Annotated in this window: 52 protein-coding genes and 1 rRNA gene (1 of these 53 only partly in view); 13 read left to right on the top strand and 40 right to left on the bottom strand. The window is 72.0% G+C overall.

All coding sequences use genetic code 11. From position 1 onward, the window contains the following. The 3 genes from ACFYV1_RS22710 to ACFYV1_RS22700 all read right to left on the bottom strand — a co-directional run. Positions 1 to 766, bottom strand: the 5' portion of a protein-coding gene (locus tag ACFYV1_RS22710; RefSeq protein ID WP_389397356.1) for a S1 family peptidase. Its footprint begins 131 nt before the window's first position; only the first 766 of its 897 coding nucleotides appear in the window; its start codon is at positions 764 to 766; the stop codon falls past the left edge of the window. 175 nt (positions 767 to 941) lie between these two features. Next, the gene (locus tag ACFYV1_RS22705) at positions 942 to 1796 is read right to left on the bottom strand and encodes a S1 family peptidase (protein WP_389397355.1); all 855 of its coding nucleotides are present in this window, start codon (positions 1794 to 1796) and stop codon (positions 942 to 944) included. A 492-nt stretch (positions 1797 to 2288) separates the two neighbouring features. Continuing rightward, on the bottom strand, positions 2289 to 3479 hold the full coding sequence (locus tag ACFYV1_RS22700; RefSeq protein WP_389397354.1) for a DUF5685 family protein: 1191 nt from the start codon (positions 3477 to 3479) through the stop codon (positions 2289 to 2291). Between the two features lie 277 nt (positions 3480 to 3756). Here ACFYV1_RS22700 and ACFYV1_RS22695 point away from each other — a divergent pair, with 277 nt between their 5' ends. After that, entirely contained in the window at positions 3757 to 4188 is a 432-nt protein-coding gene (locus tag ACFYV1_RS22695; RefSeq protein ID WP_389397353.1) for a cell division protein SepF, read from the top strand. 42 nt (positions 4189 to 4230) lie between these two features. On the opposite strand, the gene ACFYV1_RS22690 is transcribed toward ACFYV1_RS22695, so the two are convergent. Together ACFYV1_RS22690 and ACFYV1_RS22685 are read right to left on the bottom strand one after the other, a co-directional pair. Next, complete coding sequence (locus ACFYV1_RS22690) at positions 4231 to 5421, bottom strand: acyl-CoA dehydrogenase family protein (protein WP_389397352.1); 1191 nt, start codon at positions 5419 to 5421, stop codon at positions 4231 to 4233. Between the two features lie 123 nt (positions 5422 to 5544). Continuing rightward, a complete protein-coding gene (locus ACFYV1_RS22685; RefSeq protein WP_389397351.1) occupies positions 5545 to 7344 on the bottom strand; it encodes an MFS transporter in 1800 nt (599 codons plus the stop codon). Between the two features lie 439 nt (positions 7345 to 7783). Here ACFYV1_RS22685 and ACFYV1_RS22680 point away from each other — a divergent pair, with 439 nt between their 5' ends. Beyond that, entirely contained in the window at positions 7784 to 8809 is a 1026-nt protein-coding gene (locus ACFYV1_RS22680) for a phosphatase PAP2 family protein (RefSeq protein WP_389397350.1), read from the top strand. Positions 8810 to 8891: 82 nt separating this feature from the next. Here the strand turns inward: ACFYV1_RS22680 and ACFYV1_RS22675 are convergent, their stop codons facing one another. From ACFYV1_RS22675 to ACFYV1_RS22660, 4 genes are all read right to left on the bottom strand, one after another. Next, a complete protein-coding gene (locus ACFYV1_RS22675; RefSeq protein WP_389397349.1) occupies positions 8892 to 9107 on the bottom strand; it encodes an I78 family peptidase inhibitor in 216 nt (71 codons plus the stop codon). Positions 9108 to 9428: 321 nt separating this feature from the next. Next, on the bottom strand, positions 9429 to 10400 hold the full coding sequence (locus ACFYV1_RS22670; RefSeq protein WP_389397348.1) for a helix-turn-helix transcriptional regulator: 972 nt from the start codon (positions 10398 to 10400) through the stop codon (positions 9429 to 9431). A gap of 65 nt (positions 10401 to 10465) precedes the next feature. Continuing rightward, entirely contained in the window at positions 10466 to 11263 is a 798-nt protein-coding gene (locus ACFYV1_RS22665) for a hypothetical protein (protein WP_389397347.1), read from the bottom strand. Further along, complete coding sequence (locus tag ACFYV1_RS22660) at positions 11263 to 12546, bottom strand: glycosyltransferase family 4 protein (protein WP_389397346.1); 1284 nt, start codon at positions 12544 to 12546, stop codon at positions 11263 to 11265. The genes ACFYV1_RS22665 and ACFYV1_RS22660 overlap by 1 nt, the downstream gene beginning before the upstream one ends. A gap of 264 nt (positions 12547 to 12810) precedes the next feature. Here ACFYV1_RS22660 and ACFYV1_RS22655 point away from each other — a divergent pair, with 264 nt between their 5' ends. Both ACFYV1_RS22655 and ACFYV1_RS22650 read left to right on the top strand, forming a co-directional pair. Continuing rightward, the gene (locus ACFYV1_RS22655) at positions 12811 to 13590 is read left to right on the top strand and encodes a hypothetical protein (RefSeq protein ID WP_389397345.1); all 780 of its coding nucleotides are present in this window, start codon (positions 12811 to 12813) and stop codon (positions 13588 to 13590) included. 280 nt (positions 13591 to 13870) lie between these two features. After that, the gene (locus ACFYV1_RS22650; RefSeq protein WP_389397344.1) at positions 13871 to 14227 is read left to right on the top strand and encodes a hypothetical protein; all 357 of its coding nucleotides are present in this window, start codon (positions 13871 to 13873) and stop codon (positions 14225 to 14227) included. Between the two features lie 78 nt (positions 14228 to 14305). On the opposite strand, the gene der is transcribed toward ACFYV1_RS22650, so the two are convergent. The 5 genes from der to aroH all read right to left on the bottom strand — a co-directional run bounded on the left by der (position 14306) and on the right by aroH (position 18779). Next, positions 14306 to 15754, bottom strand: coding sequence for a ribosome biogenesis GTPase Der (der, locus tag ACFYV1_RS22645; protein ID WP_389397343.1), 1449 nt, complete (start codon positions 15752 to 15754; stop codon positions 14306 to 14308). 63 nt (positions 15755 to 15817) lie between these two features. After that, the gene (locus ACFYV1_RS22640) at positions 15818 to 16405 is read right to left on the bottom strand and encodes a lysophospholipid acyltransferase family protein (protein ID WP_389397696.1); all 588 of its coding nucleotides are present in this window, start codon (positions 16403 to 16405) and stop codon (positions 15818 to 15820) included. Between the two features lie 53 nt (positions 16406 to 16458). Further along, the gene (gene cmk / locus ACFYV1_RS22635) at positions 16459 to 17142 is read right to left on the bottom strand and encodes a (d)CMP kinase (RefSeq protein ID WP_389397342.1); all 684 of its coding nucleotides are present in this window, start codon (positions 17140 to 17142) and stop codon (positions 16459 to 16461) included. 192 nt (positions 17143 to 17334) lie between these two features. After that, complete coding sequence (locus ACFYV1_RS22630) at positions 17335 to 18420, bottom strand: prephenate dehydrogenase (protein WP_389397341.1); 1086 nt, start codon at positions 18418 to 18420, stop codon at positions 17335 to 17337. Then, the gene (aroH, locus tag ACFYV1_RS22625) at positions 18417 to 18779 is read right to left on the bottom strand and encodes a chorismate mutase (protein ID WP_389397340.1); all 363 of its coding nucleotides are present in this window, start codon (positions 18777 to 18779) and stop codon (positions 18417 to 18419) included. The genes ACFYV1_RS22630 and aroH overlap by 4 nt, the downstream gene beginning before the upstream one ends. Before the next feature lie 131 nt (positions 18780 to 18910). On the opposite strand from aroH, the gene ACFYV1_RS22620 reads away from it, so the two are divergent. The 3 genes from ACFYV1_RS22620 to ACFYV1_RS22610 all read left to right on the top strand — a co-directional run bounded on the left by ACFYV1_RS22620 (position 18911) and on the right by ACFYV1_RS22610 (position 20557). Continuing rightward, positions 18911 to 19240, top strand: coding sequence for a DUF952 domain-containing protein (locus tag ACFYV1_RS22620; protein ID WP_389397339.1), 330 nt, complete (start codon positions 18911 to 18913; stop codon positions 19238 to 19240). Between the two features lie 147 nt (positions 19241 to 19387). Further along, positions 19388 to 19837 (top strand): Rieske (2Fe-2S) protein, encoded by a 450-nt coding sequence (locus tag ACFYV1_RS22615; protein WP_389397338.1) that lies wholly within the window; start codon positions 19388 to 19390, stop codon positions 19835 to 19837. 30 nt (positions 19838 to 19867) lie between these two features. Next, complete coding sequence (locus ACFYV1_RS22610; RefSeq protein WP_389397337.1) at positions 19868 to 20557, top strand: DNA polymerase beta superfamily protein; 690 nt, start codon at positions 19868 to 19870, stop codon at positions 20555 to 20557. Between the two features lie 32 nt (positions 20558 to 20589). Here the strand turns inward: ACFYV1_RS22610 and ACFYV1_RS22605 are convergent, their stop codons facing one another. The 5 genes from ACFYV1_RS22605 to ACFYV1_RS22585 form a co-directional block, all read right to left on the bottom strand. Further along, positions 20590 to 21621 carry an ADP-ribosylglycohydrolase family protein gene (locus ACFYV1_RS22605; RefSeq protein WP_389397336.1) on the bottom strand — a complete coding sequence of 344 codons (1032 nt, stop codon included), beginning with the start codon at positions 21619 to 21621 and terminating at the stop codon, positions 20590 to 20592. Then, positions 21618 to 22355, bottom strand: coding sequence for an NUDIX domain-containing protein (locus ACFYV1_RS22600; protein WP_389397335.1), 738 nt, complete (start codon positions 22353 to 22355; stop codon positions 21618 to 21620). The genes ACFYV1_RS22605 and ACFYV1_RS22600 overlap by 4 nt, the downstream gene beginning before the upstream one ends. Further along, positions 22352 to 23422: an AAA family ATPase gene (locus tag ACFYV1_RS22595; RefSeq protein WP_389397334.1), complete on the bottom strand. Its 1071-nt coding sequence runs from the start codon at positions 23420 to 23422 to the stop codon at positions 22352 to 22354. The genes ACFYV1_RS22600 and ACFYV1_RS22595 overlap by 4 nt, the downstream gene beginning before the upstream one ends. Then, positions 23419 to 24063, bottom strand: a complete 645-nt coding sequence (gene pnuC, locus ACFYV1_RS22590; RefSeq protein ID WP_389397333.1) for a nicotinamide riboside transporter PnuC — start codon at positions 24061 to 24063, stop codon at positions 23419 to 23421. The genes ACFYV1_RS22595 and pnuC overlap by 4 nt, the downstream gene beginning before the upstream one ends. Before the next feature lie 268 nt (positions 24064 to 24331). Further along, the gene (locus ACFYV1_RS22585) at positions 24332 to 24883 is read right to left on the bottom strand and encodes a TetR/AcrR family transcriptional regulator (protein WP_389397332.1); all 552 of its coding nucleotides are present in this window, start codon (positions 24881 to 24883) and stop codon (positions 24332 to 24334) included. Between the two features lie 71 nt (positions 24884 to 24954). On the opposite strand from ACFYV1_RS22585, the gene ACFYV1_RS22580 reads away from it, so the two are divergent. Further along, complete coding sequence (locus tag ACFYV1_RS22580; RefSeq protein ID WP_389397331.1) at positions 24955 to 25449, top strand: cupin domain-containing protein; 495 nt, start codon at positions 24955 to 24957, stop codon at positions 25447 to 25449. A gap of 68 nt (positions 25450 to 25517) precedes the next feature. Next, entirely contained in the window at positions 25518 to 26072 is a 555-nt protein-coding gene (locus ACFYV1_RS22575) for a hypothetical protein (RefSeq protein WP_389397330.1), read from the top strand. Between the two features lie 220 nt (positions 26073 to 26292). On the opposite strand, the gene ACFYV1_RS22570 is transcribed toward ACFYV1_RS22575, so the two are convergent. From ACFYV1_RS22570 to ACFYV1_RS22530, 9 genes are all read right to left on the bottom strand, one after another. Next, positions 26293 to 27399 (bottom strand): pseudouridine synthase, encoded by a 1107-nt coding sequence (locus tag ACFYV1_RS22570; RefSeq protein ID WP_389397329.1) that lies wholly within the window; start codon positions 27397 to 27399, stop codon positions 26293 to 26295. Next, positions 27399 to 28004 carry an SMC-Scp complex subunit ScpB gene (gene scpB, locus ACFYV1_RS22565; RefSeq protein ID WP_389397328.1) on the bottom strand — a complete coding sequence of 202 codons (606 nt, stop codon included), beginning with the start codon at positions 28002 to 28004 and terminating at the stop codon, positions 27399 to 27401. Before scpB ends, ACFYV1_RS22570 begins: the two co-directional genes overlap by 1 nt. Beyond that, on the bottom strand, positions 28001 to 29440 hold the full coding sequence (locus ACFYV1_RS22560) for a segregation/condensation protein A (protein ID WP_389397327.1): 1440 nt from the start codon (positions 29438 to 29440) through the stop codon (positions 28001 to 28003). Before ACFYV1_RS22560 ends, scpB begins: the two co-directional genes overlap by 4 nt. Before the next feature lie 47 nt (positions 29441 to 29487). After that, positions 29488 to 30066 carry a hypothetical protein gene (locus ACFYV1_RS22555; RefSeq protein ID WP_389397695.1) on the bottom strand — a complete coding sequence of 193 codons (579 nt, stop codon included), beginning with the start codon at positions 30064 to 30066 and terminating at the stop codon, positions 29488 to 29490. Beyond that, positions 30063 to 31211 carry a ParA family protein gene (locus tag ACFYV1_RS22550; protein WP_389397326.1) on the bottom strand — a complete coding sequence of 383 codons (1149 nt, stop codon included), beginning with the start codon at positions 31209 to 31211 and terminating at the stop codon, positions 30063 to 30065. Before ACFYV1_RS22550 ends, ACFYV1_RS22555 begins: the two co-directional genes overlap by 4 nt. Before the next feature lie 409 nt (positions 31212 to 31620). Further along, positions 31621 to 32733 (bottom strand): alanine dehydrogenase, encoded by a 1113-nt coding sequence (ald, locus tag ACFYV1_RS22545; protein ID WP_389397694.1) that lies wholly within the window; start codon positions 32731 to 32733, stop codon positions 31621 to 31623. A 144-nt stretch (positions 32734 to 32877) separates the two neighbouring features. Then, the gene (locus ACFYV1_RS22540; protein WP_389397693.1) at positions 32878 to 34890 is read right to left on the bottom strand and encodes a tetratricopeptide repeat protein; all 2013 of its coding nucleotides are present in this window, start codon (positions 34888 to 34890) and stop codon (positions 32878 to 32880) included. Between the two features lie 1062 nt (positions 34891 to 35952). Continuing rightward, on the bottom strand, positions 35953 to 36579 hold the full coding sequence (locus ACFYV1_RS22535; protein ID WP_389397325.1) for an NUDIX domain-containing protein: 627 nt from the start codon (positions 36577 to 36579) through the stop codon (positions 35953 to 35955). A gap of 86 nt (positions 36580 to 36665) precedes the next feature. Beyond that, positions 36666 to 38315, bottom strand: coding sequence for a CTP synthase (locus ACFYV1_RS22530; protein WP_389397324.1), 1650 nt, complete (start codon positions 38313 to 38315; stop codon positions 36666 to 36668). A 523-nt stretch (positions 38316 to 38838) separates the two neighbouring features. On the opposite strand from ACFYV1_RS22530, the gene ACFYV1_RS22525 reads away from it, so the two are divergent. After that, positions 38839 to 40665, top strand: coding sequence for a glycoside hydrolase family 15 protein (locus ACFYV1_RS22525; protein WP_389397323.1), 1827 nt, complete (start codon positions 38839 to 38841; stop codon positions 40663 to 40665). Between the two features lie 51 nt (positions 40666 to 40716). Then, on the top strand, positions 40717 to 42339 hold the full coding sequence (locus ACFYV1_RS22520) for a PucR family transcriptional regulator (protein WP_389397322.1): 1623 nt from the start codon (positions 40717 to 40719) through the stop codon (positions 42337 to 42339). A 538-nt stretch (positions 42340 to 42877) separates the two neighbouring features. Here the strand turns inward: ACFYV1_RS22520 and ACFYV1_RS22515 are convergent. The 5 genes from ACFYV1_RS22515 to ACFYV1_RS22495 form a co-directional block, all read right to left on the bottom strand. Continuing rightward, positions 42878 to 43966: a glycosyltransferase family 4 protein gene (locus tag ACFYV1_RS22515; protein WP_389397321.1), complete on the bottom strand. Its 1089-nt coding sequence runs from the start codon at positions 43964 to 43966 to the stop codon at positions 42878 to 42880. A 365-nt stretch (positions 43967 to 44331) separates the two neighbouring features. Further along, positions 44332 to 46059 (bottom strand): DNA repair protein RecN, encoded by a 1728-nt coding sequence (gene recN / locus ACFYV1_RS22510; RefSeq protein WP_389397692.1) that lies wholly within the window; start codon positions 46057 to 46059, stop codon positions 44332 to 44334. Positions 46060 to 46149: 90 nt separating this feature from the next. Next, a complete protein-coding gene (locus ACFYV1_RS22505) occupies positions 46150 to 47067 on the bottom strand; it encodes an NAD kinase (protein WP_389397320.1) in 918 nt (305 codons plus the stop codon). Beyond that, positions 47064 to 47879 (bottom strand): TlyA family RNA methyltransferase, encoded by an 816-nt coding sequence (locus ACFYV1_RS22500; RefSeq protein WP_389397319.1) that lies wholly within the window; start codon positions 47877 to 47879, stop codon positions 47064 to 47066. The genes ACFYV1_RS22505 and ACFYV1_RS22500 overlap by 4 nt, the downstream gene beginning before the upstream one ends. A 7-nt stretch (positions 47880 to 47886) precedes the next feature. Continuing rightward, positions 47887 to 48252 carry a hypothetical protein gene (locus ACFYV1_RS22495; RefSeq protein WP_389397318.1) on the bottom strand — a complete coding sequence of 122 codons (366 nt, stop codon included), beginning with the start codon at positions 48250 to 48252 and terminating at the stop codon, positions 47887 to 47889. Positions 48253 to 48294: 42 nt separating this feature from the next. Here ACFYV1_RS22495 and ACFYV1_RS22490 point away from each other — a divergent pair, with 42 nt between their 5' ends. Then, a complete protein-coding gene (locus ACFYV1_RS22490; RefSeq protein WP_389397317.1) occupies positions 48295 to 48642 on the top strand; it encodes an SCP2 sterol-binding domain-containing protein in 348 nt (115 codons plus the stop codon). 63 nt (positions 48643 to 48705) lie between these two features. Here the strand turns inward: ACFYV1_RS22490 and ACFYV1_RS22485 are convergent, their stop codons facing one another. From ACFYV1_RS22485 to ACFYV1_RS22470, 4 genes are all read right to left on the bottom strand, one after another. After that, positions 48706 to 49587, bottom strand: coding sequence for an ABC transporter ATP-binding protein (locus ACFYV1_RS22485; protein ID WP_389397316.1), 882 nt, complete (start codon positions 49585 to 49587; stop codon positions 48706 to 48708). Next, positions 49584 to 50621 (bottom strand): FecCD family ABC transporter permease, encoded by a 1038-nt coding sequence (locus ACFYV1_RS22480; protein WP_389397315.1) that lies wholly within the window; start codon positions 50619 to 50621, stop codon positions 49584 to 49586. The genes ACFYV1_RS22485 and ACFYV1_RS22480 overlap by 4 nt, the downstream gene beginning before the upstream one ends. Then, positions 50618 to 51670: a FecCD family ABC transporter permease gene (locus tag ACFYV1_RS22475; protein WP_389397314.1), complete on the bottom strand. Its 1053-nt coding sequence runs from the start codon at positions 51668 to 51670 to the stop codon at positions 50618 to 50620. The genes ACFYV1_RS22480 and ACFYV1_RS22475 overlap by 4 nt, the downstream gene beginning before the upstream one ends. 107 nt (positions 51671 to 51777) lie before the next feature. Then, positions 51778 to 52806 (bottom strand): HAD hydrolase-like protein, encoded by a 1029-nt coding sequence (locus tag ACFYV1_RS22470; protein ID WP_389397313.1) that lies wholly within the window; start codon positions 52804 to 52806, stop codon positions 51778 to 51780. Positions 52807 to 52896: 90 nt separating this feature from the next. Here ACFYV1_RS22470 and ACFYV1_RS22465 point away from each other — a divergent pair, with 90 nt between their 5' ends. Further along, positions 52897 to 54186 carry a DUF1015 domain-containing protein gene (locus ACFYV1_RS22465; RefSeq protein ID WP_389397312.1) on the top strand — a complete coding sequence of 430 codons (1290 nt, stop codon included), beginning with the start codon at positions 52897 to 52899 and terminating at the stop codon, positions 54184 to 54186. 70 nt (positions 54187 to 54256) lie between these two features. Here the strand turns inward: ACFYV1_RS22465 and ACFYV1_RS22460 are convergent, their stop codons facing one another. The 3 genes from ACFYV1_RS22460 to rrf all read right to left on the bottom strand — a co-directional run. Continuing rightward, on the bottom strand, positions 54257 to 54967 hold the full coding sequence (locus ACFYV1_RS22460) for a tetratricopeptide repeat protein (RefSeq protein ID WP_389397311.1): 711 nt from the start codon (positions 54965 to 54967) through the stop codon (positions 54257 to 54259). Next, entirely contained in the window at positions 54952 to 56259 is a 1308-nt protein-coding gene (locus ACFYV1_RS22455) for a hypothetical protein (protein ID WP_389397310.1), read from the bottom strand. The genes ACFYV1_RS22460 and ACFYV1_RS22455 overlap by 16 nt, the downstream gene beginning before the upstream one ends. Positions 56260 to 56504: 245 nt before the next feature. After that, positions 56505 to 56595 (bottom strand): 5S ribosomal RNA (gene rrf, locus ACFYV1_RS22450); the annotation flags it as partial.

Below are 56595 nucleotides of genomic sequence, written 5' to 3'. Positions count from 1 at the left end.
CGCCGCTGTCACCCGGCTCCGCGCACACGTTGGTGCGGATCATGCCGTAGACGATGTCACCACCGCCGTAGTTGACGGTGGCGTTGAGGCCCGTGACGGTGCCGCTGTGGGTGCCCGTGGTGGAGCCGCGGCGGGTGACGGACATGCCCACGGTGGCGTTGGCCGCGCTGGTGATGTCCCGGCTGCCGACGGTGCCGGGATGGGACAGCGAGGTGTTCGAGTAGCGGACGATGCCGTAGTCGTTGCCCGGGAAACTCGACCCGACCGTGGGACCGATGCTCGTGGAGCGCGAGGAGTTGGTGTACCAGGTGCCCGCGCCGTCGGTGCAGTGACCGGCGGTCAGCAGGTAGTAGGTGCCACTGCCGCTGCGGACGTTGAAGCCGAGGGAGCAGCGCCAGCTGGACGCGTAGATGGCGTCGCCGCCGGAGATCAGCTTGGAGAACGTGCCGGGGGTGCGCTCGATGCGCAGGGCACCGGCGTTGGTTCCGGCCTCGCGCCTGATCTTCGCGATCTCGGCCTTCGAGACGGTGCTGTCGGCGGTGACGACAAGGGTGTTCGTCGCCGTGTCGATGTGCCAGGCGGTCCCGGGCACGTCCGCGCTGAGCAGTGCGTCACTCGCGGCGTCGAGCTGACGGGCGTCGTACGCCCGTGCCTCGCCGGCCGTCGCGGTGGGGACCGCCAGTGCGGCGGCCGCGATCAGACCGGTGGCGATGGCCAGCAGACGGCTCGGTCTGCCGGCGGTGATGGTGTGCCGTTGTTTCCTCACGTCTCGTCCCTCCAGGGGGATTCAGGGGCCCGCAGTGGGGTGCCGGACCCGTGAGGCGTCGGCCTGGGGCCGGCGCTGTGGGGGAAGTTTCAGGCCATGCGGTCACACGCCACAAGGGAGTGTTTTTGGCCATGCGGCCTCCGCGGCGGGCGCCGGAGACCGGGAGAACGGGCTCTCAGAGGAGGCTGACCCGGTACTTCGCGAGGGCCTCGGGCACCGGCTGGTAGAACGTGGTGCCGCCGGTACGGCAGTTACCGCTGCCGCCGGAGGTGAGGCCGAGGGCCTTGGACCCGTCGTAGAGCGCGCCACCGGAATCGCCGGGCTCGGCGCAGACGTTGGTCTGGATCATGCCGCGGACCGTGCCGCCTCCGGAGTAGTGGACCGTGGCGTTCAGGCCGGTGACGGTGCCGCTGTGCGTGCCGGTCGTGGAGCCGGAGCGCTTGACCGACTCGCCGACGTAGGCGTCGGCCGCGGTGAAGCCGCCGGAGTGGCTGAGGGCGGCGTTGTCGTACCGGACCAGGGCGTAGTCGTTGCCAGGGAAGCTGGACCCGACGGTCGGCCCGATGAGGGTGGACTGGCCGGAGTCGGCGTACCAGGTGTCGGCGACGTCACCGCAGTGGCCGGCCGTGAGGAAGTAGTAGGTGCTTCCGCTGCGCACGTTGAAGCCGAGCGAGCAGCGGTAGCCACCGCCGTAGATCGCGTCGCCCGGGCCGAGGAGTTGTGTGAAGACGCCGGGGGTGCGGTTGACCGTGATCGCGCCGGCGTCCGTGCCGGCCGTCCTGCGGATCTGGGTGATCTCCGCGTCGGAGACGGTGGAGTCGGCCGTGACGACGACCCGGCCGAGGGCCCGGTCCACGTACCAGGCGGTGCCCTCCACGTCGGCCGCGAGTACGGCGGCGTCGGCACGGGCGAGTTGAGCCGCTCCGGCGGGCCCCGGAGCGGGGGCCGCCGTGGCGGCGGTCGGCGCGGCCAAGCCGGCTGCCAGGGTGGCTGCCGCTGCGAGCAGGGTTGCGGTGCGCTTGATCCTCACTGTGCTCCTCCTGGGAAGAGAGAAGAACCCGCGGTGGCGGGCCCGTGAGGCGCTGCCAGGATGGCGTGTTCCTGACATGTCACCGCCAGTGATAGTGACTTCCGGACAGCGGACGCACAAGACCGCAGGCCGAACGGATCTCAAGTCCGCAGGTGACACGGGCACGACCGGGCCGCCGCCGGGCCGGAAGCCGCCACCGTGCAGGCCGGGTTCGCGGGGTGGCTTCCGGCCGTAAGCCGCGCCGACCGCCAGACCGCCAGACCGCCAGACCGTCCAACCGCCCGACCGTCCGACCGCCGGGGAGGCCGGCACCGGCCGGCAATCGTGACCGCTTCCGGGGACGGCGGTGCGCGGAGCCCCCGGCACGGGGGCTCCCGGCCGCGACGGCACTGCGGGCTCCGGGCTACCGGAACGTGGCACCGGCACCCCCGCACTCCAGCTCCCCCGCGCTCCCCGGCGCACGGCACGGCACGGCAGCGTGCTGACGGGTGGTCAGCAGTTGCAGTCGCAGCAGCAGCCGTCGCAGCAGCAACTGTCCGAGCAGTTGCTGCAGCAGTCACAGCAATCGCAGCAGTCCGAGCAGTCGTACCTGCTGCACAGGCTCTCGCGGCGTTCACCGCTCCACGGGTCCTCGTGCGTGCCGCAGCACATCTGGCAGGTGCAGGCCAGCCCCGCCCAGACCAGGCACCCGGCGATCAGACCCCTCCGATCGCGGCGGGGCGGCTCGGGCGGGAGCGGCCCCGAAGGGCCGCCGGGACCGCCCGGCCCGGGGGCGTACGGATTGCCCGGCACCGGCGGGCCGTAAGGGCCGGGCTGGTGCGCGCATGTCGTCGTACCGAAGGCCCGGTCGACCGAGGTGCGCAGTTCGTGCGCGAGGAGCACGTGCACCAGTTTGCCGTCGGTGAAGCGGGCGTCCCGCAGCGCCAGGCGTATGCCGTGCAGCACGTCGTCGGCGAGGCGGCGGGCCTCGGTGAGCGAGGTGCCCGTGGCGGTGAGCGGGTTCCACGCACCCGACGCCGCGTCGGCTTCCTGGTCCTCCACTGCGTCCAGCAGATGTGCGAGCCGTCCGAAGAGCCGTCCGGCCTCGGCGAGCGGTGCCGCGTTCTCCGGTCGCCCCGCGAGCACGGCGGTGTGCGCGAAGGCGGCGGCCGTGGCGGTCTCGGTCGGTTCCGTGACCGTCAGCACGGAGGTGCCGGGTCCGGCCAGCGCCTCGATGCCGCCCTGCCGGTCGACCGCGTCGAGCAGCACCGCCGTGTCGAAGCCGAGGGCGGCGCCGGCGCGCGCGCCCGCCCTGTCCCATCCGGCGGCGACCCTGCGGGCCGCGGCGGCCACCGGCCTGCGGGCCAACACGCCGTCGCCGTCGGCGACGTGGTCGCGCACCTTGGCCGACGCGAGCACCAGGGACACCGCGGCGGCCAGGCGCGCGCCCTCACCGCGGGCGACGGGCGCGGTGCGCATGGCACGCAGCGGGCAGGGCCCGGCGGTACGCCGCTGTGCGGGGGTCCGTTCGGTCTGAGCCTCCGTCAGGACCGAGACGATCAGGCCGTCGTAGTTGGTGACGACCCGGGCGAACTGCCCGTGGTCGGCCCGAAGTGCCAGACAGAGTCCGCAGAGATGGGCCATCCATTCCGTTCTGAGCCCATCGGTGAGCCGGTGTGAGCATGGCCTGACGATTCCGAACACGACGCCCCCGTGTGTCGCTGAGATGTGCGGTGGGCATCGTATCCAGCCAGGCCGTTCACCCGTACGTGCCGAAGCTCACCCGTCCGGCCCGACTTTTATATTTTCATCCCGTCACGCCCCATGTGGCGGGCGGAGCTTGACGAATCGCCACATCTTCTGCACCAGTACCGTCACGAATCCCCTGCGCGGCGACTATCCACTTGGCGCCCGATCCGCATCATGGACGACGATAGGGGATATGCGGAACCACAAGTGACCGCGATGAAAGGAGGCGTCCATGGGATCGGTGCGCAAGGCGAGCGCCTGGCTGGGACTCGTCGAGGACGACGGGCGTTACTACGACGACGAGTACGCCGAGGGTGCGCAGACGGGTGACGCGTGGGTCACCGACCCCCGGGTACGGGTCGCCTCCGAGTCCGCCAAGCAGGAGGGCCGCCGGATCGCGACGGTGTCCCCCGACGGCTTCCGTGACGCCCGCGGGATCGGTGAGCTCTTCCGTTCCGGCGTCCCCGTCATCGTGAACCTCACGTCGATGGAGCCCGGCGACGCCAAGCGGGTCGTCGACTTCGCCGCGGGCCTCGCCTTCGGGCTGCGCGGTTCGATCGAGCGGGTCGCGACGCGGGTGTTCCTGCTGACCCCCGCCGACACCGAGATCGTCAGCGGGGACCCTGCGGGCCGTTCCCAGGACGGCTTCTTCAACCAGAGCTGAGCAAGGAGCTCGCCGGCCGCCGAGGGCCGGGCCTCCTCGGTCCTACCGGAACGCGTCGAGGCCGGTGAGCGCCTTGCCCAGCACGAGCTGGTGCATCTCGACGGTGCCCTCGTAGGTGAGCACCGACTCGAGGTTGGTCGCATGCCGCATCACGGGGTACTCGAGCGAGATCCCGTTCGCGCCCAGGATGGTGCGTGAGGTGCGGCAGATCTCGATCGCCTCGCGCACGTTGTTGAGTTTTCCGAAACTGACCTGTTCCGGCCGCAGCTTCCCCGCGTCCATCCGCATGCCGAGGTGGTGGGCGAGCAGGATGCCCTTGTGCAGTTCGACGGCCATGTCCGCGAGCTTGGCCTGGGTGAGCTGGAAGCCGCCGATCGGCCGGCCGAACTGCTCACGGGTCCGCGAGTACGACACCGCCGCCTCGAAGCTGGAGCGTGCGGCGCCCATGGAGCCCCACACGATTCCGTACCGGGCGTGGCTCAGACAGCCGAGCGGGCCGCGCAGACCGGTGACCTCCGGCAGCACCGCCTCCGCGGGCAGCCGTACCTCGTCCATCACCAGTTCGCTGGTCACGCTCGCCCGCAGGGACCACTTGTGCTTGATCTCTGGCGCGGAGAAACCGGGGCTGTCGGTGGGCACGACGAAGCCGCGGATGCCGTCGTCGGTCTGTGCCCAGACCACGGCGACGCCGGCCACGGAGCCGTTGGTGATCCACATCTTGCGGCCGGTGAGCACCCAGTCCCCGCCGTCACGCTTGGCGTGCGTGCGCATCGCGGCCGGGTCGGACCCGTGGTCGGGCTCGGTCAGCCCGAAGCAGCCGATGATCTCGCCGGCGGCCATGCCGGGCAGCCAGCGCTGCTTCTGCTCCTCCGAACCGAAGCGGTGGATCGCGTACATGGCGAGCGAGCCCTGTACGGAGACGAGGGAGCGGATGCCGGAGTCGGCGGCCTCCAGTTCGAGGCAGGCCAGGCCGTACTGCACGGCGGTGGCACCGGCGCAGCCGTACCCGTCGAGCGACATGCCGAGCGCGCCGATGGAGCCGAGCTCGCGGGCCAGGTCCCGGATGCCGGGGAGTTCGCCGCGCTCGTACCAGTCCGCGATGTGGGGCAGCACGCGGTCGGCGGCCCAGTCGCGCACCGTGTCGCGGATCGCCAGGTCCTCGGCACCGAGGAGGTCGTCGATGCCGAGCGGATCGCCCGGGTCGAAGGGCGGAAGCTTCGAGGCTCTGGACATGACACGACCTCCGGCGGCTCTCACACTGGCACTCCCCCGGCCGGTGGCCGCCGGGGAGTGGAACGGGCGGCACGACCCCTAAAACTAGCAGTGCTAGTCAGGGGCCTCGCCAGACGTTACGGCTCAGTGTGCCGTGCGTCCAGACCCCGCCGTCTCCGCGGGTGCGGGCGGACCGGGGACGTGCGGCCTGCGGCCCGTCGGCCCCGCGGCGCCGGAACGCGCGTCGGGCCCGCCCGAACAGGGGTCGGATCCGCCGGGACGGGGATCGGCGCCGGCGGCGCGGGGGCTGGTCGCGCCGGTCCGCGGCGCGCCCGAGGCGTCGGACGCACGCGTCGCCGGGACCTTCGCCGACTCGGCCTGACCGGGGGTCGGGTACTTCTCCACCGAGCCGCACTCCATCCGCCGCGGCAGCCGCAGCGCGGCGACCGCCCCGAGGAGCAGCAGCCCGGCACTGACCAGCAGGGTGACGTGCAGACCGTGCACGAAGGAGTGACGGGCCGTGGACCGCAGCATCTCGCCCGCCGGACCGCCGAGCCGGTCGGCCACGTGATACGCCTCGCCGAGCGAGTGGGAGGCGGCCGAGCCCGCGTGGCCCGGCACTCCGGGGAGCGACTTCAGCGCCGGTGCGTACGCGGCGTTCATCACGCTGCCGAGCACGGCGATGCCCATGCCGGCACCCAGCTGGTACGAGGTCTCGCCGATCGCAGCGGCCCCGCCCGCCTGTGCGGCCGGGGCTTCGCTGAGCATCGACTCGTAAGCACCGAACAGCGTCGTCTGCAGGCCGAAACCGAGCAGGACGAAGGCGGCGGTCAGCAGCCACGGGCGGTCGTGCTGGCCCATCACGGTCAGCATCAGCACGGCCGCGGCGGTCAGGACGAAGCCCCAGCCGACCATCCGCCGGGGGCCGAGCCGGCTCAGCGTGCTCGAACCGGTGGCCCCGGCGGCCATGGCCGCGAAGGTCAGCGGCAGCAGCCGCAGGCCGGTCTCCAGCGGGCCCAGCCCGAGGACCAGCTGGAGGTACTGGACGGCGATCAGCTCGAGGCCCACCAGCGCCAGCATGGCGAGGATGATGCAGCCCACGGAGGTGGAGAAGGCCGCGATGGCGAACATCCGCATGTCGATCAGCGGATGCCTGCGGCGCTTCTGCCGTCCCACGAACAGCACGAGCAGCGCCGCGCCGAGGAGCAGCGGCCCCACGGCGCGGATGTCGAGCAGGCCGGCGCCCGCCCCCAGCCGCTTGACGCCGAGGACCACACCGAGGACACCACAGGCGGCCATCAGCGCGCCCAGCACGTCCCACGGGCCGTCCGCTCCTCCCCTGGACTCGGGCAGCAGCCAGCGTCCGGCGGGAAGGATCAGGACCATCAGCGGGATGTTGACCAGGAAGACCGAGCCCCACCAGAAGTGCTCCACGAGGAAGCCCCCGAGCACGGGCCCCGTGGCCGCGCCGACGGCGGCGACCGCGGTCCATATACCGATGGCGGTGGCCCGCTCGCGGCGGTCGGGGAAGACCGCCCGCAGGATCGAGAGCGTCGCCGGCATGATCATCGCGCCGCCGACCCCGAGCAGCGCGCGGGCGCCGATCAGTACGTCGGGAGTCGGCGCGAAGGCGGCGACGGCGGAGGCGGCGCCGAAGATGCCGTAGCCGAGCAGCAGCACACGGCGTCTGCCGATCCGGTCGCCGAGCGTCCCGAAAAGGATCAGCAGGGCGGCGCAGACCAGGGGGTAGGCGTCCACGATCCACAGCAGCTCGACACCGCTCGGACGCAGATCCTCGGTGACGGCGGGAACCGCCACGTGCAGCACGGTCGAGTCGAGCGCGACGAGCAGCAGACTCACGCAGAGGACGAAGAGGACGACCCAGCGGTTGGCGCCGTTGCCGACGGAGCGCAGGCGTGCGCCGGCCGTGGGCGTCACGGACATGTACGTACCTCCCAGTGAGTCCCTCGCGCTCGGCGGGCCGGCCGGGACGGTGCTGCGGGGTTCGTCCCGACTGGGCGGCCCGGCATCGACGGGCGAGTGAGTCGTCAGCGTACGCGAGTTCCCGTGCGGTCCGCGTGGCCGATCTCTCACCCCGCCCGGCCCTCCGGTGTGGCGTACGCCACTCCGGAGGGAGCCCGCGGCCGGTCCGGGCCGCGCCTGAACACACCGGAAATTCCACATGGGACTCCGGCAAACCATTCACGCCCGATGCCGGGAAGCCGTCCGAGAAGGCCGTCCGATAAATAGGGAACACGACCACCGGCTTTTCCTGACGGACCGTGAATGAAACTGGACCTGAGACAAACTCCACATCACATAGGGATCACGATAGAGAGTGGATCGACCTGACCACTCACTCACTCCCTGTAACGTCGATTGCGTGCGTACCGACTTCTTTGCCCGGCTGGACCGGGAGCCGGAACCGCCGAAGACAGAGATCCCGCGGATGAGCCGCACGCGTCTCGCCCTCTTCGGCGGGACGTCGGCGTTCTATCTGGCCATCGTCGTCGCCGTGCTGGCGTCCACGTGGCTCGTGGCCCTCGACTGGAAGCTGATGCTCTTCCGGCCCTACGAGCAGTGGCCGGAGCAGCACGCCTTTCTCGACTACTTCGTGGTGCTCGGCCAGCGCGGCCCGACGGCCGTCATGGTCGCGGCGTGGCTGGGCTGGCGCTCCTGGCGCCAGCACACCCTGCGCCCCCTGCTCTCGCTCGGCGCGGCCCTGCTGCTGCTGAACGTCACCGTGGGCGCCGTCAAGATCGGACTCGGCCGGCTCGGCCCCCACTACGCGACGGAGATCGGCTCCGCCGAACTCTTCGCCGGCGGCGATATATTTCCGTCCGGACACACCGCCAATGCCGTCGTGACCTGGGGAATCCTGGCCTATCTGGCCACCACCCCGAGAGCCCGGCGCTATCTGTCGGCACTTTCGGCCGTGGTCTCCCTCGGCGTCGGTCTGACAACCGTGTACCTCGGTACGCACTGGCTGAGCGATGTACTGCTCGGCTGGGCGGCGGGGCTGCTGATCCTTCTCGGTCTCCCCTGGTGCGAGCCCCTGATCAGCCGCGCCGAGGCATGGATCCTCGCCCTGCGCGCACAGTGGCGGGCCCGCCGGGCGGCGTCGCCGCTGCCCTCGCGGCCCGTCGCGTCGGGAGGGCCGCCGCGGCCCGCCGTGTTCCCGCAGCGCGGGACGGAGGCCGCACAGGCCGACGGCCACGGCTCCGGGCCGGTGACCGGCGTCGGCACCACGACCACCCGGCCGGCGGCCGGGTCGGCCGGTGGCCCGACGGCGGGCACCAGGGCTGCCACGCACGACCGGTCGCGGTCGCACCCGCGCTCCGAGCGGACCCCGGTGACCCCGTCGGGCAGCCGACGGCCGCCGCATTCGCGACCGCTGACGGGCGGCTGACAGGCGGCCGACAGGCAGGTGGCTGAGCGCGAAGGCCCCGGTACTCACGGAGTACCGGGGCCTTCGGCGTACACGAGTGGGCTCAGCCCTTCCAGCAGCGGATGACCGAACCGTCCTTCACCTCGAAGTTCAGCCGGCCCTGCACGTACTCCATCGTGATGATCGAGCCGGGCGGAAGCGCTCTGACCGTCGACCAGCCCCGCTCGCGGGCCTGCTGCTCGGCTTCGTGGGCCTCGAGGCCGACGTACGACTCCGGGGTGTCGTCGGGCTGTGCGGGAGGGGTCGGTATGGGTGCCATGCCTTCACCGTAGGCGGCAGCGGACGGTGACGGAAGCGGAGCCGGAAGAAGAACGGCGGACGACACAAACCCGGTGACAGGTGACCGCAGCAGTCCCGGATACTCCGCCGGTCACGCTTGTGTCACAGGATCTCGACAGGTGCCCCGTTCGAACTGGTTCACCCGATCGGGCGCTCGCGGCTGTTCCTGAACGAATTGAGCTGCCGTGCGGACCGGGACGAATTCACAATGGCTCCGCTTCCAATTCCCCGAATCGACTCCCGCCGCCCGGAGAATTCACAGCGTGGGCCATTCACCATTTCTTTACATAATCCACTCGACTCACGAGCCGTCAGGTCCCAGGGCTCGGGAGAGCCGGTCGCGGAGCGTCCTGACGTGGTCGACCAGCTCCGGCGGCTCGACGACCTCGAAGTCGAGACCCCTGAGCATCACGTGGATCACCAGCACGTCCAGGTTCGTGGCCCCGGTCCGCAGCAGGCAGCTGCTGTCGTCGACCGCCTCCAGAATCCCGTCGGCCGGGCCGACGGCCTCCGCCGCCCGCTCGGCGGAGGTGCGCAGCCGCACCACGGCGTGGGCCGGGTACGCATGGGTGGACACGCCCTTGGCCACGTAGGCGGCCAGGTCGTCGGCGGGGGGCGTACGCGGCGTGAAGCGGGGGCCGTGCGGGGGCCTGGGGTCGATGCGATCGGCGCGGAAGGTCCGCCAGTCTCCGCGCTCGACGTCCCAGGCGACCAGGTACCACCGGCGTTCCGTGCACACCAGGCGGTGCGGCTCGACGGTGCGCCGGGTGGAGGAGCCGCCGTGGTCGCGGTACTCGAAACGCAGCCGCTCGCTGTCCCTGCAGGCGTTGGCCAGCTCCGTGAGCACACTGGGGTCGACGGTCGAACGCTGCCCGCCGCGCAGCATGGGCACGGTGAAGGCGTTGAGCGCGCTCACCTGCCGCCGGAGCCTGCTGGGCAGCACCTGCTCCAGCTTGGCGAGAGCGCGTACGGAGGTCTCGCCGATGCCCTCGATGCCCTGGCTCGCCGCGGTGCGCAGTCCGACGGCCACCGCCACGGCTTCCTCGTCGTCCAGCAGCAGCGGCGGCAGTTCGGCTCCCGCCCCGAGCTGGTATCCGCCGCCCGTGCCCGGACTGGCGTTGACCGGGTAGCCGAGCTCGCGCAGCCGGTCCACGTCCCTGCGCACCGTCCGCGGGGTGACACCGAGGCGGTCCGCCAGGTCGGCGCCGGACCAGTCGCGATGCGCCTGCAGCAGGGAGAGCAGACGCAGCAGTCGTGCCGAGGTTTCCAACATGGCGGAAGTCTGCCAGCCGTTGCGGACAGCCACTGTCCGCGACTGCGGGCTGGGGAGGGCCGTGCTCAGCCTGCCGCGGTGATACGGACGCAGAGGTTGTTGTCACCGGTGTAGCAGGGAGCGGCGATGCGGTCGGCCACGCGGCGCCGGGGATAGACGAAGACCGACTTCTTGTCCCAGACGTCGTCGAGGATGCGAGAGATCCGCACCGCCGCCGCGTCCGCGGCCGGCCGCAGCCACAGCTCCCACAGGCCTTCCCCGCCGGCGCCCTCGGCCAGCGGTCCGTACGGCAGCGTGAAGACGAACGCGCGCCCCTCGCCGGTCACGGGCGCCTCGTACTCCCGGCTGCCCGAACGCAGCCGTGCCTGGGCCACCGCCCCCTCGCCCAGCTCCACCCCGTACAGCACACCTTCGACGGACATGGCGTCCCGCTCGGGGGCCAGGCCGATCGCGCCGGCCTCGGCGTGCGGTGCGCGCACCCAGCAGCGCACCGCGAGCCGGCCGTCGGCCGTCGGGTAGGGGACCCGCACGGTGACGCGGCCCGGGGCCGGGTCCTGGTCGACGAGCGCCCGCAGGTCCCGGGTGCCGGGCCGTACGGCCTCGCCGGTCCGCGTGTACACGTCCCAGCGGCCTTCGGCGAGCTCGAGCGTCATGGGCAGCACGGCCCGCAGGGTGTCCTCGCCGGACGGTGTGAGCGGCAGCCGCAGCTCGTCCGCGGGGCTCTTTCCGCCGCGCCGCTTCAGTACGAGTACCGCGTCCGGCCCGCCCGCTCCGGCGACGTCGAACACGAGGGCGCCTGTCGTGTCGGCGACGCAGTCGGCTCGCGGCGTGCGGTGTCCGGCGGTTGTGCTGGGCGTGCTCATCAGCTCTTCTTCCGTCTGCGGACCACCTCCGCGGCAAGATAACGCAGTGCATAGACCCTGTCATAGAGGGCACTCCGGACCTGGTGCAGGCGCTCGCGCGTCACGCTGTGCGCGCGCCCGGCCCCGCCGCGCGCGACGAGCTCGGCGAACAGCGCCTCGTGACGCCCGGTGACCTCGGCGGGGTCGAACCGGGCGGAGGCGGCCAGTGCCGCCCGGCCGGTGCGCTTGCGCAGTTCGTCGTCGTTGATCAGTTCGAGCAGCGCGTCGGCGATGGCGTCCACGTCACCGACGGGCACCAGCCGGCCGTCGACACCGTCCTCGATGATCTCGCCGGGACCGTGCGGGCAGTCGGTGGCGACGACGGGGAGCCCGCAGCGCATCGCCTCGACGATGGTCATGCCGAACGACTCCCGGCTGGAGGTGACGGCCGCGACCGAGCCCTTGACCCACTCCGGCTCCAACGGGCTCACCGGACCCATGAGGAAGACATGGTTGTGGAGGCCGTACTCCTCGATCCGGTCGAGCAGGCCCTGCTTCCCGTTGCCGGTCGCGTCGCCGCTGCCGTAGATCCGCAGCCGCCAGTCCGGGCGGGCGGCGACGACCTTGGCGAACGCCGTCACCAGGAGGTCGTACCGCTTCACGTTGGTGAGGCGTCCGGCCGCCACGACCCACTTGGCCGTGCAGTCCGCGGGAGGGACGCTGGGCACGGGCACGCTGTTGGGCACCGCCGCTATGCGCACACCGGGGAGCTTCAGCCGCTCGCGGTAGGAGCGCGCGTCGGCCTCTGTGACGGTGGTGATCGCGTCGAGCAGGCTGTAGCGGTGGCGGATCTCGCGGCGCAGGCGGTACCCGTGGCCGTCGAGCGTCAGGTGCTCCTGCCCGACCCGTACGACGCCGCGGCGGGCCTCGCGGGCGATGTGGACGTTGAGACCCGGGCGGGTGCCGACCACGATGTCGGCGTCGAGGGACGCCAGGTGAGCCCCGATCCGCTTGTCGGTGAGACGGCTGTACTGACGGTGCCGGCCGTCGCCGCGCGGAAAGACCTTCGCCGGCTGCTTGGCCAGCGGGTCGTCACCGTCGTAGCCGGGGCTCGCCTTCCGCAGGTCGACCAGGTGCCTGAGGGTGACGCCGGCGGGGGCGCCCATGGACGGGACGTCGCGGTGCCGGAACACGGAGACGATCTCGACGTCGTGCCGTTCTGCGAGCTCGCCCGCGAGGTTGAACGTCGAGCGGATCGTCCCGCCGATGCCATAGGCGTTGTGGAGCAGAAATGAGATGCGCATACGTCGCCGTGTCCCCCGGGGTCCCGAAGATCCTCTCCTGGTCAGAGGATCTACGCGACGACTGTACTTGCCTGCCGGGGGCGGTACGGGATCCGCGGTACGTCGTAGCGGTTCCGGTTCGTTTCCGGCCTGTACCGATCCCCCGCGGTGGCGCGACGGCTCGATTCGTTGCCGTTTCACGCGTGACTCCTGCGACACGTCTCCCGTTGAACCTGGTGCGCCGGGACCCGCCCGGCACACCCGATCAAGTCCGAGGAGCCACCCGTGCCGCGCATGCTCGACGTCAGCGAGGACGTACGTGCCGAGATCGGCGACGAAGAAGCCGACCGGCTGCTCGCCGGCCTGAACGCCCCGGGCAGCTACGACTGCACCTCCTGCCGCACCCCGGGCGACTCCGAGCAGGAGCGGACCAGCACCGTGCTGTTCGTCGGCGACGAGACCGCCGTTCTCGCCTTCGCCCACGCCACCTGCATCCCTTCACAGGTCGTGCAGGTCGAGGAGGACCAGCTCCAGGGCGCGGTCCGGTCGATCACCGGTGAGGAGCCGCGCGTTCCGGGCGCCGCCCCCGAGCAGGCCGTGCTCGGCGTCACCAGTGGTCTGATCCTGCTCGACGGCGACGTGCACCCCGCCCTCGTCGTGGAACCGACCGCGCCGATCGCCCGCCCGGGCACCACGGGCAACGGCGGCGACGACTTCCTGCCGCTCCTGATCGAGCAGGGATTCCTGCCGGTCATGGACGTGAGCCGGCGCCCGTCGCAGCTGCCCGGCTGGTCGGTGCTGATCGCCATGGGGCAGCTGCACGCGGTGCTCCAGCCCGGTACGGGCGGTGGCAGCCCGGTCGCCTGGTGGCAGGCCCACCAGCCCCTGCAGGTCACCGAGGCCTGGCGGACCGCCGTCAACAAGACGCAGACCGTCCTCGTCTACGCCGCTCCGGTGGGCTCGATCGGCCAGCAGCCCAGGGAGGACCTGCTGCGCGACGCACTGGAGAAGGCCGCGGCCGACGGCCGTCTGGTGGCCGCGGCGATGCCGCTCGCGGGCACCTGAGCCCCTGAGCCGGCCGGGGCCGTACGACTCCCGGCCGCTGCAGAACCCCTGGACCCACGGGGGTGCCCGCCGACCGGCCCGGCAGGCACAGGACGTACGCCGAGGCCGCTCTCCCGCCCCGGCGTACGTCCGCGTGTACCGGAGGGGTCCGCATGGCCCGAATCGTCCCCCGGAAGAATGCAGCTCGCCGCAGCCCGCATCCGCGGGACTGCGGCGTCGTTGCAGGTACGTGCACTCATACGACCCCTCCCCCCAGCCGTTCCAGAGCCAGATCCCTTCCATGCGCCCCTCGCGCGACGGGTCGCCTGGCCGCTCGGCCACGCCGATCTACGACGCGCTGTACTCCGAGTACCTCAGGGCGTTCAGGACGCTGCCGGGTGACCGCAGCGGGGAGGAGGATCTGGACTTCAAGGCGTTCGGGACGGGGCTGCACAGCAGCCGCGGCGGCTTCCTCGGCTACGGGAGCCATACGGGCCACACGAGCGGCCACACCGGTCACACGCAGTCGGGCCACTCGGGCGGGCAGGGCGGCTTCGCGAGCCAGCACGGCAGTTGGCATCCGCACCAGACCGGCACGGGCCGGCACGCGGTCCACCGGCCGGCGGCACTGCCACCGGCTCCGCGCAAGGGGCTCTGAGCCCGCGACCGCAAAGGACGCCGCTGCACCCGGACCTTGTGGGAACGGTCCGGGTGCAGCGGCGTCGGCGACTGTGGGCTACTTCTTGCGGCCGCGCTTCTCCCGCACCCGGACCGAGATGTGGATCGGGGTGCCGTCGAAACCGAACTCCTCACGCAGCCTGCGCTCGACGAAACGCCGGTAGCCGTGCTCGAGGAAGCCGGACGCGAAGAGCACGAACCGCGGCGGCTTGGTGCCGGCCTGGGTGCCGAAGAGGATGCGCGGCTGCTTGCCGCCCCTGATCGGGTGCGGGTGAGCGGCGACGATCTCACCGAGGAAGGCGTTCAGCCGACCGGTCGGGACACGCGTCTCCCAGCCCGCCAGGGCGGTCTCGATCGCCGGGACCAGCTTCTCCATGTGACGGCCGGTGAGCGCGGACACGTTCACCCGCGGCGCCCAGGCGACCTGCTGCATCTCCGTCTCGATCTCGCGCTCGAGGTAGTAGCGGCGCTCCTCGTCGAGGTCGTCCCACTTGTTGTAGGCGACGACGATCGCACGGCCGGCCTCGACCGCCATCGTGATGATGCGCTGGTCCTGGACGCTGATGGTGTCCGTCGCGTCGATCAGGATGACCGCGACCTCCGCCTTCTCGACGGCGGCGGCCGTGCGCAGCGAGGCGTAGTAGTCGGCGCCCTGCTGCAGGTGGACCCGCTTGCGGATACCGGCGGTGTCGACGAACTTCCAGGTCACGCCGCCGAGTTCGATCAGCTCGTCGACCGGGTCACGGGTGGTGCCCGCGAGCTCGTTGACGACGACGCGCTCCTCGCGCGCGACCTTGTTGAGCAGCGAGGACTTGCCGACGTTCGGACGGCCGATCAGCGCGATGCGGCGGGGGCCGCCGACCGCGCCGCCGAAGGTCTGGGCGGGTGCCTCCGGCAGCGCCTCGAGGACGGCGTCGAGCATGTCGCCCGTACCGCGGCCGTGCAGTGAGGAGACCGGGTGCGGCTGGCCGAGACCGAGTGACCACAGCGCCGTCGCGTCCGCCTCGCCGCTGGGCCCGTCGACCTTGTTGGCGCAGAGCACGACGGGCTTGCCGGCCCGGCGCAGCAGCTTGACGACCGCCTCGTCGGTGTCGGTCGCGCCGACCGTGGAGTCGACGACGAAGACGACGGCGTCGGCGGCCTCGATGGCGTACTCGGCCTGGGCGGCGACGGACGCGTCGATGCCGAGGACGTCCTGCTCCCAGCCGCCGGTGTCGACGACCTTGAACCGGCGGCCGGCCCACTCCGCCTCGTAGGTGACGCGGTCGCGGGTCACGCCGGGCTTGTCCTCGACGACCGCCTCGCGGCGGCCGATGATGCGGTTCACCAAGGTCGACTTGCCGACATTCGGTCGTCCGACGACAGCGAGGACGGGCAGCGGGCCGTGCCCGGCCTCCTCGATCGCGCCTTCGACGTCCTCGATGTCGAAGCCCTCTTCCGCGGCGAGCTCCATGAACTCCGCGTACTCGGCGTCGCCGAGTGCTCCGTGGTCGTGCTGGTCGTTCATGAAGTCCGTTCCTCGTCCGTCACTGGACCGCGACAGCTGCGTGGTCCATTACTCAAGTCTGGCTCAGCGCCCGGTCAGGCGCTTCGCGTTCTGCAGGTGGGCGGTCAGCCGATCCTGGATGCGCACGGTCGCTTCGTCGAGCGCCCCGCGCGTACGGCGTCCGCTCCCGTCACCGGCCTCGAAGGCCTCACCGAAGACCACGTCGACGCGGCTGCGCAGCGGTGGCAGCGCCCGTATCAACCGTCCGCGGCGCTCCGTGCTTCCCAGCACCGCGACCGGCACGATCGGGGCGCCGCTGCGCACCGCGAAGTACGCGAGCCCGGAACGCAGCGAGGCGAAGTCGCCTTCCCCCCGGGTGCCCTCGGGGAAGATCCCGAGGACTCCGTCGTCGTCCAGCACGCCGAGCGCGGCCGTGATGGCGGTGCGGTCGACGGTCGTACGGTCCACCTTCACCTGTCCGATCCCGGTCAGGAACGGGGCGAGGGGGCCGACGAACGCCTCCTTCTTGATCAGGAAGTGCACGGGCCGGGGCGCGGTGCCCATCAGCATCGGTCCGTCGATGTTGTGCGAGTGGTTCACCGCGAGGATGACCGGACCCGCTGCCGGGACCCGCCACGCGCCGAGCACGCGCGGCTTCCACAGTCCGTACATCAGCCCGATGCCGATGCCCCGCCCGACGGCCGCGCCCTTCTGCGAGGCTACGGTCACTTCGCGGCCCGCTTCTCCTCGACCAGGGTCACGACGCACTCGATGACCTGCTGGAGGGTGAGGTCCGTGGTGTCGACCTCGACCGCGTCGGCCGCTTTGGCGAGCGGGGACGTCTTACGGCTGGAGTCGGCCGCGTCCCGCTTGATCAGGGCCTCGCGGGTGGCCGCGACGTCGGCTCCCTTGATCTCGCCGCTGCGGCGGGCCGCCCTGGCCTCGGGCGACGCGGTCAGGAAGATCTTCAGGTCGGCGTCGGGCAGCACGGTCGTGCCGATGTCACGGCCCTCGACGACGATGCCCTTCTCCGCCTCCTTGGCGATGGACCGCTGCAGTTCGGTGATCCGGGTGCGCACCTCGGGGACGGCGCTGACCGCGCTGACCTTGGAGGTGACGTCCTGCTCGCGGATCGGGCCGGAGGCGTCGAGACCGTCCACGGTGATCGTCGGGCCCGACGGGTCGGTACCGGACTCGATCACGGGCTTGCCGGAGGCGTTCGCGATCGCCGAGGGGTCGGTCACGTCGACGCCGTTGCTGATCATCCACCAGGTGATGGCACGGTACTGAGCACCGGTGTCGAGGTAGCTCAGCCCCAGCGCGGAGGCGACGGCCTTGGAGGTGCTCGACTTGCCCGTGCCGGAGGGGCCATCGATGGCGACGATCACGGATTCCACGGTGTCGGACACCTTCCTGGTTCTTGGGAGCGGGCACGGCGGGACTGCCGGTGGGCCCAGCACAAGGTTACCGAGTGCGGACGACCACTTCTGCACCCGTGCTCCGGGACCGGCCCGGCCTGGCGCCGGGAGGGGGTCCGCGGGCCGGGCGTCCGGCCGCCCGACGGCGGCCGGGAGGCGTCGGCGGACCGGGCCCGAGGCCGCCTACTGGCGGATCGACCAGCCACGTTCCCGCAGCGCCGCCGCCAGGAGCGGGGCCGCCGCCGGTTCGACCATCAGCTGGACCAGGCCGGCCTGCTGGCCCGTCGCGTGCTCGATGCGGACGTCCTCGATGTTCACCCCGGCCCGTCCGGCGTCGGCGAAGATACGGGCCAGCTCGCCCGGCTCGTCGCTGATCAGCACGGCGACGATCTCGTACACCTTCGGTGCGGTTCCGTGCTTGCCCGGCACTCGCACCCGGCCGGCGTTGCCGCGCCGCAGCACGTCCTCGATGCCGTCGGCACCGCCACGGCGCTCCGACTCGTCCGACGACTGCAGGGCGCGCAGCGCGTGGACCGTCTCGTCGAGGTCCGCGGCCACGCCGGCCAGCACGTCGGCCACGGGACCGGGGTTGGCGGCGAGGATCTCCACCCACATCCGGGGATCCGAGGCGGCGATACGGGTCACGTCGCGGATGCCCTGCCCGCAGAGGCGCACGGCGGTGTCGTCGGCCTCCTCGAGCCGTGCCGCGACCATCGAGGAGATCAGCTGCGGCGTGTGGGAGACGAGGGCGACGGCCTTGTCGTGCGCGTCCGCGTCCATCACGACCGGTACGGCCCGGCAGAGGGAGATCAGCTCCAGGGCGAGGTTGAGGACCTCGGTGTCGGTGTCGCGGGTGGGGGTGAGGACCCACGGGCGGCCCTCGAAGAGGTCCGCGGTGGCCGCGAGCGGGCCCGAGCGCTCCTTGCCGGACATCGGATGCGTACCGATGTAGGCGGACATGTCGATGCCGAGCGCTTCGAGATCCCGTCGCGGGCCGCCCTTGACGCTGGCCACATCGAGGTAGCCGCGGGCGACTGTGGCGCGCATGGCGTCGGCGAGCGTGGCGGCGACGTGGGCGGGGGGCACGGCGACGACGGCGAGGTCGACGGGGCCCTCCGGCTTCTCTTCCGTGCCCGCTCCGAGCGCCGCGGCGGTGCGGGCCTGCTCGGCGTCGTGGTCCACGAGGTGCACGGTGACCCCGCGTCCCGCGAGGGCGAGCGCGGCGGAGGTGCCGATCAGCCCGGTTCCGATGACGAGTGCGGTTCTCACTGGGCGATGTCCTTGCGGAGCGCGCCGGCGGCGCCGAGGTAGACGTGGGAGATCTTCGACTTGGGCAGGTCGGACTCGATGTGCGCGAGTACGCGCACCACGCGGGGCATGGCGCCGTGGATGTCGAGTTCCTGCGCGCAGATCAGCGGCACGTCGACGATGCCCAGTCCCCGGGCGGCTGCCGCGGGGAAGTCGCAGTGGAGGTCGGGCGTGGCCGTGAACCAGATGCTGATCAGATCGTCGGCGATCAGGCCGTTGCGCTCGAGGACGGCGGTGAGCAGCTCCCTGACCTGCTCGTCCATGTGCTCGGCGTCGTCCCGCTCCAGCTGGACGGCTCCCCGGACCGCTCGTACCGCCACGACGTGCTCCTCATGTGCTCACCGGATGCGCCCACCTGCGCGGGTGCCTGGGTTTCAGCGTAGTCAGCGCGCGGCGCTTCGACGGCGGTGCCCGCTCTGCGAGACGGTCGGCACTGCGCTACAACGGGCGAATGATCTTTCATGTCGTGCCCGCGCGGGAGTGGACGGCGGCCGCCGAGGCCCCGTACGCCCCCGCCTCCCTGTCCACCGAGGGATTCGTGCACTGTTCGGGCGACGAACTCGCCGCGCTCGCCGTGGCGGACGCCCGTTACCGGGACGCGCCGGACCTGTTGGTCGTGCTGATCGACGAGGTCCGGCTCGGCGCCGAGGTCCGCTGGGAAGGGCCGGGGGGCGAGTTCCCGCACGTGTACGGGCCGATCGAGCGTTCGGCGGTGGAGGCCGTGATGGCGGTGCACCGGGACGGCGACGGTCACCCCCGGCAGCTCACCCCCTGGGCCTGACGTCGCCCCCGAGCCGGACTTCCGGCGGAGGCGCGCGCTGGGCCGACGGGCGGACATCGGCTGCCCGGTTGCTTCGTCTCCGCCTGCTCAAGGGCCAGGATGCTCGTGTCCCGAGCGGGTCGGGGTCACGAGCTGAGGAGACTGTTCATGGACACGAGTCGACGGACGGTCCTGGCGGCGGGTGCGGCGGGTGCGGCCGCCCTGGTGGCGGGCTGCGGGGACGGAGGCGGCGACGGCCCGGCGACGCAGCCGCCGAGCGAGCCCGCGCCGGCGACGTCCGAGGACGGCGGCGCCACGCCCTCGCCCGCCGGCGAGGAACTCGCCAGGACCGGGGACATCCCGGTCGGCGGCGGCAAGGTCTTCGCCGACAGGAAGATCGTGGTGACCCAGCCGCGGGCCGGAGACTTCAAGGCGTTCTCCGCCGTCTGCACCCATCAGGGCTGCACGGTCGCCAACGTCTCCGACGGGACCATCAACTGCCTGTGCCACGGCAGCAAGTACAAGATCGCCGATGCCTCCGTGGCCAGTGGTCCGGCGACCGAGCCGCTGCCGGCACAGCCGATCACCGTCTCGGGGGACTCGATCCGGGTCGGGTAGCGCGGCGGCACCTCGCGTAATCTCTCGCGCATGACGCCCGAGACTGCGAGGACGCTGATCCGCGACCACACGGTCTACTCCTGCGTCATGGGGTCGCGGGCCTTCGGCCTGGCCTCCGAGGACAGCGACATCGACCGCCGGGGAGTGTTCCTCGCGCCGACGCCGCTCTTCTGGGGCTTCGAGAAGCCTCCCACGCATCTGGAGGGGCCTGCCGACGAGCAGTTCTCCTGGGAACTGGAGCGGTTTCTGGAGCTCGCGCTGCGCGCCAATCCGAACGTACTGGAGTGCCTGCACTCCCCCATCGTCGAGCACATCGACGACACCGGTCGTGAACTGCTCTCCCTGCGCGGGGCGCTCCTCTCCCGCCAGGCGCACGGGACGTTCGTGCGCTACGCGACGGGACAGCGCAGAAAACTGGAGGCGGACGTGCGCCTCCACGGGGCGCCGCGCTGGAAGCACGCCATGCACCTGCTGCGGCTGCTGTCCAGCTGCCGCGATCTGCTGCGCACCGGCGAGCTGGTGATCGACGTGGGCGCGGCCCGCGAACCGCTGCTGGAGGTCAAGCGCGGCGAGGTGCCGTGGGACCAAGTGGAGGCCTGGATGACGCGCCTTGCCGGAGAGGCGGACGCGGCGGCCGCCTCCTCCCCGCTCCCTCCGGAGCCGGACCGGGCTCGCGTGGAGGACTTCCTGGTGCGTGCCAGAAGGGCCTCTGCCGGGTGAGACCCCGTGGCGCTCCGGACAGCGCCCCGGCGTCACGCGTCCCAGAGCGCCCCCAACGTCACGAGCTCGTCCCGGTACTCGACCCTGTCCGCCCATTCGTCCGGCCACGCCCGCGCGCCCAGGTGCGCCCCCGCGAAGGCGCCGGCCAGGCACGCGATCGAGTCCGAGTCGCCCTTGGTGCACGCGGCCCGGCGCAGTGCCGTCAGGGGGTCCTCCGGGAACATCAGGAAGCACAGCAGCCCCGTGGCGAGCGCCTCCTCCGCGACCCAGCCGTCGCCGGTGGCGAGGCAGGGGTCGAGCTCCGGCTCGGGCGCGCGCAGGGCCTCGGCGAGCCGCTCGAGGATGCCCAGGCACTCGTCCCAGCCGCGCGCGATGAACGCCTCCGGCGTCGCGTCGTGCGAGTACGTCCACAGGTCGCCGAGCCAGTGGTGCTGGTAGCGGCTGCGGTTGTCGTACGCGTACGAGCGCAGCCGGCCCACGAGACCGGTCGGTTCCACGCCCTGCGCCAGCAGATGGACGGCGCGGGCCGTGAGGTCGCTCGCCGCGAGGGCCGTCGGGTGCCCGTGGGTGAGCGCGGACTGCAACTGCGCCGCGCCGGACCGCTGTTCCTCGCTCAGGCCGGGCACGAGCCCCACCGGCGCGACGCGCATGTTGGCCCCGCAGCCCTTGGAGTCGATCTGACCGGCCTGCTGCCACGGCAGGTCGCTGTCGAGCTTCTGGCAGGCGACCAGACAGGTGCGGCCGGGCGCCCGGTTGTTCTCCGGCGAGTGGTACCAGTCGACGAACTCCTCGCGCACCGGCCGGACGAGCCGGGAGGCGACGAGCGGGCCGTGGGACATGGCCGTGCGGATGCCTCGGGCCAGCGCGAGTGTCATCTGGGTGTCGTCGGTGACGATCGCGGGGGCGGGCAGTTCCATCCGCCGCCACGGCCCGCACTTGGCGAGGATGGACGGCACGTCGCTGAACTCGGTGGGAAAGCCGAGGGCGTCGCCGAGCGCGAGCCCGGTGAGCGCCCCGGTGGCGGCCTGCTTGGTGATGGGCGTGGTACTTCTCGTGCTGGTCATGGCTGGTGCCGTCCCTCCGGTCGCAGCAGTGGTGGGTGCAGGGCGGACGCGGCTCCCGCCCGGTAGAGCGCGGCCGGTTTGCCACGGCCGCCGGTTCGGCGCGGTTCGCCCTCGACGGCCTCGACGAAGCCGGGCGTGGCGAGCACCTTGCGCCGGAAGTTGGGGCGGTCGAGCGCGACGCCCCAGACGGTCTCGTACACCTGCTGCAGTTCCCCGAGCGTGAACTCGCCCGGGCAGAAGGCGGTGGCGAGACAGGTGTACTCGAGCTTGGCGCCGATGCGCTCCTGCGCGTCGGCGAGGATCCGGTCGTGGTCGAAGGCCAGGGGCACGGCCGCCGGCAGCGGTGTCCACCGGGCGTGTGCCGCGTCGCCGCCGCCCCGTGGCTCCGGCAGGTCGGGGACGAGCGCGGTGTACGCGACGGACACGACGCGCATCCGCGGGTCACGGTCCGGTTCGCTGTAGGTGCGCAGTTGTTCCAGGTGGAGGTCGGCGGCGGTGCGCTCGGTGAGGCCGGTCTCCTCCGCCAGTTCGCGGCGCGCGGCGCTCTCCGCCGACTCCCTGGGCAGCAGAAAGCCTCCCGGCAGCGCCCAGGCGCCCTCGTAGGGCTCCTGGCCGCGTTCGACGAGCAGCACGTGCAGCCGGTTCTCCCTCACCGTGAAGACGGCCAGATCGACGGTGACGGCGAACGGTTCGAAGGCGTACGGGTCGTAGCCGGCGGGGCGGGGGGCGCTCATCGTTTCTCCGGCAGAGGGTCCGCGAGGTCCCATCCCTCGTCGATCAGTGCGTCCACGGCGGCGACCGCGGTGGCGAGGCGCTGCTCGTGCGGTCCGGTGAGTTCGACGGTGCGGCGGCCGGTGCGGGCCAGTTCCTCGCGGAAGCGGCCGGTCATCCACGGCCGGAGGTGCTCGCCGTCGCGCAGACCGTCGTCCTCGAAGGCGACGCCTTCGTGGCCGGTCAGCAGCCACAGGTGCTGCCTTCGCGGTTCGGGGGCCACCGGGTAGGGGCGTTGCGTGTAGCGCTCGTGCCAGATGGTGGTGGCGAAGGCGTCGGTGTCGCAGAACACGACGGGAGAGCCGGCGCGTGCCGCCTCCTCCTCGAGCTCCGCCTGCCGTCGTGCGATCAGCGGGAACTCCTCGGACGTGAACTCGACCCCGGCCCAGTCCGCCCCCGGTCGCCGTGCCCGCAGCGCGGCCAGCTTGTGTTCGCTGTACTCCCGGCCGTACTCGGGCACACAGCGGGTCCGCCGCCACACCCCGCCGCGCCGCCGGTAGTGCTCCGCGAGGGCGCCGGCCATCGTGGTGGTGCCGGTGGACTCCGCGCCGAGGACGACCACCCGGCGGGCGAGCGCGGCCCGCACCGGGGGCTCGAGGAAGTCCCAGCAGCCGACGGGGTCCTTGCGTACGGCGGTTCCGGAGACCGGGAAGGCGCCGCGGTCGGGGTCGACGCAGACCGGTTCGGCGCCGAACCGGCGGCCCAGTTCCGCGCCGTACGCCTCCGAGGTGAAGACGGCGTCCACGGGCTCGGGGACGGCGGCGCGGAAGACGGCCATGTGGGCGTCCCAGACCGCGGGGTCGTTCATGTCCACCGGAACGTCGTCCATCGTGCCCACGACCCGTACGCCGGGGTGCACTTCGCGCATCCAGGCCACCCGGTCCGCGAGCGGGAGCGTCTCGACGGACGAGGCGCACACCAGAACGGTGAGCCGTTCGCAGTGGGCCGCCGCGGTCCGCACGAGATGGTGGTGGCCCGCGTGCGGCGGATAGAACTTGCCGAGGACCAGGCCGTGTCCGTGGCGCCTCATGCCGCCACCGCCTGTCGCCGGGCGGTCAGGTCGCGCGACCAGTTCAGCAGACCGGCGACACACAGCGCCATGAACCCGATGTAGAGCAGCGCGGTCAGATAGAGCTCCTTGTACGCGTACAGCGGTACGTACACCACGTCGGCGGCGATCCACAGCCACCACGACTCCAGGCGCTTGCGGCACTGCCCGTACGTCGCCATCAGCGACAGGGCGGTCGTCAGGGCGTCCCAGAAGGGGACGGTGGAGTCGGTGGCCCGGTCCAGGAGCAGGGTGAGCGCGAGTGTCCCCACCGCCCCCGCCGCGAGCAGCCAGGTCCATTCGGTGCGGGTGGTGCGCCGCACCGGCAGGACGGAAGAGCCTGGTCCACCCCCGTGGGTCCAGGTCCACCAGCCGTACGCGGCGAGGGTGATGAAGACGACCTGCAGGCCGGCGTCGGCGTACAGGCCCGCCTGGGTGAAGAGCAGGATGAAGAAGACGTTGTTGGCGATGCCGATCGGCCAGTTGGCGATGTGCTGGCGGGCGACGAGCCACACGCAGAGCGCGCCGCTGCCGAACCCGAGGAACTCGGTCCAGCTCACCGGGGTCTCCAGCACGGTGAACAGCGGCTGCTGCAAGGGCTGAAGGATGTCTGCGAGACTCACACCCGCCTCCTTTATAGTCAGGATGACTATAAAGGGTCCCGGGTGCCGCCACAAGGGGCCTGCGACGGGGTGTGCGCCCATCCGTCCCGCCGCCCGCGAGTGCCGCCCACAGCGCGAGGCCGCCGGGTTCGAGCTCGGCGTCGTACAGCGCGACTTGGAGGCACCGTCGACCGAGGCCGCCTCGGCCACCCACTCCGCACGAGACGGCCGAGCGTTCCAGCCCGCAGGCAACGGGTCCGGCGTCCGCCCGCAGGCAGACCGAAAACGCTCAGCGCCCCCGCAGGCCGTCCAGCACGATCTGCACGAACCGGCGCCAGTCGCCGATCGCGTCGCGACTCAGCACCGCCACCGCCCCCACACTCATGTACAGGTCCCCCACCGTCACATCCGCGCGCAGCGTGCCGTCTTCGCGGCCGCGCTCCACCAGCCGCGCGCCCATCGCGAGCAACGCCTCACCGACCTCACCCCGGGGGGCCGTACCGCCGAACGCCGCCTCGATCACGCCGGAGACGGCACGCCCCTGCTCGTGAACCTCTCCCACATGCGTCAACAGCGCGGCCACCGCCCCGCACGCGTCGGGCTGCGTCAGGCACTGCTCCTCCGCGAACGCCAGGATCTCCGCGAACCGACGTACGGCGACGGCCTCGACGAGGGCCCGCCGCGTCGGAAAATGCCGGTAGACGGTCCCCACGCCGACGCCGGCGGCCCGCGCCACCTCAGCCATCTGCACCTCGTCGCCCCGCTCGGCGAACAGATCGTGCGCAACTTCCAGCACGCGCAGGCGATTTCGCTCCGCGTCGGCCCGTGACGGTCTTGACATTCGACTGCTTTCTCTGCTGCCCTTAAAACGGAATCGGATTCCGATTCCGTCTCTGAGAGGGAAGGATACCCATGTCCGACGACCGTTTCATCCTCCTCGCCCCCGGCGCCACCCGCACCACCCGGGTGCCGCTGCCTCCGGCGATGGCCGTGAAGGCCAGAACCGAGGACACCGAGGGCCGCTTCTCCCTCATGGAGGTCGTCGTGGCACAGGAGATTCCGCGCCACGTCCACCATGAAGCCGACGAGTGCGTCTACGTACTGTCCGGCGAACTCGGCGTGGAGTTCGACGACACCACCCACACGGCGACGGCGGGCCAGTTCGTACTGCTGCCCCACGGCGTCCCGCACGCCCTGCGCCCGGCGAGCACCCCGCCGCCCCGCGTCCTCCAGATCTCCTCGCCCGGCGGCTGGGAGTGCTACCTGGAGGACCTGATCGAGCACCGGTCCCGGATCAGCCACAAGGGACGCCTCGACCCCGCGGAGCTCAACCGCATCGCCGCCCCGTACCGGATCGCCTATGAAGAGCCGGCCCGGTCCGCCGCCTCCGGCGCTCACCCCGAATGAGCCGTGCACTGTTCCCGGCACCACACACGACCACTGATTCCTGACCACGTATGTCGGAGTGCGGACTCATGACGCAGTTGAACGACCTCCTTCGGCGCGCCCGGAACGCCGAGAACCACGCCCGCGTCCGGGCGGTCGCCACCGTCCTGGCCCGCTTCGCGCTGGGCCTCGGGTTCCTCTCGGCGGTCGCCGACCGGTTCGGTCTGTGGGGCGGGGCCGGGACCGGTGCCGTGGCATGGGGCGGCTACGACGCCTACCTCGCCTATGTACACGATCTGGCCCCCTACCTCTCCGGCGGCCTCGTCGATGTCGTGGGCGGTGCGGCCACCGCGATCGAGGCGGCCCTCGGCGTCACCCTGCTGCTGGGGGCCGGGACCCGCCTTTCGGCCTGGACGAGCAGCGCGGTGCTGCTGGGCTTCGCGCTGTCGATGTTCTTCTTCTCGGACTTCGAAGCACCCTTCAACAGCTCGGTGTTCAGCGCCACCGCCGCCGCCCTGCTGCTCGCACTGGCCCCCGCGGGCGGCCTGCCCCTCACGCTCGACCGCCTCCTGCGGTCCGGCGACGGCCGGCGCCCCGGTACCGCCCGCGCTGGAGGGCGCACGATCGTGGAGAGGGCCGAGTGACCCCGTCGACACCGGCGTGCGGCTGACCCTGGACAGCGCCGGGCCGGCGTTCGCCGCCATGGTGGCGCCCGCCGGCCCGGCTCCCGCTCCCAGCGGGTGCCGATGCGTGGCAGGCGTTACGGGCCGCGGCGTACCCCACTCGGGCCGAGGACGACGAGGAGCCCGTGACCGGCCAGTCACGGGCTCCTCGTGTACGTCTGTGCCGGACGCCCCGTCGGGCCTACAGGCCGACTTCCTTCATCAGCATGCCGACCTCGGTGTTCGTCAGTCGGCGCAGCCAGCCGGACTTCTGGTCGCCGAGCGCGATGGGACCGAACGCGGTCCGCACGAGCTTGTCGACCGGGAAGCCGGCCTCGGAGAGCATGCGGCGCACGATGTGCTTGCGGCCCTCGTGGAGGGTGACCTCCACGAGGTAGTTCTTGCCGGTGTTCTCCACCACACGGAAGTGGTCGGCCCTGGCGTAGCCGTCCTCGAGCTGGATGCCGTCCTTGAGCCGCTTGCCGAGTTCACGCGGCAGGGGCCCCTGGATGGCGGCGAGGTAGGTCTTCTTCACGCCGTACTTCGGGTGGGTGAGGCGGTGCGCCAGCTCACCGTGGTTGGTGAGCAGGATGATGCCCTCGGTCTCCGTGTCGAGCCGGCCGACGTGGAAGAGCCGGGTCTCACGGTTGGTGACGTAGTCACCGAGGCACTGGCGGCCGTCCGGGTCCTCCATCGTGGAGACGACACCGGCGGGCTTGTTCAGTGCGAAGAAAAGGTAAGACTGGGTCGCGACCGTCAGGCCGTCGACCTTGATCTCGTCCTTCTCGGGGTCGACGCGGACGCCCTGCTCGATCACGATCTTGCCGTTGATCTCGACACGGCCGGCGTCGATCAGCTCCTCGCACGCCCGGCGCGAACCCATGCCGGCGCGGGCGAGCACCTTCTGGAGCCGCTCGCCCTCCTGGTCCCCGAAGGTCTTCGGGGTCTTGATCACCGGCTTGTCCGCGTAACGCTCGCGGTTGCGCTCCTCGGAGCGGGCGTCGTACTCGCGCGAACGCGCGGGTGTGGTGCGGCCGCCACCGCGCTGCGGGGACTGCCGGGGACCGCCCTTGGCTCCGCCGCGGGCCGCGCCGCCGCGGCCCTTCTTCGGCGCCTCGGACGAACCGCCCACGTCGTACCGTCGCTCCTCGGGGCGGGGCTTGCCGGCACGCTTCTGCTGGTCGTCCCTGCTGTTGCCGGCGCCCCGGTAGTTCCCGCGCCCACCACCGCTGCTGCCGCGGCCGCCGCTGTTGCCACCACGGCTCCCGCCGTTGTTTCCGCTGCTGTTCCTGCCGCTGCTGCTTCGCATCAAATTTCCGTCTTGTCGTCTGCGTCATCACGATCCGGTGCATCCGGATCGAACGACGGAACCCCTTCCAGCGTGTCCGCCTCGATCGCGTCCGCCTCCGGTAGGAAGGGCGCGAGCTCCGGGAGCTCGTCCAGGCCGCGCAGGCCCATCCGCTCCAGAAAGTAGTTCGTCGTCCTGTACAGGATCGCACCTGTTTCGGGTTCCGCGCCCGCCTCCTCGACCAGACCCCGCTGGAGGAGGGTGCGCATCACGCCGTCGCAGTTCACTCCGCGCACCGCGGAGACCCGTGAACGGCTCACCGGCTGCCGGTACGCGACGACCGCGAGGGTTTCCAGCGCGGCCTGCGTGAGCCTGGCGTGCTGGCCGTCGAGCACGAAGCGCTCGACGGCGCCGGCGTGCTCCGGGCGGCTGTAGAACCGCCAGCCGCCGGCGACGAGCCGCAGCTCGAATCCGCGGCCCTGGACCGTGTACTCGTCGGCGAGCTCCCGCAGCGCGTCCGCGACGGCCCGGCGCGGCTGCTCCAGGACCTTCGCGAGGTGCTCCTCGGTCGCCGGTTCGTCCACGACCATGAGGACGGCCTCGAGGGCGGGCTTGAGATCGCTCACTGCTTCTCCTCCACCACTTGATCGAACTCGTCCGTCACGGTCACCGCCTCGGCCCCTTGGGCTGCCCAGATCACCGTCAGCTCGCCGAGGGCGTCCTCCTGGTCCAGCACGACGGCCTTCTCCCGGTAGAGCTCGAGCAGGGCGAGGAAGCGGGCCACGACGGTCAGCGTGTCCGGAGCGCCCTCGGTCAGCTCGCGGAACGAGGCCCTGCCCCGCGCCTTGAGCACGGCGACCACGACCTCGGCCTGCTCGCGGACGCTGACCAGGGGCGCGTGGATGTGGTCCACGTACACCTGCGGCTTCGGCTTGGGCTGCATCGCCTTCACCGCGAGCCTGGCGAAGCCCTCCGCGCCGATGCTGATGACGACCTCGGGCAGCAGCTCCGCGAGGTGGGGCTCCAGCCCGACGGTACGGGGGAACCTCCTCGCCTCGTCGTCCAGCCGCCGATCGAGGATGTCGGCGATCTGCTTGTACGCGCGGTACTGGAGGAGTCGCGCGAAGAGCAGGTCACGGGCTTCGAGCAGGGCGAGGTCGCCCTCGTCCTCCACCTCGGCGGCCGGCAGCAGCCTGGCGGCCTTGAGGTCGAGCAGTGTCGCGGCGACGACGAGGAACTCGGTGGTCTGATCGAGGTCCCAGTCCGGGCCCATGGCGCGGATGTACGTCATGAACTCGTCGGTGACCTTGGAGAGGGCGACCTCGGTGACGTCGAGTTTGTGCCGGGAGATCAACTGCAGGAGCAGGTCGAACGGCCCCTCGAAGTTGACCAGCTTCACCCGGAATCCGTCGCCCGCCGTGTCTGCCCCCGGACCGGTCTCCGCGTCACCCGGCGAGGCCGCCTCGGGTGACGGGGCAGTGGCCCCGGCGGACCCCGGGTCGAACTCGCCGCCACGCGGCGGGGCCGATGCGGGGGCCGGCTCCCCGCCACGCGGCGGGACCGCTTCAGGGGCCGGCCCGGCACCAACCGCCCCCGGGGCGAGCTCGACGCCAGACGCTGAGGCATCGGACGCGTCCTCCACCACCGGACCCGCCACTGCGCCACGCGACGCCGCCGTCTCGGGCACGCCGGCCGCTGCCACACCTCCAGCCGACCGCCGGCCACCCGCCCAGACCGCCACCCGAGAGCCCGCCGCGCCGGACGAAGCGTCCTGCTCGGACGCCTCCTCCACCACCGGACCGGGCACCCCGCCACGCGACGCCGCCGTCTCAGGCACGCCGGCCGCCCCGGAACCGGGTTCCTCGCCGCGCGGCGCGGCCGCCCGCCCGCCGGGCTCGGACGCGTTGGGGGCCGGGGGCTCGCCACCGGCCTCGGGAAAGGGCGTGGTGGGGGAAGCCTCCCCCGGTCCGGCCACCTCGTCCCCGCCCTCGCGCGGCGCACCCGGCCCCCGTCCCAGGGCGCGGCGGCGGGACGGGCTCGGCAGGGCGTCGTTCGGGGGCATGTGGTTCCAGGGAGCGGAAGGGACAGGCGCGCCCGCAGGCTACCCGGTCAGCGGCCGCGCAGGCGTCTCACGAGGATGCTCGCGTCGCCGCGCTGCTCGAGGTCCGCGAGGACCACCGCCACCGCTTCGCGGACGATACGGCCCCGGTCGACGGCCAGTCCGTGTTCACCGCGCAGCACCAGACGCGCGTGTTCGAGGTCCATGAGTTCCTCGGCGGAGACGTAGACCGTGATCTTCTCGTCGTGACGTTCGCGGCCGCTCGGGCGACGGTTCGCGCCGCGCCCGCGGCGGCGGGGCGGGGAGGCGGCAGCGCTCTCCTGCCCGGCAGGGCGGCCCTTGGCCGCTCCCGTGCCCGCGTCCCGGGCGGAGGGCCCCGCGCCGTCCCTGGCCCGGCTGCGTCCCTCGCCAGTCGCGTCCGCTGCCGCCGTGGAGTGCTCCTCCGAGGCGGAGGAGGCGGAGGCTGCGGAAGAGGACGACGACGGCGACGCCTCGTCCGACTCCCCCTGCGCCGGCACCCGCGGCTCGCCGCCGCCCGCTGCCGGGTTCCCCTGCTTGCGCGGGGACGACGACTGCAGCGCCATGCCCCCGGTCGTACGGAACAGCTCGTCGGCCCCGGGCAGACTCACTCGGCGTGACACCGGGCGAGCACCTCCCTGGCGAGCTGGCGGTAGGCGGCGGCGCCGACGGAGTTCGACGCGTACGTCGTGATGGGTTCACCGGCGACCGTGGTCTCCGGGAAGCGGACGGTCCGTCCGATGACCGTGTGGTAGACGTGGTCGTCGAACGCCTCGACGACCCTCGCCAGCACCTCGCGGCTGTGCACGGTCCGCGAGTCGTACATCGTGGCGAGGATGCCGTCCAGCTCCAGGTCGGGGTTGAGCCGCTCCTGGACCTTCTCGATCGTCTCGGTCAGCAGTGCCACACCTCGCAGCGCGAAGAACTCGCACTCGAGCGGCACTATCACCTTGTGCGCCGCGGTCAGCGCGTTGACGGTGAGCAGGCCGAGCGACGGCTGACAGTCGATCACGATGTAGTCGTAGTCGGCCATCAGCGGCTTGAGCGCACGCTGCAGCGTGGACTCGCGCGCGACCTCGCTCACCAACTGCACTTCCGCGGCCGACAGGTCGATGTTGCTCGGCAGCAGGTCCATGTTGGGCACGGCGGTCTTCAGGAGAACCTCGTCCGCCGACATGCCCCGCTCCATGAGCAGGTTGTAGACGGTGAGGTCGAGCTCCATCGGGTTGACACCCAGGCCCACGGACAGCGCGCCCTGCGGGTCGAAGTCGACGAGGAGCACCCGTCGGCCGTACTCGGCGAGCGCGGCACCCAGGTTGATGGTCGACGTCGTCTTGCCGACGCCGCCCTTCTGGTTGCACATCGCGATGATCTTCGCGGGGCCGTGGTCGGTCAGCGGGCCCGGAATCGGGAAGTACGGCAGCGGACGCCCGGTGGGGCCGATCCTCTCGCGGCGCTGACGGGCAGCGTCGGGCGCGAGGGTGGCCGCGTACTCGGGATCGGGCTCGTACTCGGCGTCGGGGTCGTAGAAGTGCCCTTCGGGGACTTCCTCGTAGGCGGCGAAGTGGGTGGACTCTCTGCCACTCTCGTTGCCGGCCATGGCGTTCACGTGTTGGCCGTCCATCATCTTCATCGTGTGGGCTGTCGTCATGTGCGTCGGGTGCCGGCGCTGGTGCGTGGCGAAGGGGCGGACAGCGACGGAGCCGACGGCCTCGAGACCGGACGACGGGTCCTGCCCCGCGACCGGGGGTGCCACCACACCCTCAGGGCGTAGGTGGACCGTTCCTGGTTGACCACCCCCGGGAGTAAATGTCGACTCATTCACAAGTCGTCTTACCTCCTTGGACCGTGACCAGGAAACTTATCGATAGGTCAGCGTGGCACCATGCCGACGGTTGGCGACTCTATGGCGTGTCACCGGTCCGCAGCAACACAATCCGCCGGACCCGGCCCGATGTGTCGGCAATCGAACACCCCTCTGTCAAGGGCGCACAGGCCGTCCCGCGTGCCTCCGTCGGCACGTTTCGGGGGGTCGCGAATCGGTTAAAGGGTTACGTTCGAGGCGAGTTGAACGACCCCCGCAAAGCGGGCACGGACGAGTCCGGCCGGACCCTGCTGAGCAAGGTCCGGCCGGACTCGTGATGTTGACGCCGCGCGTTGACCGCCTAGCGGAGCAGCGTGCCCAGCTCGACGCTCTCGAGGCCGTGCGCCTCCGCGACCTCGCGGTAAACCACCTTGCCGTCATGGGTGTTGAGGCCCTTGGCGAGCGCCGCGTCACGGCGCAGCGCCTCGACCCAGCCGTTGTTGGCCAGCGACACGATGTAGGGCAGCGTGGCGTTGGTCAGCGCGTACGTGGACGTGTTCGGCACCGCGCCCGGCATGTTGGCGACGCAGTAGAAGACCGAGTTGTGGACGTTGAACGTCGGCTCGGCGTGGGTGGTCGGACGCGAGTCCTCGAAGCATCCACCCTGATCGATTGCAATGTCGACAAGTACACTTCCGGGCTTCATCTTGGCGACGAGCTCGTTGGTGACCAGCTTCGGCGCCTTGGCGCCGGGGATGAGTACGGCGCCGATGACGAGGTCCGCGTCGACGACCGCCTTCTCCAGTTCGAAGGCGTTGGAGACGATCGTCTGCACCTTGGTGCCGAAGATCCTGTCCGCCTCGCGGAGCTTGTTGATGTCCTTGTCGAGCAGGGTCACGTGGAAGCCCATGCCGACGGCGATCTGGGTGGCGTTCCAGCCGGAGACGCCACCGCCGATGACGACGGCCTTGCCGGCCTGGGTGCCGGGGACACCGCCGGGGAGCACGCCGCGACCGCCGACCGAGCGCATCAGGTGGTACGCGCCGACCTGCGGGGCGAGCCGGCCCGCGACCTCGGACATGGGGGCGAGCAGCGGCAGCGCGCGGTTCACCTCGACCGTCTCGTAGGCGATCGCGGTGGTGCCGGACTCCAGCAGCGCGTCGGTGCACTCGCGGGAGGCGGCGAGGTGCAGGTAAGTGAAGAGCGTCTGGTCCTTGCGGAGGCGGTGGTACTCCTCTGCGATGGGCTCCTTGACCTTCAGCAGCAGGTCGGCGGTGGCCCAGACCTCGTCCGCGGTGGGCAGGATCCGCGCACCGGCGGCCACGTACTCGTCATCCGTGATCGAGGAGCCGACACCGGCGTTCTGCTCGATGAAGACCTGGTGACCGTTGCGCACGAGCTCGTGCACGCCGGCGGGGGTGATGGCCACCCGGAACTCGTTGTTCTTGACCTCGCGGGGGATGCCGACCTTCACGTCGATCACGGTCCTTGACTCAGGGGATATATCGGTCGATGACACGCGTACCCAGCCGCGCGAAGGCATACCGGGACACACCACGAGAAGCCGTGGTGCTGCCAGTCTAATGAAGGATTTCCAGCTGTCTAGCCTTGCAAAGCACTAATCTTTCAGCGCAGTGCCACGGATTTCGTAGGTTGAATCCTCTGTTCCAAGCATTCTTTCCGCAGTCGTACGGTGCAGCCGCGCCGCAGCGGGATCGCCGAGGCGGTCGAGGGTGTCGGCGAGCCTGAGCTGGAGCGCCGCGTGCAGCCGCACATCGCCCGCCCGGCGCGCCGGTTCCAGCGCTTCCTGGCAGGTGCGCAGACACTCCTCCGGCCGGCCCGCGTACTCCTGGACCCGGGCGACCTCGCTCAACGCCCTTGCCTGGGACGGCAGATCACCGACCTTGCGGTATCCGGCGACCGCCGCCCGCCAACTCCGCAGCGCTTCCCCGTAACGGCCCGCGTAGGTGTGGACCGTGCCCAGCCGCCCGTACAGCCGCGCCTCGTCGGCGCGTTCGCCGCGCGCCTGACGCTGCGCCAGGGCCCTGCCGTACCAGTCGGCGGCCCGCTGCCAGTCGCCCAGTTCCTGGTGGGCGCCGCCTACGGATTCCATCGCCCGGCCCGTCGCGTACGGGTCGTTCGCGGCACGGCCCGCGTCGAGCGCGGCACGGTAGCGGGCCAGCGCGTCCGTGGTGCGCCCGGTCCGCGCGTCCAGATCGGCGAGATTGAGCAGTGCGGCGGCCTGCTCACGGTGCAGGCCCCGGCGCTCGGCGACATCGAGGACCAGCTGGTGCAGACCGTACAGCTCGGGGGCCGCCGCCTCCGTGCCCCAGTGCGCCGCCAGCGCCCTGACCAGGGCCGCGACCAGCCTGCGTGCCAGGGTGTCCAGCTCACCGTCCTCGACGACGAGACGCGCGGAGGCCAGCAGCTCCGGCAGCCCGGCGCGCAGCCATTCACCGGCCGCCCGTGCGGAGCCGAAGCGCAGGGCGCGGGGCAGAGCGGCGAGCTTCGTGCGGGCCGGGGAGCCTTCGGGTTCGGTGATCGCCCTGCATGCCTGGAGGCGCCGTACCGTCCGCTCCAGCATCCTCGCCCGGGCCAGCTGCACCTCGGCCGGGCGGTCGGTGGCCTCCATCAGGGTGCGCAGCAGCGGCGCGAGCGCTCCCGGTACCTCGTACGACGCGCCCGCCCGGCGGAGAAGCCCCAGCCCGGCGAAGCGCTCGAGGCTCTCCTCGGCCTCCGAGACCGAGCAGCCTGCCAGCGCGGACGCGGTGTGCGCGTCCGCACGGCCGGCGGATGTGAGCGCCAGCAGCCGCAGCAGCCGCGCGGCCGACTGCGGAAGCGACTCGTACACCAGATGGAACGCCCTGGCCAGGGGCTTGATCCCGGTCGGGTGCCGGTCGTCCTCCGGCACTGTGCGCAGCCGCTTGGCGGCGTCGGCGACCGAGGCGCTGGGGCGGGCGGCGAGCCAGCCGCCGACGAGTACCAGCGCCGCGGGCTGACCGCCGCACTCCTCCGCGACCGCCTCCGCGGCCTGCGGGTCCACCGTGATCCGTACGGAGCCGGTGAAGGTGGCGAGCAGTTCGATCGCGGACTTGGCGTCCATGCCGCCGAGGGTGCAGGGCCTTACGTCGCGAATGCCGGTGAGCGGGCCTCGGGACACGGCCACCACCAGGCAGCCGGGGTTCTGCGGCAGCAGCAGGTCCACCTGCTCCGCGTCCGTGGCGTCGTCGATGAGCAGCAGCACCCGGCGCACGGCCAGTGCCTCGCGCACCATCTCGGTGAGCTCGTCGTCGCCCGCGCCCGGCGGTGAGGCGATGCGCAGCCGGTCGAGCAGTCCGCGGGCCGCCTCCTCCATGGGCACCGGCCGGCCGCCGGGTTCGGTGAGCCTGACCCGCAGGATGCCGTCCGGGTACCGGGCGCCGAGCATGCGGGCGAGTTCCTCCGCCAGCGCGGTGCGCCCGGTACCGGGCCTGCCGGCGATCAGCAGCACGCGGGCGCGGGGCGCCTTGCGGCCGGCGAGCGTGTCGAGGCCGGCCCTCTCGATGTCGGCGACGAGCGCCTTGAGCTCGCGCTGCCGCCCGAAGAACGGCACACGGGCCGGCCCGTTCCCCGTCGCCCGGGCGTCGGCCACCTTCTGGGCGCCGCTGCCACGGGGTCGGGCACCCGGACCATCGCCCTGTCCCGCCGGCGAACGCCCGAGGTCCGCCTTCTCCCGGCCGGGTGCCTCGAGTCCGTCGCGTCCGGCGGGCCCGGACGCCGCGTTTCGGTCGGACACCGTGAGCGGGCCGTCGGCCTTCAACGGGACCGCCGCCGCCGGGCCGTCCGACTCGGCCGCCTCCGGCGCATCCGACGCAACCGGGAAGCCGTCACCAGTCGACGGGACGGACACCACCGGGAAGCCCTCGGCCTTCAACGGGGCCGCCGCGGCCGGGCCGTCCGACTCGGCCGCCTCCGGCGCGACCGGGAAGCCGTCGGCAGTCGACAGGACCGGCACGACCGGGGAGTTGTCGGACTCCGGACGATCGGGCCTGTCGCCCGCGGTCAGGACCGCCGCCGTCGGCCCGTCGGTGGACTCCGCCATGGGGGAACCGGCAGGTGTCGCGGCGTCGGGAAGGGGCTCGTCTCCCCCGCCGGGCGGCTCCTCCTCCCGGCGATGTCCCGCGGCCCGGTCCGTGGCCCGGTCCCGTGCCGGGCCGGCCGGATCAGCGGCCTGCCCCGCGGCGCCGGCGCCGGGTGCCTCGCCGGCCGCCGCCGCTCGCCAGACCCGCGCGTCCGGGCCGAGACGGAGAGGCTCGGCGCCCGGTTGTTCCGCGTCGCGCGGATCACCGCTGCCGGTCGGCGACGAGTTCTCGGTGACCGGCGCCGCGGGCGTCTCAGGCCGGTGTCCGACCGGCCGGGCGGGCGGCGCCTGTGGCGCGGGTCGGGTGGGCGTGGCGTCCGCGTCCGGTTGCTTCGCGAGGCGGTCGGGCTCAGCAGGAACCGACCGGTGGGGGCCGTCCAAGTCCAGCGCCTGATCCGTCACGGGCCACGCTCCCGTCCGCCGTGCACGAGCCGAGCCCGCCGGGGCTCCGGGCGGGCGATTCGAGCGTAGTTCACTCTCTGCGACGATCCGTGCGGAGCACGGCAGCGGACGTCGGAGTCATCACCCGATCGGATCAGCAGATGGTCACATCAAGCACGCCGATGGGTGTACTCACGCCTCGAAGGGCCTCGCCGGCCACGGCGCCTCAGCGGGGCGCAGCGCCTCGAACCCGTCGCCGCCGCGCGCCGCGACCGCGGAAAGAGCGCCGACGACGAGGCAGGTGTTGTGGAGTTCACCGGCGAGCGCTCCCCGCACCAGCTCCTCGAGCGGCACCCGAGCCAGCTCCATGTCGGCCTCCTCCTCCGAGACCTCGAAGCGGTCGCCCTCCGCTTCCGACAGCCCCCGCGCGAGGAAGATCCGCACGGCCTCGTCGCAGCCGCCGGGCGTGGGGTAGACGTCGGTGAGCACCCGCCACTCCTCCGCCTTGACGTGCGCCTCCTCGTACAACTCCCGCTGTGCGGCGTGCAGCGGGTTCTCCCCCGGCACATCGAGCAGTCCGGCCGGGATCTCCCAGAGCTTCTGCCGCACGGGATGCCGGTACTGGCGCAGGACCAGGACCCGCCCGTCCTCGTCGAGGGCGAGCACGGCGACCGAGCCCGGGTGAACCTGGTAGTCACGCTTGACGACCGTGCCGTCGGGCATGACGACGTCGTCGGTGCGGACGCTCGTCTTGTTGCCACGGAACGGCGTCGTGGTCGCGGTGACCTGCCACTGCTCGGGCGTGTCCTTGATGGCCATCGATAGCGTCCTTCCACCCCACACAACGGAATCCGGGGTACGGACCGTGTCAGGTCCGTACCCCGGTCAACCGTATCGTCCGAGCGTCACTCGCCCGTCGTGCGCGCCTCTTCCTTCCGCTGCACGGCCGCCTTCACCAGACCGGCGAAGAGCGGGTGCGGACGGGTGGGACGGGAGCGCAGCTCCGGGTGCGCCTGGGTGGCGACGAGGTAGGGGTGCACCTCACGCGGGTACTCGACGTACTCGACGAGCCTGTTGTCGGGGGACGTGCCGGAGAAGAGGATGCCCGCCTTCTTCTCGAGTTCCGCGCGGTAGCTGTTGTTCACCTCGTAGCGGTGGCGGTGGCGCTCCTCGACGTACGGCTGGTCGTCGTACACCTCGCGCACGATCGATCCTTCCGCGAGCTTCGCCGGGTACAGACCGAGCCGCATGGTGCCGCCCAGGTCGCCCGCGCCCTCCACGTACGCCAGCTGCTCCTCCATCGTGGAGATCACCGGGTGCGAGGTGGCCGCGTCGAACTCGGTGGAGTTGGCGTCCGGGATCTCCGCCAGGTTGCGCGCCGCCTCGATCACGATGCACTGCAGGCCCAGGCAGAGGCCCAGCAGCGGAATCCTGTTCTCACGGGCGTACTGGATGGCGCCGACCTTGCCGTTGACGCCGCGCTCGCCGAAACCGCCGGGGATGACGATCGCGTCGACGTCGCCGAGCTGCTTGGCCGCACCGGCCGGCGTCCTGCAGTCGTCGGAGGTGACCCACTTGACCTGGACGCGGGCCTTGTTGGCGAAACCGCCGGCACGCATCGCCTCTGTCACCGACAGATAGGCGTCGGGCAGGTCGATGTACTTGCCGACGAGGGCGACGGTGACCTCGTGGTCGGGGTTGTGGACCCGGTCAAGCAGGTCCTCCCACACCGTCCAGTCGACGTCGCGGAACGGCAGGTCGAGCTTGCGCACGACATAGGCGTCCAGGCCCTCGGTGTGCAGCACCTTGGGGATGTCGTAGATCGACTTGGCGTCGATGGCGGCGACGACCGCGGCCTCGTCGACGTCGCACATCAGCGAGATCTTGCGCTTGATCGCGGTCGGCACGTCACGGTCGGCGCGCAGCACGATCGCGTCCGGCTGGATACCGATGTTGCGCAGCGCGGCGACCGAGTGCTGCGTCGGCTTGGTCTTCAGCTCCCCGGACGGGCCGATGTACGGGAGCAGCGAGATGTGCACGACGAAGACGTTGTCGCGGCCGACCTCGTGGCGGACCTGGCGGACGGTCTCCAGGAACGGCAGCGACTCGATGTCGCCGACGGTGCCGCCGACCTCGGTGATGACGACGTCGACGTCGTCGGTCGCCATCCTGCGGATGCGGGACTTGATCTCGTTGGTGATGTGCGGGATGACCTGCACGGTGTCACCGAGGTACTCGCCGCGCCGCTCCTTGGCGATGACCTGCGAGTAGACCTGGCCGGTGGTGACGTTGGCGGAGCCGTCGAGGTCGACGTCGAGGAAGCGCTCGTAGTGGCCGATGTCCAGGTCGGTCTCGGCGCCGTCGTTGGTGACGAACACCTCACCGTGCTGGAACGGGTTCATGGTGCCGGGGTCGACGTTCAGGTACGGGTCGAGCTTCTGCATCGTGACCCGAAGGCCCCGCGCCTTGAGCAGCGCACCCAGGCTGGAGGCCGTGAGGCCCTTGCCGAGGGAGGAGGCGACACCCCCGGTGACGAAGATGTGCTTGGTCGTCATGGCTGTGCTGTTTCGAAAAGCAGCGGGCGGCATCGCCAAGAGGGGGCTCCCGTGGTCGCGAAGTGAGGTGCGTGCCGGCTGCCGACCCGGATCCGGGGGGTGCCGTCGCTGCGGTTTCGGGGCCTTGCGGCCACCGGTCCACGGGGTACCAGGGTAACAGCGACGAGGGTGGCCCGCCTCCGGCCACGCCTGCGCACGCGCCGCCGGGGTGCCGGAGGTACCGTGACGGCAGCAGGCGGCAACCGCTCGGCGCGGCTCACCTGCCGCTCACCCGTTCGGGGCACATGTGTTGCCAGGACACTCACACAGATCGCCGACGTGCGTCGTATCCTGCTCGGACACTCGCTGCCGAGCCGGCCTGTGAACGGTCTCCATCCCCAGGCCGTATCACCCGGAGCACGGCACCCCCACCAGGCAAGTGGCAACGCCTCCCGCGTGGTGTTTTTGGGGTAGCCGCGGCTCGTCGACGACCCTGGACCGCAAGAACCGCAGAAAACCGCAGCAAGCGCCCCGCGGGGCGGACATGGCCGTTCGACTGGAGATGCACGTGGCCGGGCGCATCGAGGATTACGCACTCATCGGAGACATGCAGACCGCAGCACTGGTCTGCCGGGACGGCACGGTGGACTGGCTGTGCCTGCCGCGCTTCGACTCACAGGCCATCTTCGCCGGTCTGCTCGGCACGGAGGAGCACGGCTTCTGGCGGCTCGGGCCCGCGTACGGCTCGCACAACCAGGCGCCGGTCGCGACCCGCCGCAACTACCGGGGCGACTCCCTGATCCTCGAATCCGAGTGGGACACGCCTCGTGGCACGGTGCGCGTGACCGATTTCATGCCGCCGCGTGACGGCGCGCCGCAGGTGATCCGGATCGTCGAGGGTGTCTCCGGCCGGGTGCCGATGCGGTCCGCCCTGCGGATGCGCTTCAGCTACGGACGGATCGTGCCGTGGGTCCACCGGGTCGACAACCGCACGGTCGGCGTCGCCGGCCCCGATTCGGTGTGGCTCGACGCGGACACCGACACCTACGGCAAGGACCTCACGACCTACTCCGACTTCACCGTCGGCCCCGGTGACCGGATCACGTTCACCCTCAGCTGGCAGCCCTCCCACAAGAAGCCGCCGGCCCTGCCGGACCCGGAGGGCTCGCTGGAGGCCACCGCCGAGTTCTGGCGCGAGTGGGTCGACCACTGCACGTACCACGGCCCGTACCGCGAGGCCGTGGTCCGCTCACTGATCACGCTGAAGGCCCTGACGTACGCCCCGACCGGCGGCATCGTCGCCGCGCCGACCACCTCCCTCCCGGAGGAGATCGGCGGCGTCCGCAACTGGGACTACCGCTACACCTGGCTGCGCGACGCGGCGATCACCCTCTCCTCCCTGCTGCGCACCGGATACCGCGAGGAGGCCCGCGCCTGGCGCGAGTGGCTGCTGCGGGCGGTCGCCGGCGACCCGGAGAACCTGCAGATCATGTACGGCATCGCCGGCGAGCGCGAGCTCGGCGAGGCGGAGCTCGACTGGCTGCCGGGCTACGAGAACTCGGGCCCGGTGCGCGTCGGCAACGGCGCCGCCCACCAGCTGCAGCTCGACGTGTACGGCGAGGTCACGGAGGCCCTGCACCTGGCGCACATGACGGGCCTGGCGCGCAACGACTACGCGTCGCTTCTGCAGCTGAAGCTGATCCGCTACCTGGAGAACCACTGGAACCAGCCCGACGAGGGCATCTGGGAGGTCCGCGGACCGCGCCGGCACTTCGTGCACTCCAAGGTGATGGCGTGGGTCGCGGTCGACCGGACGATCAAGCTGATCGAGTCCGGCGACGCGGACGGGCCGCTGGACCGCTGGCGCGACCTGCGCGACGAGATCCACCGCGACGTCTGCGAAAAGGGATACGACCCGGAGCGCAACACCTTCACCCAGTCGTACGGCTCGAAGGAGCTGGACGCGTCGTTGCTGCTCATCCCGCAGATGGGCTTCCTGCCGCCCGACGACAAGCGGGTCATCGGCACGATCGAGGCGATCCAGCGCGAGCTGTCCACCGACGACGGCTTCATCCTCCGGTACCCGACGGAGGGCGCGGACGAGGGCGTCGACGGTCTGCCGGGCGACGAGGGCGCGTTCCTCGCGTGTTCGTTCTGGATGGCGGACGACCTGGCGATGATCGGGCGGGTGGACGAGGCCCGGCAGCTGTTCGAGAAGCTGCTGTCGCTGCGCAACGATCTCGGCCTGCTCGCGGAGGAGTGGGACCCGAGACTCCAGCGGCAGGTGGGCAACTTCCCGCAGGCGTTCAGCCATGTTCCCCTGATCGACACGGCACTGCGCCTGACCGCGTCCGGAGCCTACGGCGGCTAAGGCGTGACCGTGGTTGTCCTTGGAACTGCCACGCCGGTAGCGTCCTGAGCCATGGAAACGCAGGGCGGCATCACCGTGCGGCGGGCGCTCGAGCTGCCCGGGCTCCGCGGCGGACTCCCCGAGGTGCTCGCGGGGGCGGACCGGCTCGAACGGACGGTGCGCTGGGTGCACGCCGGCGAGGTGCCGAACATCGCCTCGCTGCTCAAGGGCGGGGAGCTGCTGCTGACGACCGGTCTCGGTCTCGGCACCCGCCCGGCGCAGCAGCGCGCCTTCGTCCACCGGCTCGCCGAACGCGGCATCGCCGCGCTCGTCGTCGAGCTGGGGCCCCGCTTCTCCCGGCTGCCAACCGCGATCGTGGAGGCCGCGCGGACGGCCGGGCTGCCACTGGTCCAACTGCACCGCGAGGTGCCGTTCGTGGCGGTGACCGAGGAGATCCACACCGAGATCGTCAACGGCCACTACGCGCTGCTCCAGCAGGCGGAGGAGGTGCACCGCCGCTGCACCGAGGCCCTCCTCGGCGGGGGCGGCGTCCCGGAGGTGCTCGGGATCCTGGCGTCCTTCACCGGCGACCCGGTGTTCCTCGAAACCCCCGACGGGCAACTCCTGTACGCCGCCGACCTGCCGGGCGCCGGGCCCGCGCCCGCGGACCCTCTCCAGGTGTGGGAGGGCCTGCGCGGCGGCCGGCCATTCGGACCTCCGGCGAACGCCGTCCTGATCGACGTACCGGGCGGCGGCCGCGGCGCCGGCGCGGTGCGTGCCCGGCTCGTGCTGCTGGCCGTCTCGTCCCCTCTGCTGCCCGTGCACCGGATCGCCGCGGAGCGCGCGGCGGGCATCCTCGCCGTGGTCCTGATGCAGGCCCGCCAGGAGGAGGAGCTCGCGGCCCGCGGGCGCGGTGACTTCCTGACCGACCTGGCAGAGGGCCGCATCGCGCCGGACGACGCGCCCGCCCAGGCGCGGGTCCTCGGCTTCAGGCCCGGCTCGGGGCCGCTGCTGCCGGTGGTCATGCGACTCGCCGCCGAACTCACACCCACCGGCAACTGGGCCGTACTCGCGCGCGCCGTGTCCGAGGAGCTGTCGTCCCTCGGAGTACCCGTCCTGCTGGGCGTACGGCCGGTCGAGGGCCGGGTGCCGCTCCTCGTCGGCCTGCGCGCGGAGTCCGACCGCACCGAAGTCGCGGACCGGGTGGCGCAGGCGCTGCGCACCGGCGTGGCCCGGGCGGGGCTGGAACGCGCGGGTGCGCATCCGCCGGTGGTCGTGGTCGCGACGGCGGGCGGCTGGGCCGCGGCGAGCGCGGCGCTGCGGCACGCGGCGGAGACGGCGACGGCCGCGCGTGGTTTGAGTGACCGGCCCTGGTACGACGCACGCCGCCTCGACATCGACCTGCTGCTGTGGCGGCTGCGGGAGCACCCGGACCTGGCGGCGTTCGTCGACCGGGCGATCGGGCCCCTGCGGGCCCACGACGCGGCGTCCCGCCCGCCGTTGCTGCCCACGCTCGAGACCTACCTGGCCCACGCGGGCCGCAAGGCGGAGACGGCACGGGAACTGCATCTGAACCGGCAGACGCTCTACAACCGGCTGGCGCGGATCGGGGAGCTGCTGGGAACGGACCTCGAGGACCCGGAGACGGTACTCGCGCTCAGCGTGGCGCTCCGGGCCCGCCGCCACACGCGCTGACGCGCGGGCGCGACGGGGTGGCGCCTGCGGCGGACGTGTTCCCCTCCCCGCCCCTTCCCCCTGTACCGATGTGCGGTCCGCCGGACCCGGTACCGCGCTCCGCGCGGTGTTTCGGGGGCTCCGCCCCCGGACCCCGCGCCTCAAACGCCGGCGAGGCTGGATGAGCCCCCACCCCTCGGACCGACCCCGCAAAGCGAAATCCAACCCGCCCGCAGGCACCCCCTACGCCTGACGGCACACGAGGCACCCCCACCCAGACCCCACGCCCCGAACACCGACCAGACTGGACGAGCCCCCACCCCTCGGACCGACCCCGCAAAGCGAAATCCAACCCGCCCGCAGGCACCCCCTACGCCTGACGGCACACGAGGCACCCCCACCCACGGCCGCCGGGCCGTAGGGGCGATTGAGGCCACCGCGCGACAGGGTGGGACAACGGCCCGGCCCGCACGGCGGCAACGGGCCCGCCGAGGCGGCACGGGGCCCGGGGCATGCCCCCGGTTTCGGGAAAGGGGCGGGGTGGGGAACAGCGCCGCGGCTACGGACGCGCCGCCAGCTCGTCGTACACGCTCAGAACCTGCACCACCGTCTCGTCCTCCGTCGGCCACGTCCGCGCCTGCGCCCGGCCCGCCTCCGACAGCCGCTCCCGCCGCTCCGGGTCCGACAGCAGCCGCGCCACCGCCGCCGCCAGCGCGACGGAGTCACCGACGGGCACCAACTCGGCCGCCTCGCCGACGAGTTCCGGCGTACCACCGACCGCCGTCGCGACCAGCGGCACGCCAAGCCGCAGTGCCTCCTGGGCGAACAGGGCGCGCCCCTCCCAGCGGGAGGGCAACACGGCGACGTCCGCCGTGGCCAGCAGCTCGGGGACGTCGTCGCGGCGGCCCAGCAGCACGACCGGCAGGTCCTCGTCCGTGATGCGGCGCCGGAGCCTCGCCCGCTCCGGCCCCTCCCCCGCGATCATCAGCAGCGGCTCCGGATCGAGGCGGCGCCAGGCACCGGCGGCGTCGAGGAGGGTCCCGTGGCCCCGGTTCCGCCCGAGCGCGCCGACAGCCACCAGCAGCGGGCGCCCGACGACGCCGAGTTCGGCGCGGAGCTTCCCGTCCCCGGCGGGCACCTCCTGGGACGCCAGGGGCGTCGCCACCGGAGCGAGCCTGGCGTCGCGGGCGCCGCACGCACGCGCCCGGTCGACCAGTTCCGAGCATGTGCCGAGGACGACCGCCGCCGCGCGCGCCGCTCTGCGCTCCAGCAGCCGGATGACCGCCGCCCGCGCGCCGCCCGCGTCGTGGGCCCGGGTGTGCCAGGTGACGACGAGCGGAGGGTGGGGGCGCAGCCCGCCGAGGGCGAGCGAGGCGCGTACGGCGGCGTTCAGTCCGTGTGCGTGGACCACGTCCGCCTCGGCACATGCCGCCCGCAGTGCGCCGACCGCCGCCGGGTCGCTCCGGCGGGGGACGGGCACGAAGTGGGCGCCCGCGCCCTGGAAGTCGTAGGCGTGGTCGGTCCCGGCGGGAGCGCACACCGTCACCCCCACACCGCGCGCCGTGAGCCCTGCGGCCAGTGACCTGACGTGCGCGCTGCTGCCCGCACTTGTGCCGCCAAGCACTTGGACCGTACGCAGCTGTGTCACTCGCCAAGGATGCCAGTCCGTACGGACGTTCCGGCACCGTCCGGGTGTCGTGCCTGTGTACGGCGGCCGGTCCGGTCGACCGGATCACCCACATAGGTGATTTCCGGTCGGTCCGGGGCAGCGACCCAGGGTCCTTCGTCGGGATCAGGCCGGATCCGTGAGTGGTCCCCCGTAGGGGGCTGGTGCCGTGCGTCGCAAGGCTTAGCAAGGAGCCCACATGGAGGGGTCACCTCCCTTGCGCGCGGAGGGCTACGGAGGAGTCGGCGACCGACGACAACGCGGTGTGGGAGGCACCTCCCGCGCCGAAGGCCGCGGGAGGTGCGATGCCAGGGCACGCGAGCCCGGCAAGACCCGAACGAGGGGCCCTAGCCGTCCGCGCGTGCTGTCGCCAGGAGTTCCTCCGCGTGGGCGCGGGCGGTCTCGGAGTTCTCCTGACCGGCCAGCATCCGCGACAGCTCCCGTACCCGGTCCTCGCCCTCGAGGACCGTGACGCCGCTCCTGGTGACCGTGCCGTCGTTGGTCTTCTCCACCAGCAGCTGCCGGTCCGCGAACGCGGCGACCTGGGGCAGGTGGGTCACCACCACCACCTGTGCCGACTTGGCCAGTTTGGCGAGCCGGCGACCGATCTCGACGGCCGCCTTGCCTCCCACGCCCGCGTCGACCTCGTCGAAGAGGTACGTCGGCACCGGGTCGGTGCCCGCGAAGACGACCTCCACGGCGAGCATCACCCGGGACAGTTCACCGCCCGAGGCCCCCTTGGCGATCGGCCGGGGCGGGGCTCCGGGGTGCGGGGCGAGGAGCAGTTCGACCTCGTCGACGCCGGAGGGGCCGTACGCCACGGACCGGCCGCCGACCTCGACACCCGAAGCCTCGTCGGCGGACTCCGTCTGCCGGATCTCGAACGACACCCGGGCGTGCGGCATCGCGAGGGAGGCGAGCTCCGCCGTCACCGCCTCGGCGAAACGTGCCGCCGCTTCCGTGCGGGCGTCCGTCAATGCCTGGGCGAGCCCGGAAAGTTCACGGCGCAGCGCGTCCCGTTCCGCGGTCAGCTCGCCGATGCGGTCGTCGTCGTTGTCCAGTTCGGTGAGACGGGCGGCGCCGTCCTCCGCCCAGGCGAGCACGGCGGCGATGTCCGCTCCGTACTTCCGGGTGAGCTGTGTCAGCGCGGCCCGCCGCTCCTCCACGGCGGCGAGCCGCAGCGGATCGGCGTCCAGGTTGTCGGCGTATCCGGCGAGCTCGCCGGCCACGTCGCCGAGCAGGATCGAGATCTCGCCGATCCGGTCGGCGAGCGCCGCCAGCGCCGGGTCGTGGGACCGTACGGCCTCCAGTGCCCGTCCCGCGCCGGCGACGAGTGTCGTGGCGTCGACGACCTCCGGGTCCTCCGGGTTGCCCGCGAGGGCGGCATGGGCGACGGACGCGGCGGACGCGAGCGCCTCCGCGTGCCCGAGCCGCTCCGCCTCCGCGGCGAGCTCGACGTCCTCACCGGCCCGCGGCTCCACACCGGCGACCTCGTTCAGGCCGAAGCGCAGCAGGTCCGCCTCCTGGGCGCGTTCACGAGCGCGCGTGGTCAGCTCGTCGAGTTCCGCGCCGGCGGCACGCAGGCGCCGGTAGGCGGCCGCGTATTTGGCGTGCGCGCCGCTGACGGCGTCGCCCGCGTACCGGTCGAGGGCCTCGCGCTGCCGGGCGGGGCGCAGCAGGCCCTGCTGGTCGGTCTGGCCGTGCACGGCGACGAGCTCGTCGGCGAGCTCGGCCAGCGTGCCGACCGGCACGGAGCGTCCCCCGAGGTGGGCGCGGGAGCGTCCCTCGGCGGAAACGGTACGGCTGATCAGGAGCGTGCCGTCGTCGAGCTCGGCGCCCGCCTCCTGCGCGCGCAGCGCGGCGGGGGCGTCGGCGGGGACGCTGACCCGCCCCTCCACCACGGCCGCCTTCGCGCCGATCCGCACCAGAGCGGGGTCGGCACGCCCGCCGAGCAGCAGCCCGAGGCTGGTGACGACCATCGTCTTACCGGCGCCCGTCTCGCCGGTCACCGCCGTGAATCCGGGTGACAGCTCGACAACAGCGTCGTCGATGACCCCGAGTGACCGTATCCGCATCTCCTCCAACACGGACACGACCATACGAGGTCCGCCCCCCGGTGTGCGACGGGCCCCGGCCTCCGATTCACTCTCCCGGGACGGAACGGCTCAGTGCGGGGCCCCGCGCCAGCCGGAAACCGGCAGGGCGAATTTAGCGACCAGCCGGTCCGTGAACGAGGCGTGGTGCAGCCTGGCGAGCCGTACGGGCACGGCACCGCGCCGCACCACCACCCTTGCGCCCGACGGCAGTTCGACGGTTCTGCGCCCGTCGCACCACAGCACCCCGTGCGGGGTGTTCGGCTGGACCTCGACCGCCAGTGTCGACTTCGGGGAGGTCACCAGCGGCTTCGCGAACAGGGCGTGTGCGCTGATCGGCACCATGAGGAGCGCTTCCACCTCGGGCCAGACGACGGGGCCGCCGGCCGAGAAGGCGTACGCGGTCGAGCCCGTCGGCGTGGCGCAGACGATCCCGTCGCAGCCGAAGCCGGTCACGGGACGGCCGTCGATCTCGAGGACGACCTCCAGCATCCGCTCGGCGGAGACCTTCTGGACGGCCGCCTCGTTCAGCGCCCAGTCGCGATGCACGATGTCGCCGTTGCTGTGCACGACGACATCGAGCGTCATGCGCTCCTCGACGTCGTAGGCACGGGACACGACCCGGTCGACCACCCGGTCGAGGTCGTCGCGCTCCGCCTCCGCGAGGAAGCCCACCCGGCCCAGGTTGACGCCGAGCATCGGTACGCCCGAGGCGCGGGCGAACTCGGCGCCGCGCAGGAGTGTGCCGTCGCCGCCGAGCACGATGAGCAGCTCACAGCCGTCCAGTACCTCAGGGGTCGCCTCTGCGACGGTCTCGACGGAGGCGGGCAGCGGCAGGTCCTCCGCCTCCGCCTCCAGCACGCGTACACCGATGCCGTGGCGCAGCAGCCCTAGGACGACCAGCTCCGCACTGCGGATCGCCGCCGGCCGCCCGGTGTGCGCGAGCAGGAAGACAGTGCGTGCTGCTGCCGGCTCTGAAGTTGTGGTCAACGAGGTCCCTCCGCCACTGCACGGTCGACGTCCGCAGGATCGAGCTCGGGCGCATCCGCCCGGAGCCAGAGAAAGTATTCGACGTTCCCCGAGGGTCCCGGTAGAGGGCTGGCAGTGACGCCCCGCACTCCGAGCCCGAGCTTGGCCGCCCGTTGTGCCACCGCCCGTACCGCTTCGGCCCGCAGTTCGGGGCTGCGCACCACTCCGCCGCTGCCCAGGCGCTCCTTGCCGACCTCGAACTGCGGCTTGACCATCAGCACGAGATCCGCGTCGGGTGCGCTGCAGCGGACCAGCGCGGGCAGCACGAGCCCGAGCGGGATGAAGGAGAGGTCCCCCACCACAATGTCCACCGGCACTCCGTCGATCGTCTCCAACGTCATTTCACGCACGTTGGTACGGTCCTTGACGGTGACGCGTTCATCGCTCTGCAGGGACCATGCGAGCTGTCCGTACCCGACGTCCACGGCGACGACGTGCGCCGCTCCGGAACGCAGCAGCACGTCGGTGAATCCGCCGGTCGACGCCCCAGCGTCCAGGGCACGCCGCCCCTCGACCCGCAGCCCCAGCGGTACGAAGGCGGCCAGCGCGCCGGCGAGTTTGTGCCCGCCCCGCGAGACGTAGTCGGGGTCGCTGTCGTCGGCCGCGACGACGATGGCGGCGGCCTTCTCGACCTGGGTGGCGGGTTTGGTCGCCACCGTGCCGCCGACCGTCACCCGGCCCGCGGCGATCAGCTGGCTCGCGTGCTCGCGCGAGCGCGCGAGTTCCCGGCGTACCAGCTCCGCGTCGAGTCGAAGACGGGCCACTCGTGCCACGTTCGGTTCAGCTCCTGTGGTTGTGCGATTCCGGACGGGGCCCCGGGCGGGTGTCCAGCGCGGTCAGCGCGTCCCTGAGCCCCCGGTGTACATCCTCGTACACCTCGAGGTGTCCGTCAGCGGCGAGGTGGTCGGCATCGGCCAGCCGCTCGAGCAGCGCGTCGACCCCGGCGTCACCGGTGGGCACGCGCGGTACGCCGAGGGGTGCGGGAGCGGCGGGGGTGTCGGGGGTGGCGGCCGCGGGTTGCGGCGCGGAGGCAGTCGCGGAAGGCGGCACGGATTCCTGCGCGGCATCCCGCACGGAGTCCTGCGCGGCACCCCGCGCGGCGTCGGTCTCCGCCGGCTCCGGGCCCCGGGGCATCGAGTCGCTCATGCCAAGACGCTACCGTGACGGCCTGCGGTACCGTCGCTGGCGATGGCCACCACGCAGGAGTGCCGCAGCGCGCTCGACAGACTCTCGGACAATCTGGCGAAGGCGGACGGCGACGTACGGAGCGCTGCCGCCCTCGACCGTTCCCTCAGCTGCCACATCACGGACCTGGACGTCACGTTCAGCGGCCGACTGGCGAACGGCCGGATCGAGGTGACCGACACCGCGCAGGGGCCGCCTTCCCAGAAGGCCCAGATCCGTCTGGCGATGGCGGGCGACGACCTGCTGTCGATGGTGGACGGATCGCTGCACTTCGCGAAGGCGTGGGCGGCGGGCCGGGTCCGCCTGGAGGCCGGCTTCCGGGACCTCATCCGCCTGCGTGCGCTGCTCTGACGGGACGACTGCGCGAACGTGGACAGGGCCCGCCCGCGATCGAGGCGCGGGAGTACGGGTACCTCACCCGACCCGCACCCCGCTCCCCCTCCGAGACGACGCCGGAACCACCAGCGGCGTCCCGGACTCCGGGTCGTCGATGATCCGGCTCCTGACCCCGAAGACCTCCTCCACCAGCTCCGCCGTGACCACCTCGGCCGGCGGCCCCTCGGCCACCACCTTTCCCTCCCGCAGCGCGACGAGGTGCGTGGCGTAGCGCGCGGCCTGGTTGAGGTCGTGGAGAACGGCGACGAGCGTGCGCCCCTGCGCCTCGTGCAGTTCCGCGCACAGGTCGAGGACCTCGAGCTGGTGCTGGATGTCGAGGAACGTCGTCGGCTCGTCGAGCAGCAGCAGCGGCGTCTGCTGCGCGAGCGCCATCGCGATCCAGACCCGCTGACGCTGACCGCCGGACAGTTCGTCCACGTAACGGTCCGCCAGTTCACCGACCCGTGTCGCGGCCATCGACTCCTCGACGATCCGCTCGTCCTTCGGCGACCACTGGCGCAACAGGCCCTGGTGCGGGTAGCGCCCGCGTGCCACCAGGTCGGCGACGGTGATCCCGTCGGGGGCGACGGACGACTGCGGCAGCAGGCCCAGCGTCCGCGCGACCTTCTTCGCCGGCAGCGAGTGGATGGCCTGCCCGTCCAGCAGGACCTGCCCCTGTGCCGGCTTGAGCATCCGGGAAAGCGCGCGCAGCAGTGTGGACTTGCCGCACGCGTTCGGGCCGACGATCACGGTGAAGGAGTTGTCGGGTATCTCCACCGACAGGTCCTCGGCGATGACCCGCTGGTCGTAGCCGAGGGTGACCGATTCCGCGGTGAGGCGCTGTCGCTGCATCGTCGTCGTACTCCTGGGATCCTGTGTCTTCGGGCCTGCGGTAGAGGTGGCGAAGGGCGTCGGCGTCATATCCGGCCCGCCTTGCGCTCGGTGACGAGCAGCCAGAGCAGGTAGCCGCCGCCGAGCACCGCCGTGACGACGCCGACCGGCAGCATCCGGTCGCCGAAGGCGTTGGTGGCGATCCAGTCCGCGACGAGGAGCAGCGCCGCGCCCATGAGGGCGGCCGCGGCCAGGTTCGGTCCCGGCGAGCGGGTGAGGCGGCGTGCCAGCTGCGGCGCGCTGAGCGCCACGAAGGCGATGGGCCCGGCGGCGGCCGTGGCGACCGCGATGAACAGGACGCCGGATCCCATGAGCACGACACGGGTGCGTTCGACGGGCACGCCCAGGGCGTAGGCCGCGTCGTCGCCCATCTCCAGCATCCGCAGCGGCCGTCCGTGCGCGAACACGACCGGCATCAGGACCACGCACATGCCGACGAGCGGCCACACCTGCGCCCAGTCGCGTCCGTCGAGCGAGCCGGTCATCCAGAGCGTCGCCCTGGTGGCGTCCACCAGGTTGGCCTTGGTGATCAGGAAGTGGATCACCGCGGTGAGCATGGCGGCGACGCCGATGCCGACGAGCACCAAGCGGAAGCCCTGCACCCCGCGCTTCCACGCCAGGGTGTAGACGGCGATGCCGGTGACGATTCCGCCGGCGACCGCACCGCCCGCCACGGCGAGTGAACCGCCGCCGAAGAGCACGATCACGGTGAGCGCGCCGACGGTGGACCCCTGCGAGAAGCCGATGACGTCGGGGCTGCCGAGCGGGTTGCGGGACAGCGACTGGAATACGGCGCCGCTCAGCGCGAGGGAGGCGCCGACGAGGACCGCGACCAGCACTCGCGGCAGCCGCACGTCCTGGACGATGAACTCCTGTGCCGCCGTGCCGTTTCCGAGGAAGGTATTGACCACGTCGCCGAACGACATGGGGAAGTCGCCGCTGCCGACGAGGACGACCGCGACGGCCGCCGCGACCGCGCCGAGCAGCAGGACGACCGCGGCCGCGCGGGAGTCCACCCGTACGGAGAGCCCGCCGGGCGTGCGGAGTGCTTTCACGGCCTTCACAACTGGGCCATCCTCTTGCGGCGTACGAGTTGGATGAAGACCGGCCCGCCGATCAGCGCGGTGACGATGCCGACCTGCAGTTCGGAGGGGCGGGTGACGACCCGGCCGACGACGTCGGCGCCGAGCAGCAGCACGGGTGAGAGGACCGCCGCGTACGGCAGGATCCAGCGCATGTCGGGGCCGGTGAGGGCACGGACCACATGCGGGATCATCAGCCCGATGAAGACGATCGGCCCGCAGGCGGCGGTCGCCGCACCGCACAGCAGGGTGATGGCGGCCATCGACAGGATGCGGGTGCGGGTCAGGTGCGCGCCCAGCGAGCGGGCGGTGTCGTCGCCCATCTCCATCGCGTTCAGCGGCCGGGCCAGCAGCAGGGAGAGCACCAGTCCGACGGCGACGAACGGCACGATCTTCCTGATGGTCTCCATGTCGGCGGAGGCGAGCGAGCCGACCGTCCAGAAGCGCAGCCGGTCGAGGGCGGCCGCGTCGAGGAGCTGGACGGCGTTGATGTAGCCGTACAGCGCGGCGGTCGCGGCCGTGCCGGCGAGCGCTAGTCGCACGGGGGTGGCGCCTCGGCTGCCGCCGAGGACGTACACGGCCGCGGACACCACCGCCGCGCCCAGGAAGGCGAACCACACGTAGCCGGTGAGCGACGTGACGCCGAAGAAGCTGATCGCGGAGACGACGGCGGCCGACGCTCCGGCGCTCACACCCAGCAGGCCGGGTTCGGCCAGGGGGTTGCGGGTGAGCGCCTGCATGACCGCGCCGGAGACGCCGAGGGCCGCGCCGACGATCAGCCCGAGCAGGGTCCTCGGTACGCGGACGTCCCTGATGATCACGTCGTTGCCGGTGCCCGTGTTGTGGAACAGTCCGTCCCACACGTCGGACACGGGAATCGCCTTGGCGCCGACGGCGATGCTCGCGACGCAGATCAGCAGCAGGATGACGAACGACACCAGCAGCCCGGTGGCACGCAGGGCGTGACGCTTGGGGGTTGCGGGTGCGGATTCGGACTCCGCGCTCCGTTTCGGGGGACTGTCGACCAACACGCGGTTAGGTTAGCCTACCCTCGCATGATGCTTCCGCCGGGCTGACCGGCCCCCCAGAACTCAAGGCCCTGCGCCACCCCCCAAAGCGGCGCCGCCCACCGAGCCGGTCACAACCCCAGCCGGGCCAGGGCCTTCCCGGCGTCGAGCGTGCAGGCACCGTCGCCCCCGTTCGTCCACGCGGCACCGCAGAGCGCCCGCAGCCCGTCCAGCGGTTCGCCTTCGCCGTCCAGCGCCAGCTCCTCGCCGCGCACCGAGGCGGTCCATCCGCCACAGCGGAACGCACCGTCCGACTCCGCCACTTCGGGCTGCCCCGTCAGCATGCCCCGCAGATCCGCGTCGACGTAGGTCGGCCGGTGCTGCGGCACGGCCGCGAGCAGTTGTGCCGCGTCCGTCACCCCGGTCAGCACGAGCAGCGAGTCGACACCCCCGTTGAACGCGCCCTCGATGTCGGTGTCCAGCCGGTCACCCACGACCAGCGGCCGCTCCGCCCCTGTACGGAGGATCGTCTCCTTGTGCATCGGCGGCAGCGGCTTGCCCGCGATCTGCGGCTCCGCGCCCGTCGCGATCCGTACGACCTCGACCGCCGCGCCGTTGCCGGGCGCGATGCCCCGGGCGCTCGGAATCGTCAGGTCGGTGTTGGACGCGAACCACGGAACACCCCGCGCGATCGCGTAACAGGCCTCGGCGAACCGCCCCCAGGCAAGGTCGGGGCCCCCGTACCCCTGGACGACCGCCGCCGGATCGTCGTCCGCCGACTCCACCGGCTCGAGACCCCGCTCGCGCAGCGCGACCTTCAGCCCCTCGCCTCCGATGACCAGTACACGGGAGCCGGCCGGGACCTGTTCGGAGATCAACCGGGCCACCGCCTGCGCGGAGTTGATCACATCGCCGGCCTCCGTCGGGATGCCGAGCTCGGTCAGATGCCCGGCCACCACGTCGGGTGTGCGCAGCGCGTTGTTCGTGACGTACGCCAGGTGCATGCCCTGCGCCCGGGCCGTCGCCAGCGACTCGACGGCGTGCACGATCGCCTCGCCGCCCGCGTACACCACCCCGTCGAGGTCGAGCAGGGCAGTGTCGTACGCCTCGCTCAGCGCCCTCGCGCTCGCACTCGGCCGGTTCGCGCCCTGCTGACTCATCCGTCTCCGCTCCTCACCGCTCTCCGTACCCGGTGCCCGGGTACGCTCCCCCGATCATCGCTCATCGCCAGGTACACATACGATGCACTGATGAACAACGAAGGTCCTGCGGCCAATGGCGGTCTGCATCTGATCCCGTTCCGTGGACTGCGCTACGTCCCGGAGCGGGTGGGCAGCCTCGCCGCCGTGACCTCGCCGCCGTACGACGTCGTCGTCAGACCCGACGGACTTCACCACCTGGAATCGGCGGACCCGCACAACATCGTGCGGCTGATCCTGCCCCAGGCGACGGCCGCCGAGGACCGCAACAGCCAGGCCGCACAGACGTTGACGCGCTGGCTGACGGAAGGCGTCCTGGCGGCGGACGACGAGCCCGCCCTGTACGTGTACGAGCAGCGCAAGGGCGATGTCCTGCAGCGCGGTGTCATCGGTGCGCTGGCACTCTCCGAACCGTCCGACGGCGTCGTCCTGCCGCACGAGGACGTCATGCCCGACGTCGTCGCCGACCGCGCGGCCCTCATGCGCACGACCGCGGCGAACCTGGAACCGCTGCTTCTCACGTACCGCAGCGCCGGCAAGGCCGTCGGCACGACGGCCGTCATCGAACGCACCATCCGACGCGCACCGCTGCTGTCCACCACCACGGAGGACGGCTTCAGCCACCGGCTGTGGCGCGTCACGGACGCGGCCGAACTGGCCGAGGTCCAACGTGACCTGGCGCAACGTCAGGCGATGATCGCCGACGGCCACCACCGCTGGGCCACGTACCTGCGGCTCCGCGCGGAGCACAGGGCGCCCGGCCCCTGGAACTACGGCCTGGTCCTGCTCATCGACAGCGCCCGCTATCCCCTGCAGGTACGGGCGATCCACCGGGTGCTGCACCGCCTCCCGGCCTCGGAGGCTCTCGCGGCCCTGACCGGTTCCTTCCGGGTCCGGCAGCTGGACGTGCCCCTGCCACAGGCACTCGACCGCCTCGCCGAGGCGGCCGGCGAGAGCAACGCCTTCCTCCTCGCCGGGGACGGCACCTTCCATCTCGTCGACCGGCCCGACGCCGCGCTGCTCGGCCGCACGGTCCGGGACGACCGCCCGGAGGCCTGGCGCATGCTGGACGCGACGGTGCTGCACTCCACTCTCCTGGAACACATCTGGCAGATTCCGGATGCTCCGGAACACATCGCCTACATCCACGATGCCCGGGCGGCGGTCACCAAGGCGGAGCGGGACGGCGGCACGGCGGTGCTGATGCACCCGGTGCGGGAAGAGGTGGTCAGGGACCTGGCGCTCGCGGGCGTGACCATGCCGCGCAAGTCGACGTCGTTCGGGCCCAAGCCGGCGACGGGGCTGGTGCTCAGGAGCCTCACGCTGGACCGGCAGGGCTGACGGAAGCGAAAACGAGTGAGGGCGGCACCCGTTGACCGGGTGCCGCCCTCACTCATGTGCAGCCGAGCCGCTACGACTGGTCGTCGGAGCGGTCCGTACCCGGCGCCGGCTCCTCGCTGTCGCTGTCGCTGTCGCTGTCGCTGTCGCTGTCGACAGTCTTCACGTCGCCGTCGTGCCGGCCGTGCTCGTTCTGCTCGTCCTGCTCGTCGTCGTGGAAGGCGTCGACGAACTCGACACCGTCCATCTCGGCGAGCCTGTCGGACGCGTCGGTGGCGCCGTCCTTGTCGGCCTCGAGTGCCTTCGCGAACCACTCCCGGGCCTCGTCCTCCCGACCGGCGGCGAGCAGCGCGTCGGCATAGGCGTACCGGAGTCGAGCGGTCCAGGGCTGTACGGAGCTGGAGGCCAACTCCGGGCTCTGCAGGGTCACGATGGCCGCGTCCAGCTGCCCCATGTCCCTGCGCGCTCCGGCGGCCACGAGACGCATCTCGACCTGGCCGGCCTTGTCCAGCTTCTGAACCTCGGGCTCGCCGGCCATCGCCAGCGCCCGCTCGGGGCGGCCCAGGCCGCGCTCGCAGTCCGCCATGACGGGCCAGAGCTCGACCGTGCCGGTCATCCGTCGGGCCGCGCGGAACTCGGCCAGCGCCTCGGAGTACTTCTGCGTCGCATACGCGGCGAAGCCGGCGGCCTCGCGCACGGCGGCGACACGAGAAGCGAGCCGCAGCGCGATACGGGAGTACGCGTACGCCTGCTCAGGGTCCTCGTCGATCAGGTTCGCGACCATGACCAGGTTGCGGGAGACGTCCTCGGCGAGGCCCTTGGGCAGGCTCTGGAGCTCCTGGCGGACGTCCTTGTCGATCTCGTCGCCGGTGACGTCGTCCGGGATCGGCAGACGCTTGATCGGCTCGCGATCGGGACGGTCCCGGTCGTCGCGCCGCCCGTAGCCACCACGGTCGCCCCGGTCACCACGGTCGTCACGGGACCCGCGGTAGCCACCGCGGTCACCGGGACGGTCGTCGCGGCGAGGGCCGCGGAAGCCGCCTCGGTCGTTGTCACGGCGGGCGGGACCACCGCGGTCGCCGGAACGGTCGTCACGTCGGAAGCTGCCGCCGCCACCGCTGCCACCGGGGCGACCGCCCCGGTCGTCACGGCGGTCATCACGCCGGTCGTCGCGACGGAAACCACCGGGACGCTCATCCCGGCGGTCATCACGGCGCTCGTCGCGACGGAAACCACCCGGGCGCTCATCCCGGCGGTCATCACGGCGCTCGTCACGGCGGAAGCCGCCCGGACGCTCGTCACGACGGTCGTCACGCGGACCGCGGTATCCACCACGGTCGTCGTCACGGCGGAACCCACCCTGACGGTCATCACGCCGCGGGAAACCACTCTGACCGGACCGGTCGTCACGACGAACCTCACGGCGGTCGTCACGACGGTCGTCGCGACGGAAACCACCCGGGCGCTCATCCCGGCGGTCATCACGGCGCTCGTCACGGCGGAAGCCGCCCGGACGCTCGTCACGACGGTCATCGCGCGGACCGCGGTATCCACCACGGTCGTCGTCACGGCGGAACCCACCCTGACGGTCATCACGCCGCGGGAAACCACTCTGACCCGACCGATCGTCACGACGGAAGCCACCGCCACCCCCGGGGCGACCGCCCCGGTCGTCACGACGGTCATCGCGACGGAAGCCGCCCGGACGCTCGTCACGACGGTCGTCACGAGGACCACGGTATCCACCACGGTCGTTGTCACCGCGCCCGAATCCACCCCGGTCACCGGGACGGTCGTCACGTCGGAAGCTGCCGCCCCGGTCGTCGCGACGGTCGTCGCGACGGAAGCCACCGCCACCACCGGCAGGTCGGCCGCCACGGTCGTCACGAGGACCGCGGTATCCACCGCGGTCGTCTTCACGACGGGGGCCACGGTCACGATCCCTGTCGCGGTCGTCGCGACGGAAGCCACCGCCACCACCGGCACCGCCGGGACGACCGGCACCGCCACCAGGGCGACCGCCACGGTCGTCACGGGCCCCACGGAAGCCACCACGGTCACCACGGTCGTTGTCACGACGGGGACCACGGTCCCTGTCGTCGCGACCGCCGCGGAAGCCGCCCCTGTCACCACCGTCGCTGCGACGCGGCTCGCGTTCCGGACGATCGTCGGAAGAGTTGGGGGACATCGGTGTGACTCCTGTCTTCGGGTACCACAGTCATTCTCGCGCAGCCGGCCATCGGACGCGCTTCGTCATTCTCGGCAAAACAAAAAGGACCCTTGGTCCAGCGTGAACGCTGGACCAAGGGTCCTGAAAGATTGTTCGGCGGCGTCCTACTCTCCCACAGGGTCCCCCCTGCAGTACCATCGGCGCTGAAAGGCTTAGCTTCCGGGTTCGGAATGTAACCGGGC

Origin of the sequence: Streptomyces sp. NPDC003023 (assembly GCF_042888225.1) — a bacterium.
Taxonomy (GTDB): domain Bacteria; phylum Actinomycetota; class Actinomycetes; order Streptomycetales; family Streptomycetaceae; genus Streptomyces.
The sequence above is the reverse complement of the archived record's forward strand: the minus strand, read 5'-3'. Positions and strand labels throughout refer to the sequence as shown.

What these genes read in the sequence shown, in the direction of transcription:
- ACFYV1_RS22685 (WP_389397351.1), bottom strand. Translation starts at nt 7,344, where the DNA reads ATGTCCGTGACGCCCACGGCCGGCGCACGCCTGCGCTCCGTCGGCAAC.
- ACFYV1_RS22525 (WP_389397323.1), top strand. Translation starts at nt 38,839, where the DNA reads ATGGCCGTTCGACTGGAGATGCACGTGGCCGGGCGCATCGAGGATTAC.
- ACFYV1_RS22575 (WP_389397330.1), top strand. Translation starts at nt 25,518, where the DNA reads ATGACGCAGTTGAACGACCTCCTTCGGCGCGCCCGGAACGCCGAGAAC.
- ACFYV1_RS22690 (WP_389397352.1), bottom strand. Translation starts at nt 5,421, where the DNA reads ATGTCCAGAGCCTCGAAGCTTCCGCCCTTCGACCCGGGCGATCCGCTC.
- ACFYV1_RS22465 (WP_389397312.1), top strand. Translation starts at nt 52,897, where the DNA reads ATGAACAACGAAGGTCCTGCGGCCAATGGCGGTCTGCATCTGATCCCG.
- ACFYV1_RS22490 (WP_389397317.1), top strand. Translation starts at nt 48,295, where the DNA reads ATGGCCACCACGCAGGAGTGCCGCAGCGCGCTCGACAGACTCTCGGAC.
- ACFYV1_RS22530 (WP_389397324.1), bottom strand. Translation starts at nt 38,315, where the DNA reads ATGACGACCAAGCACATCTTCGTCACCGGGGGTGTCGCCTCCTCCCTC.
- ACFYV1_RS22615 (WP_389397338.1), top strand. Translation starts at nt 19,388, where the DNA reads ATGGACACGAGTCGACGGACGGTCCTGGCGGCGGGTGCGGCGGGTGCG.
- ACFYV1_RS22650 (WP_389397344.1), top strand. Translation starts at nt 13,871, where the DNA reads ATGCGCCCCTCGCGCGACGGGTCGCCTGGCCGCTCGGCCACGCCGATC.
- ACFYV1_RS22495 (WP_389397318.1), bottom strand. Translation starts at nt 48,252, where the DNA reads ATGAGCGACTCGATGCCCCGGGGCCCGGAGCCGGCGGAGACCGACGCC.
- ACFYV1_RS22620 (WP_389397339.1), top strand. Translation starts at nt 18,911, where the DNA reads ATGATCTTTCATGTCGTGCCCGCGCGGGAGTGGACGGCGGCCGCCGAG.
- ACFYV1_RS22470 (WP_389397313.1), bottom strand. Translation starts at nt 52,806, where the DNA reads ATGAGTCAGCAGGGCGCGAACCGGCCGAGTGCGAGCGCGAGGGCGCTG.
- ACFYV1_RS22535 (WP_389397325.1), bottom strand. Translation starts at nt 36,579, where the DNA reads ATGGCCATCAAGGACACGCCCGAGCAGTGGCAGGTCACCGCGACCACG.
- ACFYV1_RS22520 (WP_389397322.1), top strand. Translation starts at nt 40,717, where the DNA reads ATGGAAACGCAGGGCGGCATCACCGTGCGGCGGGCGCTCGAGCTGCCC.
- ACFYV1_RS22675 (WP_389397349.1), bottom strand. Translation starts at nt 9,107, where the DNA reads ATGGCACCCATACCGACCCCTCCCGCACAGCCCGACGACACCCCGGAG.
- ACFYV1_RS22605 (WP_389397336.1), bottom strand. Translation starts at nt 21,621, where the DNA reads ATGACCAGCACGAGAAGTACCACGCCCATCACCAAGCAGGCCGCCACC.
- ACFYV1_RS22670 (WP_389397348.1), bottom strand. Translation starts at nt 10,400, where the DNA reads ATGTTGGAAACCTCGGCACGACTGCTGCGTCTGCTCTCCCTGCTGCAG.
- ACFYV1_RS22485 (WP_389397316.1), bottom strand. Translation starts at nt 49,587, where the DNA reads ATGACGCCGACGCCCTTCGCCACCTCTACCGCAGGCCCGAAGACACAG.
- ACFYV1_RS22695 (WP_389397353.1), top strand. Translation starts at nt 3,757, where the DNA reads ATGGGATCGGTGCGCAAGGCGAGCGCCTGGCTGGGACTCGTCGAGGAC.
- ACFYV1_RS22585 (WP_389397332.1), bottom strand. Translation starts at nt 24,883, where the DNA reads ATGTCAAGACCGTCACGGGCCGACGCGGAGCGAAATCGCCTGCGCGTG.
- recN (WP_389397692.1), bottom strand. Translation starts at nt 46,059, where the DNA reads ATGCGGATACGGTCACTCGGGGTCATCGACGACGCTGTTGTCGAGCTG.
- ACFYV1_RS22640 (WP_389397696.1), bottom strand. Translation starts at nt 16,405, where the DNA reads ATGTACGGACTGTGGAAGCCGCGCGTGCTCGGCGCGTGGCGGGTCCCG.
- ACFYV1_RS22460 (WP_389397311.1), bottom strand. Translation starts at nt 54,967, where the DNA reads ATGGTCGCGAACCTGATCGACGAGGACCCTGAGCAGGCGTACGCGTAC.
- ACFYV1_RS22660 (WP_389397346.1), bottom strand. Translation starts at nt 12,546, where the DNA reads ATGCGCATCTCATTTCTGCTCCACAACGCCTATGGCATCGGCGGGACG.
- ACFYV1_RS22580 (WP_389397331.1), top strand. Translation starts at nt 24,955, where the DNA reads ATGTCCGACGACCGTTTCATCCTCCTCGCCCCCGGCGCCACCCGCACC.
- der (WP_389397343.1), bottom strand. Translation starts at nt 15,754, where the DNA reads ATGAACGACCAGCACGACCACGGAGCACTCGGCGACGCCGAGTACGCG.
- ACFYV1_RS22610 (WP_389397337.1), top strand. Translation starts at nt 19,868, where the DNA reads ATGACGCCCGAGACTGCGAGGACGCTGATCCGCGACCACACGGTCTAC.
- ACFYV1_RS22665 (WP_389397347.1), bottom strand. Translation starts at nt 11,263, where the DNA reads ATGAGCACGCCCAGCACAACCGCCGGACACCGCACGCCGCGAGCCGAC.
- ACFYV1_RS22600 (WP_389397335.1), bottom strand. Translation starts at nt 22,355, where the DNA reads ATGAGCGCCCCCCGCCCCGCCGGCTACGACCCGTACGCCTTCGAACCG.
- ACFYV1_RS22570 (WP_389397329.1), bottom strand. Translation starts at nt 27,399, where the DNA reads ATGCGAAGCAGCAGCGGCAGGAACAGCAGCGGAAACAACGGCGGGAGC.
- ACFYV1_RS22595 (WP_389397334.1), bottom strand. Translation starts at nt 23,422, where the DNA reads ATGAGGCGCCACGGACACGGCCTGGTCCTCGGCAAGTTCTATCCGCCG.
- ACFYV1_RS22560 (WP_389397327.1), bottom strand. Translation starts at nt 29,440, where the DNA reads ATGCCCCCGAACGACGCCCTGCCGAGCCCGTCCCGCCGCCGCGCCCTG.